This window comes from Kitasatospora sp. NPDC058063, from assembly GCF_042885395.1.
GTDB classification, from domain to species: Bacteria; Actinomycetota; Actinomycetes; order Streptomycetales; family Streptomycetaceae; genus Kitasatospora; species Kitasatospora lactacystinica.
On the sequence record NZ_JBHVSD010000008.1, the window covers coordinates 1 to 54,640 of the forward strand.

The window sequence follows — 54,640 nt, forward strand, 5'->3', positions numbered from 1 at the left end:
TCCGACAGGAGGCCGTCCACACCCTCCCGGTCGGTGGTGTGGTCGTCCGCGAAACGACGGTCACCCGTCGCGTCCGGCACGTGCTTCACACAGACGACGATCCTCAAGCTCATGAGCGGTTCTCCTGTCACGGGTGCACGGGTGCACTGGATCCATGGCCTCAGGCATGCCGGGGGTACTGAGTGCCAAGTCCGGCCCGGCGCGGCCCGCGCACCGCAAGCACCACCTGGACCGGCATACCGTGTCGGCTCTCTTCGACTGGCGTCAGAGGCTCCACGGAGAGAATACGGCACTCAGTACCCCTCGTAAAGGAACTCAGTACCCTTCCCGGCTCCGAGGGCCGGCCGGCGGCGCGGGAAGCGGACACAAGGTTTCCGCAAGCACCGACCAGATCGCGTCATGGAATCCGCCAGACGCCCCGGGGACCATCGACCCCGGGGCCCGCGAACGGCCCCGAACCTGGGATCAAGGAGGGGGAGAAGGATGACCTTGGTGCACGGGGAACAGGACATCACCACGACGGACGGAACGCGCCGGACGCCGGCGCCCTGGAGCAACAACGGGCCCTGGGAAACCCTGCGGGACCGCAAGGAGGTGCTCGTGGTCGCGCAGACCATGGTGTACGCCAAGCGGCTGCACGACTTCTACTCGCTGCTCGCCCCGGACCTGCGGGTCCACGTGCAGTTCACGGTGGCACCGCACATGTTCAACGGGGGCGCCGCGGAGATCCTCCGGGCGCTGGGCGGCACCGTACTGCCGTGGGAGCAGGCGGTCCGCCGCGAGTTCGACCTGATCCTGGCCGCCGGCTCCCAGGGGATCGAGCAGCTGCACGGCCCGGTCGTCCGGCTGCCGCACGGAGCCGGCAACATCAAGCTGGCCCGGCGCAGCGCCCCCGACGGCGAACGGGCGGCCATCGGGCTCGGTCGGGACTACCTCTACTGGGAGGGACGGCTCGTCCCCACCTCGTTCGCCCTGGCCCACGAGGAGGAACTGCTCGAACTCCGGCGCGGCTGCCCGGACGCCCTGCCGATCGCCGAAGTGGTCGGCGACCCGTGCTACGACCGCATCTCCGCGGCCCTGCCGCACCGGGAGGACCACCGGAACGCCCTGGGGCTGCGGCCGGACGAGAAGCTGGTGCTGGTCTCCTCCACCTGGGGCGACGGCTCGCTCTTCACCCGGCTCGACGCCGTGCTGCCCAGACTCACCTCGGAACTGCCCCGGCACGGGTACCGGGCCGTCCTGCTGCCCCACCCCAACATCGCGGCCCAGCACTCGGCCTACGCGGTGCGCTCCTGGGCGAAGGCCACCACCCGGGGAGCCGTCACGGTGATCCCGCCCGAGACGGACTGGCGGCCGCTGCTGGTCGCCGCCGACTTCGTCATCGGGGACCACGGCTCGGTCACCCTGTACGGCGCGATGACCGGCGTCCCCGTCCTGCTCGCCGAGTACCCGCACCGGCACGTCAACCCGCGCTCGCCGGCCGCGCAGCTCGCCCGGACCGCCCCCGCGCTCGCCCCCGGGCACCCGCTCACCGGCCAACTCGCCTACGCCGCCGAGCAGTACCGCCCGGAGGACTACGCGGCCATCGCCGACCGGATCAGCTCCGAACCGGGCCGATTCGACCGCAACGCCCGCCGGCTGCTGTACCGCGTCCTCGGGCTCGGCCAGCCGGCGCACACTCCGGATCCGGAACCGCTCCCGCTGCCCGAACCGCTGGACGCGATCGCGGCGGCCGACGCGCGGCGGGCCGGATGACCGCCGCGCTGCACACGGTGCGCCTGGCGCCGGTCCGCCCCGGCGCGCACGACGGCTCGGCGACCACGCTGTTCGAGGCCCGGGTGACGTCCACCACCTGTGTCCGCCACGGACTGCTGGCCGCCGACCCGGCGGCCACGGCGGCGGCGGAGCGGCCGGGGCCCGGGTTCGTGGACGAGCACCTCGTGCTCGACCTCACCGAGCCCGGCGGCCTGCGCTGGCGCCGGCACGCCGACGTGCTGCACCTCGGTCCCGTTCCGACGGCGGACGCCCACGCACGGCTCGCGGGACTGCTCTCCGCGCACCCCGGATGTGCGGTGGCCACGGCCGAACACCGTCCGGGAGCGGTGCTGGTGCTCGCCCGGACCGGGGAACGGCTCGTCCTGCGGGCCTCCGGGCCGGGCGGCGGGCCCGTCCCGCCGCCGGCCCTCGGCTCGCTGGCGCACGCCTGGCTGGCGGCCGGACGGACACTGGACGAACTCGACCGGGTCAGCGCCGCCGGGTGCCGCACCCCGGGCTCCGAGTGCCGTACCCCGGGCTCCGGGTGGAGCCGGCTCACGCCTCCGGTTCGCCCGGGCAGGGAGTGACGGCACCGTCCACACCGTACGCGGCGAGGCGGTCGGCCAGTCTGGCCGCCTCGGCCGCGGCACCGACCTCCTGATACCGGGCCCTGGACTGCTCGAACCGGGCCCGCGCCGCGTCCGGTCGGCCCCGCAGCTCCTCGACCTGCCCGGCGAACTCCAGCGTCCGCGCCTCCCAGTGCGCGGACAGCCGGGCCCGGAACCCCGCCAGAGCCTCCTCCAGATGGGCCTCGGCACGCTCGTACGCACCCAGCCGGCCGTGCGCCAGACCCAGGAAGGCCGTCGCGCGGGCCGCCTCGTAGTCGTCCTCGATCGAGGCCAGCTCGCGGCCCGCCCGCTCGACCGGCTCCACCGCCTCGGCCGCCCGGCCGGCCAGCAGCAGCACCTCGCCGTACGCCAGCCGGGCCAGCGCCGAACCGCGCAGGTAGTCCTCGGCCTCGCGGAGCCGGACCACCTCGTGCAGGCACTCGGCGGCCGCGTCCAGCCGGCCGGCCATCCGGTGGGTCTGGCTGAGCCCGTACAGCGCGTCCGCCTGCACCAGCGGACGGCCCAGCTCCCGGGCGAGGACGAGGGCTTCGGTGAACCAGCGCGCCGCCTCCTCCCCCTCCCCCGCGTTCCGCAGTCCGTTCCCGCCGTCGGTCAGCATCCGCAGCTCGCCGCTGCGGGAGCCGGCCGCCCGGGCCGCGTCCAGGCCGATCCGGGTGGCCTCCACCCACAGCCGGGCCGGGCGCAGCCGCAGGAACAACGGCCACATGGCGTCCGCGAGTTGCCACGCCGCCGCGGGGCGGTCCAGTTCCCCGCACCAGCGCAGGACGCCCGCCAGCCGGTCGCGTTCCGCGTCGTACCACTCCAGGGCCGGGACGTCGCCCCCGAACTCCCGGGCCGGATGGACGGGGCGGCTGCGGTAGTCGCGGGCGAGGGTGCGGTGGGTCGGCGAGACGACCGCCTCGGCGGCCGTGGCCGAGGCGAGGTACCAGTCGACGAGCCGGTCCAGCGCGGCCACGGTGGACCCGGCCGCCCGGACCCGAGCCCCGTGCGCCCGGGCGTGCAGCCGCACCAGGTCGTGGAAGCGGAACCGCTCCGGCCCGGTCTCCTCCAGCAGGTGCACATCGATCAGACCGTCCAGCAGCCGATCGGCCCCGGCCGCGTCCACGTCCGCCAGCACGGCGGCGTTCTCCAGGGTGAACTCGGCGAAGGGCAGCAGGCCCAGCAGCCCGTAGAGCCGGGCGGCCTCCGCTTCCAGCACTCCGTAGGACGCGTCCAGCAGGTCCCGCACCGTCTCCCCCTCCACGTTCAGCACCGCCAGCCGGTCGGTGCCGCGGCCGAGCATCTCAGCGGTCGCCGCGAGCGACTGGGCCGGGCGCGCCGCGATGCGGGCCGCCGCCAGGCAGATCGCCAGCGGCAGCCCGGCACAGGCCTCCACCACCTCGGCCGCGGCGGCGCGCTCGTCGACCACCCGGTGCCTGCCGACCCGCGCGGCGAGGATCTCGGTGGAGGCCTCCCGGGCGAGCGGACCCAACGGCCGGAACACCGCACCGTCGATGCCCAGCCCGGTGAGCCGGCGGCGGCTCGTCACCACGACCACCGTGTGGTCCGAGCCGGGCAGCAGCGGCCGCACCTGGGCGGCCGTCGAGGCGTTGTCCAGCAGCACCGCGATCCGCCGCTCCGCCGCCAGCGAGCGCCAGAGCGCGGCCCCCTCCTCCAGGCTCCCGGGCACCGGGGAGATCCCGAAGGCCCGCAGGAAGCCGCCGAGGGCCTCGGCCGGGTCGGCGGGGCCACCGGGCGCGTAGCCGCGCAGGTCCGCGTACAGCTGGCCGTCCGGGAAGCGGCCGGCCTGGCCGCGCAGCCACTGCGCGGCCAGCGCCGTCTTGCCGACCCCGGCGGGGCCGGTCACCACGAGGGTGACGTCCGCCGCCCCGGCGTCGGGGGCCAGCGAGCGGTCCAGCGCCGCCAGGTCCGCCTCCCGTCCGATCAACCGCCGCGGACAGGGCGGGAGTTGCCTGGGCGTGGGCAGGGCGGACGCGCCGTGCAGGTGCAGCCCGCCGTGGATCGTCCCGGCCTGCACCACCGGACCGGCGACCGTCGTGGCACCGGCCAGCGAGTTCCGCACCACTCCGTACGGCAGATTGACGTCGTTCACCGGCGCCCGCCGACCACGGTCGATCCTGTCACTGGGCCCCCCGGCCTCGGACGAATTACCCCTGCGGCGCTATCACATGACGCTTCGTCACGTCGAGACAATTCCCAAAAGCATGGGCACCGAACCCTGCGGTGGTATGGCCGATTACCTCACGTGCATGCGATGCTCACCCGCGACACGGCAAGCTGGTAGCCAACCGGCGGGGGGCGTCATCTTGAGGTTCCATCTCCTGGGTTCAGTTGAACTGTCGGTGAACGGAGAGCCATTGGCCATTCCGTCCGACAAGCGGCGCCAGTTGCTGGCCGCCCTCGCCCTGGAGGTCGGAAGGCCGCTCTCCCACGACTCGCTCGCATACAGATTGTGGGGTGAGGATCCCCCGCCCAGCGCTCTGACCAGCCTGTACAGCCACGTTTCCCATCTGCGCACCCTGCTGGGACGGGCCGCCCGGAGCACGGCGGCGACAGAGCCCCGGGAGCCGCCCTCGATCGTCACCAAATCGCATACGTACACTCTGCGGACGGATCCCCTGCTGATTGACTGGTACCTGTATCTGGACCTCTCCGAACAAGCCGGACTACTCGCCGAGAACGGACAGGACCACCAGGCCAGAACCGTGCTGAGCCGCGCCGCGAGCCTGTGGCGCGGCGAGCCCCTGGCCGGCCTGCCGGGCAGCTGGGCCCGGACCACTCGTACCACCATGGCCGACCAGCACTTCACCACCACACTGCGCCGGGTCGAGATCGACCTGCGCATCGGCCGCTTCGCCGAACTGATCCCCGAGCTCACCGCACTGCGCGAGGACCGCCCCACCGACGAGCGCCTCGCCGGCCACCTGATGACCGCGCTCTACGCCGTCGGCCGACAGACCGACGCGCTGGCGGTCTACCCCGCCGTCGCCCGGCTGCTCCACGCCCACTTCGCCACCGAACCCGGCGAACAGCTCACCCGCCTCCACCAGCTCATCCTGCACGGCGAACCGCTCCCCGGCTCGGGGGTGCGGACCGGGACCGCGCCGGCCCCCCGCCCCGCGGCCGTGCCACCCGAGGACGTCCCCGGGCGGCACCGTCTGATCGGCCGGGAGGACGACCTGCGCCGTGTCCTGCCCGGCCCCGACACCCGGCTCGCCCGGGGCGGGGTGGTCACCGTCTCGGCGATCCTCGGCATGCCCGGAGTCGGCAAGACCACCCTCGCCCTGCACGCCGCCGACCTGATGCGCGAGCACTTCCCGGACGGCTACGTCCACCTCAACCTGCGCGCCCACGTCGGCAACCAACCGCCGCTCACCCCGGAGGCGGCGGGTGCCCTGCTACTCAGACGCCTGGGCGTGCCCGCCACCACCATCCCACTGGACGCCGACGAGGTGTTCGCCCTCTGCGCCGAGGAACTGTCCTCGCGCCGCGCCGTCGTCGTACTCGACGACGCCTCCAACGCCGCTCAGGTCCGCCCGCTGCTGCCGCCCGCCCCGTCCGCCCTGATCCTCGTCACCAGCCGCCAGCGGCTCACCGAACTCCCGGGCGCCCGACCGGTTTTCCTGGACGTGCTCACGGTGGACGACGCCGTGGCCCTGTTCGCTGACGTGGTGGGACCCGAGCGCTCGACGGACACCGCGAGCATCATCGAGATCGTCGAGCGCTGCGGCCACCTGCCCCTCGCCATCGAGATCGCCGCCAGCCGCTTCAAGGGCCGCCCGTCCTGGACCCTCGGGCACTTCGCCCGGCGCTTGTCCAGGACGCACGGCCGGCTCGGGGAGATCCGCACCAGCTCGGCCAACATCGCCCAGGTCTTCGAGCTGTCGTACCGCTACCTCTCCGCCGGCCAGCGATCGGCCTTCCGACTGCTCGGCCTGTACCCGGGACCGGATTTCGGTGTGCACGCGGCGGCGGCGCTGCTCGGGCTTTCGATCGATGAGACGGACGAGGTTCTGGAGGCCTTGCTGAACTGCCACCTGATCCAGGAGATCGCGCCCGAACGGTACCAACTCCATGATCTCCTCAGGGAGTTCGCGACAGCATTGGGGGTGGAAAGGGATCAGCGGAAAGCAGCCGCCGATCGACTGATCCGCTTCGCCCTGCACGCCGCCGACCGCGCGGACCGCCTGCTCTATCCGCACAGATCGAGATCCGAGCTTCCGGATGACCAACAACTCGGCTACCTGGCAGAGCTGTTGACCGATATCGAGATGAACTCACCCGAATCGGCGCGGACTTGGCTGGAGACTGAACACGCCGCCCTGATCGCCCTGACAACGCAGGCGCCCCGCGCCGGCGTCGCGGAGAGCGGCGCCTGGCTCGCCCATGTCCTGGCCGGCCACCTGGACGCCGAGGCCTACTGGAGCGAGGCGCAGAGCCTGCACCGGGCAGCCGCAGCCCACTGGCGGTCGCAGGCGAACGACCGACAGGAGGCGCGGGCACTGATCGACCTCGGCGCGACACTCGCCAACGCCTCCCGCTACGAGTCCGCGGCCGAGGCCCTCGAACGAGGCCTCGGCCTGGCCCGGACCGAGGGTGACCTGGACGCGGCGGCGAACGCCCTCAACCTCCTCGGGCGGCTGCGGTGGGAGCAGACCAGGCTGCATGAGGCCCTGGCGATCCAGCAACAGGTACTGGCCATCCGGGAGGACCAGGGCGACCAGTGGAACTCCGCTCGCTGCCTGGTCAACATCGGCATTCTGCACCGTTCGCTGGGGGACGAGAAATCGGCACTCACCGTCTATGGCGAAGCGTTGCTACTGGCCCGGAAATTCGATGACCGGGTCCTTGAATTCCGGGCACTGAACAATACCGGGGAGCTCCACATCAGCGCCGGACGAAATTCAACGGCCCGGGGGATATTTGAAAGGATTCTGGACGCCGCCGACAATGCGGTTCCCCCACTGGATCTGTCCGTGGCCCGCGCCAACCTCGCAGAAACGCTGGAAATCCCTGACGAGCTGGAAATCGCCCTCGCGCTCTACCGGTCGGCCCTGGCGACTTTCCGCGAGTTCGGAACCGTCCGCCACGAGGCCGATGGCCGCAACGGGCTCGGTCAGACCCTGCTCGCCGCCGGTCGCCACGAGGAAGCCCGGGAACAGCACGCGCTCGCATTGGAGCTCGCACGCTCCATCGGCACCGGCCGCGAGCAGGCGGCTGCCCTGCGCGGCCTGGGCCGCTGCGAGGCGGCAGCCGGAAACCCGTCCGCTGCCCTCGCCCATCTGACAGCGGCCGTCGCTCTCGCCGAGCAGGTCGACATCGCGGACGAGGCCGCGCGCGTCCGCTCCGCGCTCACCGAACTTGAATCGCGTTTTTCATATGATCGTCCTTCCTCGAAATAAAGTTCGAGACTCGGACGCTGATTTGGATCCTTCGGTCCGGTTATGCAAAGCTCTGCGCATCAAGCGGCTCCCGCCGACCGAACCGGACCAGAAAGCAAGAGCGCCATGTGCATGTTCATCTACATAGCCCACCAGATCCTCACTTCGAGTCCGATCTGGTGCTAGGCGCGTAGGACGACGGCCGCCTCTCCCGTGTACACCCGGAACGTCAGCGTCTCCTGAAGGTAGAGCTGAATCGTTTCGGCATCGTGGGAGAGGTAGCCCACCGAGGCGTCCTGGCCGAGGAAGAGCTCGAAGTCGCCGCCGCGGGCGGAGAGCAGGTAGGCGCCTTCGATGGCCGGGGCCCAGATGATGTCCCCGTCGAGGAGGCGGGCGATGTGGTTGTGGACGGGGTAGCCGTGGTCGCTGGTCTCGTTGACCGCGGTGAAGGCGTCCGCGCCGAGCAGGAGTGAGTACGGGCCGCCGACGCCGGCGAGGCGGAGGGCGGTGAGCCCGCGGCTGACGGCCTCCGGGTATTCCCTGACGTCCTGCGGGAGTTGGACCGCAGGGTTGGTGGAGGCGGCACGGATGCCGTCGATGCCGGCGGCGCGGTAGCCCTCGAAGACGGCGCGGTCCTCGGCCAGGGCGAGCTTGCGACCGGCGTCCTTGACGGGCTGCCAATCGGAGTCCCGGGAGCCGCGTTCGACGTCGTCCACGGCGTCGCGGCGGACGGTGAAGGGGACGCGCAGCTCGACCACCGGCTGGGCGGCGCGGGCGCGGGCCTGGATGCCGTCGGTCGGGGGGTCGATGGCGGTCAGATGGCCGGTGCCGACGGCCGCGAGGGTGGCGCCCTCGGGGCCGTTGAGGTCGACCACCCGGCGGCCGGCGATGTGGAGCTTGAAGGTCTGGCGGGCCTCCTCCTCGATCTCCTCCCACGCGGCGGCGGAGATCGGGGCGAGGTCCCGGTGGAGGTTGTTCATGTGCGGGGTCCTGTTCAGGTGGTCTGTCAGGGCGTCTGTCAGGGGGTCTGCTTGAGGCTTCCGATGCCGAGCGAGCCGTCCCCGGCACCGGCCGCGGAAACGGGGACGGCCACGGGAACGGCCGCAGGGACGGGAACGGACGCGGAAGCGGCCGGCGCCGGCGGCGGGGAGTCGAGGAAGTCGGCGGTCGGGACGAAGAACAGCCCGCCGGTGACGGCGGTGGAGAAGTCGAGCAGCCGGTCGGTGGTGCCGGGCGGGTTGCCGACGAACATGTTGCGCAGCATCTCCTCGGTCACCCCGGGGTCGGCCGCGTAGCCGATGAAGTAGGTGCCGACCTCGCCGTCGCGGCCGGCGGAGCCGAAGGTGCCGTACGGCATGTTGAAGCGGACGATCTGCCGTTCCTCGCCGTCCGGCCCGGTGATCACGGTGAGCGCCACGTGCGAGTCGGCGGGTTTGACGTCGTCGGACAGCTCGATGTCGTCGAGCTTGGTGCGGCCGACCGCCCCCTCCTGCTGCTCGACGCTCAGCGCGTTCCAGGTGTCCATGTCGTGCACGTAGCGCTGCACGATGACGTAGCTGCCGCCGGTGAACTCCGGGTCCTCGGCGCCGATCAGGGCCGCGCGTTCGGCGGCCCGGCCCTCCGGGTTCTCGGTGCCGTCGACGAAGCCGAGCAGGTCCCGGTCCTCGAAGTACTTGAAGCCCTGGACGGAGTCGACGACGGCGGCCGACCCGGCGAGCCGTTCGGTGAGCTTCGCGGCCAGTTCGAAGCAGAGGTCCATCCGCTCGGCCCGCAGGTGCAGCAGCAGGTCGCCGGGGGTGGCCGGGGCCCGGTGGCGGGGGCCGGTCACCTCCCGGAAGGGGTGCAGGGCGGACGGGCGGGGGCCGGCGAAGAGGCGGTCCCAGAATTCGGAGCCGATGCCGGTGACGCAGGTGAGGGCGCCCTCGGGGGCGCGGAAGCCAACGGCGCGGCGCAGTCCGGCGAGCTCGGGCAGCAGGTCGCGGACGGCGTCCTCGCGGCCGGGTTCGACGGTGAGGACCAGGAAGACGGCCGCGCTGGTCAGCGGGGAGAGCACGGCTTGCGGTTCGGTCTGCATGGTCGTGACCTCTCTCAGGACGCCCGGGAGGCGTCCCATTCGGCGCGGTAGTCGGCGAAGATCTGCTGGAGGTGGTGTCCGATCTTCAGGTAGTCGAGGTCGTCCAGGTTCGCGAGCGACACCCGCACGGACCACTCGGGCCCGTCGAAGCCACCGCCGTTGAGCAGCACCGCACCGGTCTGCTCGGCGAGCCGGAACAGCGGCTCGGTGGGCTCGTAGTTCTTCTCCAGGAAGGTCGCGAAGTCCTTGCCCGCGACCCGCAGGCGCGGCGCGGGGACGCCGGGCGGGGGATGGACCAGCACTGATCCGATCATGGGAATGATTACATCGCAAAGCGGACAATCCGGCACGGCCTGCGCACAGCCGAACGGCCCCGCCGGAAGCCGTTCCGACGGGGCCGTTCGATGCGGGCCGTTCGATGCGGGCCGTTCGACGCGGACGGGCGGCCCTCCCCCGCGGACGCCGGGCGGGTTCAGACCCGCAGCGCCGCCAGCTGCTCGGCGAACGGCACCACCTGCTCGGGCAGCTCCGGCGCCGCCGGGCCGCGCCCGGCCAGCAGCGCCGCCAGCTCCCCGGCCGCCCGGTCGATCCGGCGCGGCAGGCCGTCGGTGAGCCCGTCCCCCGCCGTGCCCCAGTCGTCGGTGGCCGCGTAGACGGCGGTCGGCAGGACCACCGCGCGCAGGTAGCTGAACAGCGGGCGGACGGCGTGCTCCAGGGCGAGCGAGTGCCGGGGCGTGCCGCCGGTGGCGGCGATCAGCACCGGCTTGCCGGTGAGCGCGTCGTTGTCGATCACGTCGAAGAAGGACTTGAACAGACCGCTGTACGAGGCCGTGAAGATCGGCGTCACCGCGATCAGGGCGTCCGCCTCCGTCACCGCCCCGATCGCCGCGCGCAGCCCGGCGCCGGGGAAGCCGGTGACGAAGTTGTTGGCGATCTCCACCGCCAGGTCCCGCAGTTCGACCACGGTGACGTCCACCTCGCGGCCCTCCGCGGCGAGCCGGCGCACGGTCGAGTCGGTGAGCCGGTCCGCCAGCAGCCGCGTCGAGGACGGCTTGCTCAGTCCGGCGCTCACCACCACCAGCTTGTACGCGGTCACTTGGCCACCTCCGCCTTCTCGTTCTCCCGCGCGTCCCGGGCCGCGACCAGCGCGGCGTGGGTCGGCCCCTGCGGCACTCCGGCCGGGCGGCCCTTGGCGAACTCCTCGCGCAGCACCGGCACGACCTCCTCGCCGAGCAGGTCCAGCTGCTCCAGCACCGTCTTCAGCGGCAGGCCGGCGTGGTCCATCAGGAACAGCTGGCGCTGGTAGTCGCCGAAGGTCTCGCGGAAGGCCAGGGTCTTCTCGATGACCTCCTGGGGGCTGCCCACGGTCAGCGGGGTCTGCTCGGTGAACTCCTCCAGCGAGGGCCCGTGCCCGTACACCGGCGCGTTGTCGAAGTACGGACGGAACTCGCGCACCGCGTCCTGGGAGTTCTTCCGCATGAACACCTGCCCGCCGAGGCCGACGATCGCCTGCTCGGGCGTGCCGTGGCCGTAGTGGGCGAAGCGCTCGCGGTAGAGGCTGATCAGCTTCTTGAAGTGCTCCTTGGGCCAGAAGATGTTGTTCGCGAAGAAGCCGTCCCCGTAGTAGGCGGCCTGCTCGGCGATCTCGGGGCTGCGGATCGAGCCGTGCCAGACGAACGGCGGGACGTCGTCCAGCGGGCGCGGGGTGGAGGTGAAGCCCTGCAGCGGGGTGCGGAAGCGGCCCTGCCAGTCCACGACCTCCTCGCGCCACAGCTGGTGCAGCAGCGCGTAGTTCTCGACCGCGAGCGGGATGCCCTGGCGGATGTCCTGGCCGAACCAGGGGTAGACCGGGCCGGTGTTGCCGCGGCCCATCATGACGTCCACCCGGCCCTCGGCCAGGTGCTGGAGCATCGCGAAGTCCTCGGCGATCTTCACCGGGTCGTTGGTGGTGATCAGCGTGGTCGAGGTGGAGAGGATGATGCGGTCGGTCTGCGCGGCGATGTAGCCGAGCATGGTCGTCGGCGAGGACGGGACGAACGGCGGGTTGTGGTGCTCGCCGGTCGCGAAGACGTCCAGGCCGACCTCCTCGGCCTTGCGGGCGATGGCCACCATCGCCTTGATCCGCTCGTGCTCGGTGGGGGTGCGGCCGGTGGTGGGGTCGGTCGTCACGTCGCCGACGGAGAAGATTCCGAACTGCATGCTGCTCACCCGTCCCAGGTAGTCCAACTTTCAACCACCTTAGCACCCCGGCGCGGATCGTTATTCCCGCCGGCCCCGTTCCCGCCAGTCCCGTTCCCGCCGGCCCCGTTCCCGGCGGTCGGCGCCGGCCGCGGACCGCCGGCCGCGGAACGCGGACCCGCCCCGGGCGGGGCGCCGTAGCGCTCCGCCCGGGGCGGTCACCTGTCCGTTTGCCGTTCCCGGCTCACATTTCGCTCGTGACGCTCACCCCGCTGAAGCCCTGCTGGGCGTAGAGGCTGAAGAAGATGTAGCCACCGGCCGGCGGGTCCGTGACGGTCAGCGTCTCGGAGTTGTCCGGGCCGGCCGAGTGCGTGGTGCTGCTCTCGGTGTACGCCCAGCCGGTCGGGTTGTAGTAGAGGTCGCCGTTGCCGGTGCCCCCACTGGTGGTGATCTTCACCTGCTTGGTGCCGGCCGGCACCAGCAGGTAGAAGTGCGCGTAGTTGCCCGTGGTGGCCGCGACGTTGCTGCGGGTGCAGTTGGCGGCCAGCAGACGGGTGTCGGTGGCGGTGCACTCCGGCAGCTGCGGCGTGGTGGGCGTGCCGCCCCCGTCGGTGGCGCAGGCGCCCGCGGCGCACCTGGTCAGCCAGCTGTCGAAGTCGGCGTCGTAACGGGTGCCGATGGTGGTCTTCAGGATGGTGCGGGCACCGTTCCAGTCACCGGCGCGGTACTTGGCGAGGACCGCGTCCATGTCGGAGCGGTGCTGCTCCAGCATGTAGCGCACGGCCAGGTACCCCCAGCGGTACACCCGGTCCTGGTCGCCGTAGGCGGTGTCGAAGAGGTCGCTCAGCCTGTAGGTGTGGCGGCCGGCCGCCGCGATGGCCGCGTCGTTGTTGACCTTGCGGTACGACCAGGAGACGTACTCGGCGAAGCCCTCCACCCACCAGACGGTCGGGGTGGTCATGCCGGCCTCGAAGTCGCCGTACATGTCGAACCGGCCGTCGAGGTAGTGGGTGTACTCGTGGTTGAGGTTCCAGATCTCGAAGGACGGGCGGGCCCACTCGGCCTCGTAGCAGAGGAAGCGCGGCTGGTTGCCGGCCGTGGCCGGCTCGCCCTCCAGGTACATGCCGCCGTTGTTGGTGTCGATGCCGTAGATCGCGGCGGCGAGCACCTGGTAGTCGAGCGAGGAGTGGAAGACCACGACCTCGATCGTGTTGTTGCCGTCGTCCTTGACCGGGCCGCTGTCCTTGGCCACCGCGTGGAAGAACGCGTCCTGGCCGTTCAGGCTGGTGCAGGCGGTGCCGACCTGGGTGCTGTCCAGCGCCTGGGCGAGGATCGTGATGCTCGGGCTGCAGGTGTGCTTCACGGTCAGCACGCCGGCCTTGAGCTGGTCGGCCTTGTTGCAGGTGCCGTAGTACGAGCAGTTGCCGGCGTCGTAGTAGTCGACGCCCTCGGCGACCGCGGCCCACTGGTAGACGGTGCGGCCCTTCGGCTCCGAGGTGCCGACCAGCCCCTTGGCGAGGGGGCGGACCTTGGCCTGGAGAGCCGTGTCCTTCAGGAAGCGGGTGAGCTCCTTGGTCGCGTTGTAGACCAGCACGCCGTAGGTGTCGCCGAGCAGGGCGTTGTTGCGGGTCGCGAAGTCGGACAGCGCGTCCAGCACGCTCGGGTCGGCCTCGACGGCGGCGTCGAAGCCGGGCACCTGGTGACCACGGAACAGCACGGTGAAGACCGGGTTGACGGCCCACGCCATGCCGGCCGGGTTCCAGGTGTCGGCCTTGTAGTCGCCCAGCAGCCGCTTGACGACCGGCAGGTAGCGGACGTTCTCCTGGGCGCTGTCGATCAGGGTGACGGCCTCGCCCAGGATGGGCCCGTTGCCCGCCGCGACGTCGCGCGAGTGCGCGCTGTTGAAGAAGGCGTCCAGGCCGGACTGGATCGCGGTCTTGAGGCCGGCGCCGTACTCGCCGACGTCCTGCTTGTGGTACCACTGCGCGAAGTAGCCGGCGCGCAGGTAGAGCACCAGCTGCTCGACCGACGTGCTGTTGTCACCGGGGTAGTTGGCCGCCGCGTCGCGCAGCGCGTAGGCCACCGTGCTCATCTGCTCCTCGCGGAACGCGCCGCGCGCGTCGCCGCCGGTGAGCTGGAACAGGCTGTTGATGCACTGGATGTCGGCGTCCTTGATGTGCTGGACCAGGTCGCTGCCGGTCCGGCCGGAGAAGTCGCCGACGGTACAGGGCTTTTCGGCCGCCGCGCCGAGGCGCAGGGCCTTGGCGGTCGGCCGGACCTCGGCCGGCCGGGTGTCGACCGGGAGCGGGGCGCGCTGGTCGGTCGAGGCCAACTGCTGCCCGCTGTCGGCTCGTTCGGGGGCGCCGGTGGCGGGCTGCGGGGCCGGTCCGGTGGGGACGGGCGTGGGCGTGCCGCCGGGGGTGGGGGCGGCGGGAGCGGCCTGGGACTGCGGGGCGAACAGGCCGACCGCCAGGAACAGGGACAGGACGAGCGTCAGCAATCGTGCCAGCTGCGGGAGTCGCAGCAGACGTGAAGGACTCACGTGGGGGCCTCCGGGCCGTCGTCGGCCGCGACGTGGGGCGCGGCCGGTGGGGGTGTCGAGGACCGTTGGTGACGGCGCCGCGTGGGGGGCGGTTCCGTCGGGCACGGTGGGGGGTGTGACATGTACCATGGCACATCTCACATGGCCTTGGGAACCCGGGGCGTTGTGCGCAGTTCGCGGGGAATTCAGGTGGGACCGGTGATGACGGCCCGTCAACAGACCCGCCCCGGGCGGGGCGCCGTCGCGCTCCGCCCGGGGCGGTCACCTGTCTGGTTGCCGAGGTCGGCTCACATTTCGCTCGTGACGCTCACCCCGCTGAAGCCCTGCTGGGCGTAGAGGCCGAAGAAGACGTAGCCGGCCGGCGGGTTGGTGACGGTCAGCGTCTCCGAGTTGTCCGGGTTGGTCGACCGGAAGACGTGGGAGTTGGTGTAGGCCCAGCTGCCCGGGTTGTAGTAGAGGTCGCCGTTGCCGGTGCCGCCGCTGGTGGTGATCTTCACCTGCTTGGTGCCGGCCGGCACCGTCAGGTAGAAGTGCGCGTAGTTGCCCGTGGTCGCCGCGACGTTGCTGCGCACGCAGTTGGCGCCCAGCTGCCGGACGTCACCTCCGGCGCAATCCGGCAACTGCGGCCGGCCCGGCGTGTCGGCGGCACAGGCGCCGGCGGCGCACCTGGTCAGCCAGCTGTCGAAGTCGGCGTCGTAACGGGTGCCGATGGTGGTCTTCAGGATGGCGCGGGCACCGTCCCAGTCACCGGCCCGGTACTTGGCGAGGACCGCGTCCACGTCGGATCGGTGCTGCTCCAGCATGTAGCGCACGGCCAGGTACCCCCAGCGGTACACCCGGTCCTGGCTGCTCCTGGCGTAGACCGTGTCGAAGAGCTCGCTCAGCCTGTAGGTGTGCTGCGAGGCCACCGCGATGGCGTCGGTGTTGACGGCCTTGCGGTACGACCAGGAGACGAACTCCGCGAAGCCCTCGACCCACCAGTCGATCGGCTGGACCTGGCCGGCGTCGTAGTCGCCGTACACGTTGAACCGGCCGTCGAGGTAGTGGGTGTACTCGTGGTTGAGGTTCCAGATCTCGAAGGACGAGGCCCACTTGTTCTCGTAGCAGACGAAGCGCGGCTGGTTGCCGGCCGCGGCCGGGTCGCCCTCCAGGTACATGCCGCCGTTGTTGGTGCTGATGTCGAAGATGACCGCGGCGAGCACCTTGTAGTCGAAGTCGGTGTGGAAGACCACCACCTCGATCGTGCCGTTGTTGTCGTCCCTGACCGGGCCGCTGTCCCTGGCCACCGCGTGGAAGAACGCGTCCTGGCCGGTCAAACTGGCGCAGGCGGCTCCCAGTCGGGTGCTGTCCAGCGCCTGGGCGACGATCGTGATGCTCGGGCTGCAGGTGTACTTCACGGTCAGGTTGGCGGCCCTGAACTTCGCCGGGTCGTCACAGATGCCGTAGTACGCGCAGTTGCCCTTGTCGTAGTGCAGCGCCCACCAGGTCAGGGTGCCGCGCACGTACTTGCTGGGACCGCTCGGCGAGGACTGCGCGATCTGGGGGCTCACGTACGGGCGCAGCTTGGGCAGGAACTCCGGGTACTGCATGAACCGGCCCAGCTCGGTGGCCGCGTTGTAGACCATCGGGCCGAGGTCGGTGCCGATCAGGTCGTGGTTGCGGCTGGCGAAGGTGAACAGGGCGTCCATGACGCCCGGGTCGGCGTTGACGACGGCGCGGTACCCGGCCTGATCGGGGCCGCGGGAGAGCGTGAAGAAGACCGGGTTCACCGCCCAGGCCATGTTGGCCCTGCTCCAGGCGGCACTGTCGTAGTCGTTCAGCAGGCGCCGGATGACGGGCAGGTAGTGGCCGGCGTCCTGGGTGCTGTCCATCAGCGTGGTCGCCCCGAACAGCGGGCCGGCGTTGTCGGGCGTGACGTCCCGCGAGCGGGGGTTGGCGTAGAACGAGTCCAGTGCGGCACGGCTCGCGGTGAGCAGGGCGTCACCGTAGGGGCCGACCACCTTCTCGTTGTAGAACTCGACGTAGTAGCCGGCCTGCAGGTAGAGCATCAGCTCCGAGATCGAGCCGCTGTCGTTGCCCTGGTAGCTGTTGGCGGCATCGCGCACCGCGTACGCCACCGAGACCATCTGGGACTCGCGGAACGCGTTGACGGCGTCGCCGAGGCCGATCTTGAACAGCGAGTTGATGCACCAGTAGTCACTGGACTTGATCTGCTGGACCAGGGCGCTTCCGGTGCGGCTGGTGAAGTCGCCCACGTTGCAAGGCTTTTCGGCCGCATCGGCCGCCTCGGCGCCGAGGCCCAGGGCCTTGGCCACCGGCTGCTGCTCGGGCGCCAGGCCTGGCACCTGGGGCGCGAGGGGCTCGGGCAGCGGCTGATCCGAGGTGGAACGCCTCCCGCCGTCCATCTTCGCCATGGCCCGGTCGGCCGGGTTCTCGCCGATGGCCGACGGTGGCGCCAGCCGGGTGGGCGTGGTGGTGGGGGTCTCACCGCCGGGGGTGGAAGCGCCAGGGGTGGGGGTGGGGGCGGCGGCCTGGCTGAGCGGGGCGAACACGCCGATCGCCAGGACGAGGGTCAGAACGAGCGTCAACAGTCTTGCCAACTGCGGGACTCGCAGTAAGCGTCGGCCATTCACGTGGGGGCCTCCGGGCCGTCAAAGGCCGCGAGTCGGGGCGCGGCCTACGGTGGAGCGAGGTCCGTCGGCGACGGCACCGCGTGGGGCGGTTCCGCCGTGGAGACGGTGGGGATGTGCCATGTACCATTGCACACATCACACAATATTGTGAAGGCCTTTACCCAAGGTCCACCCATCCACGACAGCGGAAAGGGCACGGCGACGAGTCGTCACCGTGCCCTTTCCGCTTGCGAAGGAGGGGATTCCGGGAATTCCCGGCCGCCCCTCCCGGAGCGGCTACTTGCGGAGCATCTACTTGCGGAGCAGCAGGATCACTCCCGCCGTCACCAGGCCGACCACGACGGCGGCCACGCCGTACGCCAGGCGGTGCGCCCGCAGCACCGGCAGGAAGCGGTCCACGGCGTAGCGGCCGGGGCCGGTCAGGGCGAGTGCCGCGGCGCCCGCGGTCAGCAGCAGCTCGTACTCGCTGCCCTTCGGGGCGAAGAAGCCGCCGCCCCAGGTGACGGCGATCGCGTTGACCATCGTGCCGACGATCGCGGCGCCCGCCAGCGGGGTCAGCAGGCCGACGGCGAGGGCGAGTCCGCCCAGCGTCTCGGTGAGGCCGGCCACCACGGCCATGGCGTCGCCGGCCGGGTAGCCGCTCATGGTGAAGAACTGACCGGTGCCGTCGATCCCGCCGCCGCCGAACCAGCCGAACAGCTTCTGGCTGCCGTGCGCGGCCATGGTCAGGCCGAGGGCCAGGCGCAGGAGCAGGAGTCCGGCGTCGTAGGCGTGCGGGGAGGTCGTCGCGGGCCCGGCGGTGTCCCGGGCCGGGCTGACGGTGGTGGTGGCGGCGGTCGTGCTCGGGCTGCTGCTCGGCATGCGCGTCTCCATCGATCGGGGTTCGGTCGTCGTCCGGCGCGGCCGGACGTGGTCACGGGTTGTGGTGGTGCGGCGGGCAGGGGTCGTCACCCGGGGCCGTTGTTCAAATTTGAACCGCCGCTCTTCGACCGTACCGCGAAGTTCGAATTTGAACAACTGACGGATCGTCGGCGACTCGCGGAGCCCGTCCGGGCCGGAGAGGGTGGAGGCATGGCTCAACACAGGCACCACCGACGGGAGGCGCGGACCGGCACCCCGTACCCCGAGGCGCTGGACGCCTTCGGCGAGCGCGTCCGGCTCATCACCCCTGGCCAGTGGGACTCCCCCACACCGTGCAGCGACTGGTCCGTCCGCGACCTGGTCAACCACCTCACCGGCGAGCAGCTCTGGGTACCCGAACTGCTGATGGGCGCCACCGTCGGCGAGGTCGGCGGACGCTTCGACGGCGACGTGCTCGGCGACGACCCGGTCACCGCCTGGAGCGACGCCGCCGAGGCCGCCCGGGAGGCCTGGGCCGTCCCCGGCGCCACCGAGCTGACCGTCCACCTCTCCTTCGGCGACACCTCCGGCCAGTACTACCTGGACCAGCTCACCACCGACCTGGTGATCCACTCCTGGGACCTCGCCGAAGGCATCGGACGGCTCACCCGGCTCCCGGACGGGCTCGTCGGGTTCGCGCTCGGCGAGTTCGCCGGGTACGGGGACCTCTCCGGCAGCGGGCTCTTCGACCCGCCGGTGCCGGTACCCGAGGACGCCGGACCGCAGACCCGGCTGCTCGCCCTCGCCGGGCGGCAGAACGGCCGGTGACCGGGCGGCGGCGCGCAGTGTGACCGGGCGGCGACACGGAGGGTGACCGGACTGCACGACGGAGGGTGACCGGCCGCGCCCGCGCGTGACGGGCGCGCCTCCGGGTGAACGGGCCGACGCCGGATACTGGAAGGCGACGGGGGAAGTCTTCCGTGCGAGAGGCGGGCGGGCCATGAGCCGCAGGCCTGACATCCTCGGCGAGTTCACCGCCGACCACCGGGCGGCGATCGAGCTGCTCGACCGGATCGAGTCCGCACCGGCCGACGACCCCGGGCGCGGCGAGCTGATCGCCCGGCTGACCGACCTGCTGTTCACCCACTGCGCCGCCGAGGAGGAACACCTCTTCCCCGTGGTGCAGCACGACGTGCCCGACGGCGGGGCGCTGGTCTTCCGCAGCATCCACGACCACCTGGCGATCGGGCAGTACCTCGCCGACCTCCAGGGGCTCGGCCCCGCCGACCCGGCCCTCGGCACCCTGCTGCGCGGCCTCGCCGAAACCCTGCGACGGCATCTGCGCGACGAGGAGGAGCAGCTCTTCCCGGCCGCCCGCCAAGCCCTGCCGGCGGCGGCCCGCACCGCCCTGGGCGACCGGCTGCGGGCGGACCGGGCCGAGCTGGACGCCCCGGGCTGATCAGGCCCCGGGTCGATCGGCGCCCCGGGCCGGTCGGTTCTCCTGGCCGGTCAGTCCCCCGGACCGATCGGCTCCCCGGCTCCGGTCAGTCCTTCGGGCCGATCACCGCGAACCGGGCGCCCTCGCGGTCCCGCAGCCGGGCCACCCGCCCGTACGGGGAGTCGAAGACCGGCCCGAGCGCACCGCCGCCCAGCTCCACGGCCCGGGCCAGCGCCCGGTCGGTGTCCGGGACGGCGAAGGACACCTCCCAGTGCGGCGGCATCCCGGCCGGGCCGCCCGCCTGCTCCTTGGCCAGCGCCGCGACGCTGTGGCCCTCGGCGCGCAGCACCACCCGGTCGTGCTCCCAGCGGACGTCGAAGCGCTCCGGGTCCCGGCCGTCCCAGCGGAACACCTCGCCGTAGAACAGTGCCGCCGCGAACGGGTCCGGGGTGCGCAGCTCGATCCAGACCGGCGCGCCGGGCACGTCCAGCTTCCGGGCCCGGCCCGGCGGGCCCTCCCAGATGCCGAACACCGCGCCCGCCGGGTCCGCCGCGAAGGCCACCCGCCCGGCGTCGAAGGTCAGCGGGCCGACCGCCAGCGTCGCGCCGCGCTCGCGCACCGCGTCGGCGGCGGCGTCGGCGCTCTCCGTCCCGAAGTAGCTGGTCCACGCGACCGGGATCGCCCCGAAGCCGGCCACGCTCAGTCCGGCCACCGCCTCCCCGCCGGTCACCGCGTGCACGTACGGGCCGAAGCGGTCCGGCCCGGGCTCGAACTCCCAGTCGAGCAGGGGCCCGTAGAACTCCTCGGCATCGTCCAGGTCCCGGGCCATCAGGCTCACCCAGCACGGTACGGCCGCCACACAGCGCACCCTGGCGGCCGTCTCACCGCTGCCCATCGCGAACCTCCTCTGCCCACCCGACCGCCGGGCCCCTCCCGGCTCCGACGACCCACCGGCCGCCCGGGACGCCCACAGCCTAGGCCGCCACCCGCACCGCCCCGGGGACGCCATGCCCGGGATCAGCGCACCCAGTTCTTGAGGGGCTCGGTGTCCAGGGAGATGCCCACCGGGTCGGGCAGCTGGACGGCCTTGCCGAAGGGGAGGGTGTGGACCGTCTCGTAGCGGACGCCGTCGGGCCGGCTGAACACCCTCGCCTCGGCGCTGTCCCGGTCGATCAGCAGGTAGACGGGGATACCGCTCTCGGCGTAGACCCGGGACTTCTCCACGCGAGCACGACGGTCGGCGTCGGAGTCGTAGGAGGTGACCTCCGCGACCATCAGGACGCCATCCGCGTTGGCCCACTCCCCCTGCCCCGCGACGGTGCCGTGCGGAGCGAGTGTGCCGTCCGGATGCGCACGCCCGTCTCGGCACGACTGAACCTGCAGACCGTGGTCGTACATCCACAGCTCGGGCCGCGACTGCACGCAGACCCGCGTCAACCACTCGATGATCATGCCGTGGTCGCCATCCGGCGCGGGTTTGATCCCCAACTTCCCCTTGAGGAGCTCCAGCCGGATGCCCTCGACCGTCCGACCCAGGTGACGGGCGAACTCCTCGAACTGCTCGGGCAGCATCTGCGGGCGCTCGGAGATCGCAGCCACGGGCCCCTCCTTCTCCTGGACACCCTTCGGGTCAACGAGGTCCCCGGCGGGTGGTTACGGGCCGCTCGGCACAGATCGCAGCCCAGCCGGTCCAGGTACCCGGGCGTGACGCAGGTCACATGGAGGGCGGAAATTCCGGGGACGGATTCCCCGTTTGCGAGTACGTTGGAAGAAGCGGGGAGAATTTCCCCGGTATCCTGATGAGGAGCAGTCGTCGTGACCACCACCGCCGAGTCGGTCCGTCCCGCCGGGAGCGCGCGTACGCCGAAGTTGCGTGCGGACGCGAGCCGGAACCGGGAGCGGATCGTGCTGGCGGCCCGGGACGCGTTCGTCGAGCACGGTGCGGACGCACCGCTGGACGAGATCGCGAAGCGGGCGGGGGTCGGCAATGCCACGCTGTACCGGAACTTCCCGGACCGGGTGGCGCTGATCCACGAGGTGGCGGTGCTCGTCAAGAACCGCATCCTGGCCCTCGCCGAGACGGCGACGGCCGAGGCGGACGCTCCTGACGGCGGCGGCCCGTTCGACGCCCTCCAGCGGTTCGCGCACGCGTCCGTCGGGGAGAAGGTCGGCGGTCTCTGCACCCTGTTCAGCAACCATGTCGACCCGTTCGACCCGGAGTTGGCCGAGATCCGGGAGCGCCTGCAGGCCGCCGTGGGCGGGCTGATGGAGCGCGCCCGGGCCGCGGGCGAGCTACGGTCGGACGTTGACCACGGTGACCTGTTCATCGCGATGAGCCAGCTGACCCGGCCACTGCCGAACACCGCCTGCCGACTGCTCGACGACTTCGTCCACCGGCACCTGCAGATCTTCCTGGACGGCCTGCGCGCGCCGGCCGCTTCGGTGCTGCCCGGCCGGGCAGCGACCTTCGAGGACTTCCAGCCCCAGAACTGACCCGACCACCAGTACCGACCGCCCGACGGCGCCCTGTCGCGCCCGGGCACACCCTTTCACCGCACCTTCCCGGTGCGGCAACCCGCCGTTCCCGTACGGCACTCGACCGTTCACGCACACCACACGCACCGTGAAGTGAGTACCCCCATGTCACAAACCGACGCCCGACCGGCGACGCTGCCCGATCCCCGGCGCTGGAAGGCGCTGATATTCATCGGCCTCGCCCAGCTGATGGTCGTCCTCGACGCCACCATCGTGAACATCGCCCTGCCGTCCGCGCAGCGCGACCTGGGCATCTCCGACGGAAACCGCCAGTGGGTGATCACCGCCTACGCGCTGGCCTTCGGCGGCCTGCTGCTGTTCGGCGGCCGGATCGCGGACCTCTGGGGCCGCAAGCGGACCTTCATCGTCGGCCTGACCGGCTTCGCCCTCGCCTCCGCGCTCGGCGGCGCCGCGGCCAACACCGCGATGCTGCTCGGCGCCCGCGCGCTCCAGGGCGTGTTCGGCGCGCTGCTCGCGCCGGCCGCGCTGTCGCTGCTCGCGGTGAGCTTCACCGAGGCGCGTGAGCGCGCCAAGGCCTTCGGCATCTACGGCGCGATCGCCGGTGGCGGCGGCGCCATCGGTCTGATCCTCGGCGGCCTGCTCACCGAGTACATGAACTGGCGCTGGACCTTCTTCGTCAACATCCCGTTCGCCATCGTGGCCGCCGTGGGCGCCGTGCTGGTGATCCGCGAGCCCGCCGAGGGCCGCAACCGCAACCGGCTGGACGTCCCCGGCGTGCTGCTGGTGACCACCGGCCTGGTCGCGCTGGTCTACGGCTTCACCCGCGCCGAGTCCGACGGCTGGTCGTCCGGCAGCACCATCGGGCTGTTCGTCGCGGCCGCCGTGCTGCTGACCGCCTTCGTGCTGGTGGAGCGCCGGGTCAAGGCCCCGCTGCTGCCGCTGCGCGTGGTGCTCGACCGCAACCGCGGTGGGGTGTACCTGTCGCTGGGCATGGCCGTGATCGGCATGTTCGGTCTGTTCCTCTTCCTGACCTACTACCTGCAGATCGTGCTCGGCTACAGCCCGGTGCTGACCGGCGTCGCCTTCCTGCCGATGGTGGCGGGCATGATCACCGGCTCGACCCAGATCGGCGCCCGGCTGATGACCAGGGTCCCCGCGCGCTACCTGATGGCGCCCGGCTTCCTGGTCGCCTCGGCCGGCATGTTCCTGCTGGCCCACATCGGCGTGGACACCTCGTACCCGGCGCTGATCCTGCCCGGCCTGGTCCTGATGGGCCTCGGCATGGGCACCGCGTTCATGCCGGCCATGAGCCTCGCCACCCACGGCGTCCAGCCGCGCGACGCGGGCGTGGCCTCGGCCATGGTCAACACCTCGCAGCAGGTCGGCGGCGCCATCGGCACCGCGCTGCTGAACACCATCGCGGCCAGCGCGACCACCGGGTGGCTGGCCGCGCACGCCACCGCGGCGGCCACCTCGCCGGAGGCCGCCAAGGCGTTCCAGTTCCAGGGCATGGTGCACGGCTTCTCGACCGCGATCTGGGTGTCCTTCGGGATCCTGGTGGCGGCCGCCGCGGTCGCCTTCACCTTCGTCAACGCCGGCCGGCCGGGTGCCGCGGCGGGCTCGGACACGGGCGCGGCGAAGGAGAACGAGGTGCCGGTGCTGGTGCACTGACGGCCGGGGGTTTGCTCGGGTGCGTACGCGGCCCGTCCGGTGTCCTGGAGGACACCGGGCGGGCCGCTCGCCGTTCGGGGCCGCGGAGCCAGGGGACCAGGGGACCGGGGGGCCGCGGAGCCAAGGGGCCGGGGGCCGGGGCCGAAGCCCCGAAGGACTCCGGGGAGCCGCCGAGGACCCCGGGGTGGAAGTGGGGATCACTCCCCGATTATGGTGGCCCTCAGTGCGAATCGGGGACTCCTCCCCGTTTCCTTCGGACCGAGGTGCGTGCACATGACCCGGAATCAGAGCCCTGGGCGGGGGCAGCGGGCCGCCGACTGGGCGGACGGCCGGCTGGGGATCCACTCCCTGGCCAGGGCGAACCTGCGGAAGATCTTCCCGGACCACTGGTCCTTCATGCTGGGCGAGATCTGCCTCTACACCTTCCTGATCATCATCCTGACCGGTGTCTGGCTGACGCTGTTCTTCAAGCCCAGCATGGGCGAGGTGGTCTACGCGGGCTCGTACGTCCCGCTCAAGGGCGTCCCGATGTCGGAGGCCTACGCCTCCACGGTGGACATCAGCTTCGAGGTCCGCGGCGGACTGCTGATCCGCCAGATCCACCACTGGGCGGCGATCGTCTTCGTCGCCGCCATGTTCGTCCACATGATGCGGGTGTTCTTCACCGGCGCGTTCCGCAAGCCGCGCGAGATCAACTGGGTCTTCGGCTTCCTGCTGCTCTTCCTCGGCATGCTGGACGGCTTCTTCGGCTACTCGCTCCCGGACGACCTGCTCTCCGGCACCGGCATCCGGTTCATCGAGGGATCGATCCTCGCCGTCCCGCTGGTCGGCACGTACATCCAGATGTTCCTGTTCGGGGGCGAGTTCCCCGGCCACGACATCGTGCCGCGCTTCTTCACCATCCACGTGCTGCTGATCCCGGGCATCATGCTCGGCCTGCTGGTGGCGCACCTGATCCTGGTCTTCCACCACAAGCACACCCAGTGGGCGGGCCCCGGCAGGACCGAGAAGAACGTCGTCGGCATGCCGCTGATGCCGGTCTACCTGGCCAAGGCCGGCGGGTTCTTCTTCCTGGTGTTCGGCATCATCGCGCTGATGGCCGCGATCGCGACCGTCAACCCGATCTGGGCGTACGGCCCGTACCGGCCGGACCAGGTCTCCACCGACGCCCAGCCCGACTGGTACATGGGCTTCGCCGAAGGCCTGATCCGGATCATGCCCGGCTGGGAGGTCGGGCTGTGGGGGCACACCCTCAATCTCGGGGTGCTCATCCCGTTCGCGCTGTTCCCGCTGGTCCTGGGCGCCATCGCCGCCTACCCGTTCCTGGAGGGCTGGGCGACCGACGACAAGCGGGAGCACCACCTGCTCGACCGGCCGCGCAACGCGCCCGTCCGCACCGCGCTCGGCGCCGCCTGGATCAGCGTCTACCTGGTGGCGCTGGTGGCCGGCGGCAACGACCTGATCGCCACCCACCTGCACCTGTCGCTCAACTCCATCACCTACGCCGCCCGCGTCGGCTTCTTCGCCGTCCCGGTCGCCGTCTTCGTCATCACCAAGCGCTGGTGCCTGGGCCTCCAGCGCCGGGACCTCGACAAGGTGCTGCACGGGCGCGAGACCGGCGTCGTCAAGCGCCTGCCGCACGGCGAGTTCACCGAGGTGCACGCCCGGCTCTCGCCGCGGGAACTGCACCGGCTCACGGCGCACGAACAGCCCCGCCCCCTCGAACTGCCCGCCCCGGTGGACGAGAATGGAGTGGCCCGCCCGGCCGATGTGCTCACCCGCACCCGGACCCGGCTCTCCCGCGGGTTCCACGGCGAGGGCAGCCGGATCCCCAAGCCCACCGCCGAGGAGTTCCGCGAGATCACCGAGGGCCACGGGCACTGACCCGCACCCCCGATGGCACAGGGAGGACAGGTGCACCACCGAACCGACCGGCTCGCCGACAGCAAGTACCTCCTGCTCACCACCTTCGACGAGGACGGCAGCCGGATGGAATCGCAGCTCTGGGTGGTGCCCGACGGCACGGCCCTCGGGGTCTGGGCCCCGGCCCACTCCGGCGAGGCCGAACGGATCCGCCGCCACCCCCGGGTGCTGATCGGCCCCTGCGACGCCCACGGGCGCCCCACCGGCCGCCCGGTCCCCGCCCGGGCGCGGCTCTGCGACGCCGACGACACCGCCCGCTACCGCACCTCGCTGATCAACAAGTACGGCCTGACGGCGCTGGTCGTGCTGGCCCGCAGCCGGTTCCGGGTGGGGCTGGCCGGGACGGTCGGCATCCGGATCACGCTGAACGAACTGGAACAGCGGCTGGTCGGTCCGGACTGGCAGCCGCCGAGCGGCTACTGCGTCAACTGACGGACCGCGTCGGCTGACGGAGCGCGTCGACTGACGGGCCGCCGATTCCCCACGGAGTGCCGGGGCCCCGAGAAGGGCGGCCCCGGCGCTCGGCGCTTCCGAAGCCGTTCACGACGGCGGGTGGGAGGTCACGGCGGCGGGCGGGGCGTCGGGGACGCCGGGACGGGCCCGGGGCCCGCGGGCCGGACGTCAGGACAGCGGGTGCGTCGGGACCGGGCTGACCTCCTGGATCTCGCCGTGGGCCTTGGTGAGCAGCTGCGAGGCGAGCTCGTTGAGCGCGCGGGCTCCCGCGATCTCCTCACCGACCCTCAGCTGTTCCGGGTCGGAGGGGTGGCGGCTGCTGTAGCCGTGGGCGCGCAGTTCGCTCCCGTCGCCGAGCCGCAGCAGCGCGGCGGCGCTGGTCCGCGGTCCCTCTTCGCGGAACTCCATCTCGATGTGCCAACCGACCAGAGTCTGCATGGCGGATCACCTCCATCGGTTACTCCTCCAGAGTGCGCCGCACCCACCGTGAACACCAGGCCAGCCCGACGGGGGCAGCATCCGCGGCCGAGTTGAACGCGTTCAACTCGGCCGCGTAGAGTCGGCGGCGCAAGCCATTTGAACACGTTCAAGGAGGTGTGCCCGCGATGGGAAAGGGCACCACGGAGCTGGTCGACCTGCTGATCCTGCTCGGCATGGGCGCCGTCGTCCCGCTCGGCCTCGCCCTCGTCGACGAGCCCGGGTTCAGCCGGATCCGCCGGCTCTGGCCGCTCGCCGCCGTACCCGGCGCGCTCTCGCTCTGGCTGCCCCGCGGCGGTCCGGCCACCGGCTGCGCCCTGCTCTACGCGCTCGGCACCCTGGCCGTCGCCCTGCACGCGCCGCTGCGGCTGGCCCGCACCCGCTCGCTCGCGCCCGCAGAGGTCGCGGTGCTCACCGCGCTCGCCGCGCCCTCGGTGGCCGGGGTCGCCCTCGTCGCCGAACGCTCCGGGTACCCGCTGTTCGGCTTCGAAGCGCACATCCTGGCGCTCACCGTGCCGCACTTCCACTACGCCGGGTTCACCGCCGCCCTGGTCGCCGGACTGGTCTGCCGCGCCGCCCGTCCGGACTCGGCCGCGGCCCGCTGCGCGGCGCTCAGTGTCCCGGCGGGCACCCTGCTGGTGCTGGCCGGATACTTCCTCGGCAACTGGTGGCAGTTCGCCGGGGCCGCCGTACTGACCACCGGAATGTGGCTGGTCGGCCTGGTCACCTGGCGCGAACTGCGGCCCCGCAGCGGCGATCCCGTCACCGCCCGGCTGCTCGCCGCCTCCTCGGCCGTCCTCGCGCTCACCATGCTGCTCGCCCTCTGGTGGGCACTCGGCCGGGCCGCCGGACTCCCCCACCCGACCCTGACCTGGATGGCCGCCACCCACGGCGTCGGCAACGCGCTCGGCTTCGCACTCTGCGCCCTGCTCGCCTGGCGCCGGATCGCGGCTGATCGGACTGCCGCGGGCCGGACCGCCGTGGCCCGGACCGCCGCCGACGCAACGGAGAGCGCTCGATGAACGACTACAGCTACCCCGAGCAGGGCGCCAGCCGCACCGGCGAGCTGCCCGCCGGCTACAACCACCTGCGGCACAGCGCACTCATCGGCCACGGCCGCCCCGCGCTGGAGGCCGCCGGCGCCGCCCTGCTCGACTGGCGGATGCACCGGCTCGCGGGCGTCCGGATCGACGCGGCGGCCGACCGGGCCGCCCCCGGCGTCGCCGTGCGGTGCGCCATCGGCCTCGGCCCGCTGCGGGCCGGCGCCCCCAACCGGGTGCTGGCCGCGGTCGACGGCCCGGACCGGTACGGCTTCACCTACGGGACCAGGACCGGGCACCTGGCCCGGGGCGAGGAGACCTTCCTGGTCGAGCTGACCCCGGACGGCGGGGTCCGGTTCTCCGTCACCGCCTTCAGCCGACCGGTCGCCCGGTACGCCCGGCTCGCCGGCCCCCTGCTCCCCCTCGCCCAACGCGCCTTCGCCCGCCACTGCGGCCGCGTCCTGACCCGGATCGCGGCCCGGGCCGGCTGAGCACCGGCCGCCCCCACTCACCCGACGCACCTTCACCCACCACCGCGCACGCGCACCGACCCGGAACACGGCGCGGGCCGGCCGACCGGCCGACCGGACGGTGGTCGGGTGGGTCGGTGGGGGCGTAAATCCGCTCGTCGGGGCGGTGGTCCGTTCGGGATGATCGGCGGATGATGTCGATACGACCGGTCCTGGAGATCTTCGCCCCCGACGGCTTCGCGCTCTGGCCGACGGGCAGCCCCGAGCCGTACGGGAGCCTCACGCTGAACGGGCGGCTGACGCCGGCCGAGGTCGGTACGGCGGTGTGGCGGCTGGCCGACTGCAACGACGTCGAGCCCGAGTCCGAGCAGGCCGAGGAGCGCGGGCCGCGCCCGGCGGACCCGCTGGGCGGCTTCCTGCACGGGCTGCTCACCGAGTCGCACCCGTACGCCCCCGGCGGCCTGGTGGTGACCGACTCCGTCACCGGCGCCGTCTTCGAACCGGGCTGCTGCAACGGCCTGGAGGACTGGCGCGAGTGGCTGAACGTCACGGACGGCTCCGGCACGGCCTGGTTCGGGCACGACCCCGACGCCCGGGCCGAGTGCGTCGGCCGGGTCGTCCGGCTGACCCGGGACGCCGAGAGCGGAGAGGACCCGGTGATCGAGCTGCCGGTGGACGAGCTGCGCCGGCTGCTCGCCGGGGCCGAACGGGACCTGCGGGACTTCCTCGCCCTGGCCACCGGCTGGGCCGGACAGCAGCTGCCCGAGCACGCCGCCGCCGTCACCGCCGCGCTCGCCCGGGCCCTGGACCTGGAGCCGGCCCCGGAGCCCGCGTCATGACCAGCTTCCACACCCACCGGGCCCGGGTGCACGACACCTCGCTCCCGCCGTACCGGCGGCACAGCGCGCTGCGCACCTGCCTGACCCGCTTCGCGCCGTACGGCCTGCGGGCGACGTACCACCACCTCACCGTCAGCGCCCGGGTGCCGCGCTTCCTGGAGACCGACCCGGAGTCGCTGGTCCGCGCGGTGGACGAACTGCACGAGGCGCGCGAGCTGTGGCGGGCCCGGGCCGAGGAGTACGCGGCGCGGCGCCGGGTGCAGAAGCGGGCCGGGCGGCGGCGGGCGCCGGAGACGGCGTGGTGGCACCAGCGCTGGTGGGGATCGCCGAACGCGGCCTGGGACCATGACCCGTTCCTGCACCCGCCGTTGCGGCTGCCCGACTACGTCCGGCGGCAGAACGCGCTGCTGGACGGCGCCGAGCTGCCCGGCTGCCCGGCCTGCGGGGAGCAGGGCACACCGGTGGGGATCCCGACCGGGCACGGCCGCGCCGAGCTGTGCCGCGGCTGCGCCCGGGTGCTGACCCCCTGTGGCTGCGGGCGGTGGCACAGCTTCGAGCCCGCGCTGCGGGTCGGCTGGAGCCGGACCTGGCAGCGGGAGCACATGACCGGCACCGGCGAGCCGAGCCCGCACTGGCCGGGTGTGCGGGGCACGGCCCGGGTGGAGCGGCTGGAGTCGTACACGGTCGACCTGGAGTCAGGTGTGGTGCGCCGGGACCGCGACCAGTAGCGCGCCGCTGTCCTGGACCCGGACCTCGAAGTGGTCGATGTCCCCGGGCTGGAGGGCCGCCCCGCCGGTGGTGCGCACGGTGCCGTCCCCGCCCCCGTAGCCGCTCGCGGGGACGGACCAGCTGGTGACCGTCTGCTGCTCGCCGGTGCGCGAGACCGCGACCAGTCGGCACGTCAACGGACCTTGGACGCCTGAGAGTTGCAGGCTCACCCGGGTGCCCCAGGCGGCGCCGTCCAGGCCGACGGTGGCGTGCGCGCCGGTGCTCGGGTCGGTGGCGCTGAACTGCTCGGCCATCGCGACCACGGCGGGCGGCGCGTGCTCGGCGGTGAGCACCGCGGCGGTGACGGCGGGGCCGGCCGCCACCATCGCGGTCGCGGCCAGGGCCAGCACCAGCCGCCGGATCCGACCCCGCCGCCGGGTGCTGCCGACCTCGGCGACCAGGCGGTCCAGCAGCCGCGGGTCCGGTTGCGGGGCGGGGCCGGCCGGGTCCGTTCCGGCCGCCCGCGCGGTGGCCGCGTACTCGGCCAGCATCGGCTCCACGGGGCCGAGTTCAGCCACCTGTTCGGCGCACTGCGGGCAGTCGGCGAGGTGCAGTTCGAAGGCGGTCTGCTCGGCGGGCTCCAGCAGGCCGAGGACGTACGCGCCGACGTCCGCGTGCTCCGGCCCGCCGGCGGGGGTCCGGTCGGGGTCCGGGTCGGGGTGTCCGGTCACGATGTCACTCCCCGTTCCTCCAGCGCGAGCCTGAGCGAGCGCAGCGCGTAGAACACCCGCGAGCGCACCGTCCCGGCCGGGATGCCGAGTTCGGCGGCCGCCTCGACGGCCGTGCGGCCCTTCAGGCAGGTCTCGACGATGATCTCCCGGTGCGCGGGCGAGAGGTCGGCCAGTGCGTCCGCGACGGTCATCATCCGCAGGGCCCGGTCGATCTCGTCCTCGGCGGGCAGCTGCTCCAGCACCGCGGCGTCCACCTCCCGCGGCCGGGCCATGGCGCTGCGGTGGCCGTCGATCACGATCCGCCGGGCGACCGTGACCAGCCAGGGCCGCAGTGAGCGGGCCTCCGGGTCGAGCCGGTGGATGTTGCGCCAGGCGCGGACCAGCGTCTCCTGCACCACGTCCTCGGCCCGCTGCCGGTCCCCGGCGACCAGGTGGAGCACGAACCCGAACAGCGGACCGGCGTGCTCCCGGTAGAGGGCGCGCATCAGCTCCTCGTCCGGCGCCCCCGTACCGCGGCCGCCGGTGCGTCCGCCGGGGTGCTCCTCGGTCACCACTTCATCGTTGCGCACCCGGGCCTCCCGGTCGAGGACGGTCGGGACCGGTCAGTAGCCCGGGGTGCTGGGCGCCGGCGTGCTGGGCGCCGGGGTGCCGGGCATCTGCGGGGAACCGGCCGCGGTGCCCGCCCTGCCGCCGCTCGGGGTCAGCGCGAACCAGGTGCCGCCGACGCCCTGGCCCTTGGTGTCTCCGGGCTTGGTGTCCGGCGAGTAGCGGTAGGCCGGCCAGCCGTTCAGGGTGACCTGCTCGGTGCCGTCGGCGCGGGTGACGGTGCCGACCAGCTTGCTGTCGATGCCCTTCACCGTGACGTTGCCGTTGGCGTGCTCGGGCGGCCAGATGACGGCGCAGCTGCCGTTGCAGGAGGACTCCGGCGGGCTGTTCCGGTCCTGGTCGAAGCGGTAGAGCGTGAAGCCGGCGCTGTCGGTGACGATCGTGCCCAGCTTCGGGTCCTGGGCGGTCTGCATGGTGGCGCTCGCCGGGGCGCTCGGGCTGCTCGACGGGTGCGACGAGCCGCCGGACGACCCGCAGCCGGCGATCAGGGCGGCGGCCGCGATGCCGGAGGCGGTCAGGGCCAGGGTCCGGCGGGTGCGGAGTGTGGTGGGCATGGGGTGCCTCCCGCGGGGGAAGGGGTCGGGGCGGACCGGACACCCCTCTGTACGGGTGGTGGCCGCCGAGTGCTCAACCCCGGCGCCGGGAGTTCCCCGCGCTCCCCCGCGACTCCCCCGGAATACGCCGCCGACCGGCACCGTTGTGCCGGGCGACGGTCTGAGCCGCCACCTCCGGAAGGGAAGGAATCACGAGATGAGCAGCACGGTCGAGCTGACCAAGGAGAACTTCGACGACATCGTCCCGGGCCCGGAGGGCAAGGACTTCGTCTTCATCGACTTCTGGGCCGGGTGGTGCGGGCCGTGCCGCCAGTTCGCCCCGGTGTTCGAGAAGGCGGCCGAGCGCCACCCCGACCTGGTCTTCGCCAAGGTGGACACCGAGGCGCAGCACGAGCTGGCCGCCGCGTTCGAGGTCCAGTCGATCCCGACGCTGGCGATCATCCGCGAGGGCGTACTCGTCTTCTCGCAGCCCGGCGCCCTGCCGGAGACGGTGTTCGAGGACCTGATCAACCAGGCCCGCAACCTGGACATGGCCGATGTGAAGCGCAAGGTCGCCGAGGAGAGCGCGGCCGGCGGCCAGGCCTGATCCGGACCCGGCCGGGCCCGGTCCGGACGCCCGAGGGCCCGGGGAGCACCGTCTCCCCGGGCCCTCGCCGTACCCGGCCGCGGCCGCTCAGGCCGGTTCGGCGCCCCAGGCGGCGAGCCGGTCCGCGAGCGCCCGCACCTCGGCGCGCAGCGCGGCGGGCTCCCGGACGGTGAACGGCCACCCCAGGCCGGCCAGCAGCACCGCGAGGCCGTCGAGGTTCTGCGCCCGGGCCCGCAGCAGCACGCGGTCCTCGGCGAGTTCGGTGAGCGTGCCGACGGCGGGCGGAAGCCGGCGGCGGGCCTCGGCGAGGCCGACCCCCAGCTCCACCTCCACCCGGTGCCGCCAGGGCGCGCCGGCCAGTGACTCCACCACCCGCTGGACCGGGTCGAAGTCCTCGGGCGGCTCGAAGCCCGCCTCGCCCTGCTCGACCCGGGTGATCCGGTCCAGCCGGAAGGTGCGCGGCTCGCCGCTCCGGTGGTCGAGGCCGGTGGTGTACCAGCGCCCGGAGTGGAAGACCAGCCCGTACGGGTCGAACTCGCGCTCACTGGGCCGGTCCTCGCGGTCCCGGTAGGCGAGCCGCACCCGGCGCCGCCGGCGGGCCGCCTCGGCCAGGGTGAACAGCGCTGCGGCGGCCGGGCCCGGGCCGGTGGCCGGGACGGCGGTGAGGCCGAGGGTCTGCTCGACGGCGGAGACCCGGTCGCGCAGCGAGGGCGGGAGCACCCGCTGGATCTTGGCGAGGGCGGTCCCGGTGGCCTCCTCCCCCACCGACAGGCCGGAGCTGCGGCCGGCCAGCAGGCCGAGCACGACGGAGACGGCCTCCTCCGGGTTGAGCATCAGCGGCGGCAGCCGGTAGCCGGGCCGCAGACGGTAGCCCCCGTAGCGGCCCCGGTCGGCCTGGACGGGGATGCCGAGCTCGGCCAGCCGAGAGGCGTAGCGGCGGACGGTGCGCTCGTCCACGTCGAGCCGGGCGGCCAGTTCGGCGCCGGTCAGGCCGGGGCGGTCCTGGAGCAGTTCCAGCAGGGCGAGGACACGGCTGACCGGGTGCTCCACCGTGCGTTCCTCCCGTCTCCCCGCCAGTTCCGTACCGACTCCGAACCGACTCCTCGCCGCCTCCGGGCCGCCCTTGCGGACGCCTCTTCCGCGGACCCCTTCCGGACGCCGTCCGGACACCCTCCGGACGCGCGGGGACGACGCGGAGGAAATGCGGGCGACTTCTGTCCGGATCCGATCCTAGAGTCGGCGGTGGAGGAGGCCCCACCGCGGCGAAGCCCTCCCACGGGCCCCTCGACGCCTCCGGCCCGTCGAGGCCTCCCCCGGCATTCCCAACGACGAAGGAGCGATCCGCCATGAGCACGTTCGTACTGGTCCCCGGATTCTGGATCGGCGCCTGGGCCTGGGACGAGGTGGCCGAGCCGCTGCGCGCGGCCGGGCACCGCGTGTACGCCGTCAGCCTGCCCGGAGTGGCCGAACGCGCCGTCGAGACGGGCGAGTTCGGGCTGGAGGACCACATCGCCGACCTCGCCGCACTGCTGGTCCGGGAGGACCTGTCGGACGTCGTCCTGGTCGCGCACAGCGGCGCCTGCGCCCCGGCGGGCGGGCTCGCGGACCGGATGCCGGAGCGGATCCGCCGGGTGGTCTACCTGGACAGCGGCCCGCTGATCGACGGCTCCGCGGTCCAGGACCTCTGGGAGCCCGGCTACCGGCGGACGGCCGAGGCCTCGCTGGTCGACGACCGTCTCCCGATGCCGTCCTGGGAGTACCTGGCCGAGCACGGCACCAGCGTGGCGGGACTGGACGGGGCCGCCCTCGCGCGCATCCGCTCCCGCGCCACCGCGCAGCCGGCCGGGGCGTTCCGGGACCGGCTGCGGCTGACCGGCGCCGGGGCCGCGCTGCCGCAGGCGCTGGTCTCCTGCTCCTTCCCGCTCTCCCAGGTGCGCGAGCTGATCGCCGCCGGGCACCCGTACTTCGCCGGGATGTCCGGCCCGAACTGGGAGCTGCGCGAACTGCCCACCGGGCACTGGCCGATGTTCTCCCGTCCGGCCGACACGGCGGCCCTGCTGGCGGAGCTGGCCGCGCTCTGAGTCCGTCGGCCCGGCCCGGCCCGTTCCGTCCGGCGCCGGGCCGGGCCGGGCCGCCGGGCTGTCCCGTCCGCGCCCGACGGTGTGCCCCACGGCGCCCTCGGCGTGTCCGACCGTCGCGCAACCGCGCCCGGACCGGCAGGATGGGGCCCACGCCGTACCCGAGCGAGGAGCGAGCACACGCCCGCCACCCCGCCGTGCGGGCCGGGGTGGCCATCGAGACGACGGAGGACAGGGCATGACCAGCACCGCCGAGGAGTACGACGTCATCGTCCTGGGAGCCGGGCCGACCGGCGAGAACGTGGCCGACCGGACGGTCGCCGCCGGACTGAGCACCGTGATCGTGGAGGCCGAGCTGGTCGGCGGCGAGTGCTCGTACTGGGCCTGCATGCCCAGCAAGGCGCTGCTGCGGCCGGTGGCCGCGCTGGCCGACGCCCGCGCGGTGGCCGGCTCCCGGGAGGCGGTCGACGGCCGGCGGCTGGACCCGGCCGCGGTGCTGGCCCGGCGGAACTCCTTCGCCTCCGACTGGAAGGACGACGGCCAGGTGCGGTGGCTGCGGGACACCGGCATCGAGCTGGTCCGCGGCCACGGCCGGCTGGCCGGGGTGCGGACGGTGACGGTGGAGGCCGAGGACGGCAGCGAGCGGATGCTCACCGCCCGGCACGCCGTCGTGGTGTGCACCGGCAGCCGCCCGGTACTGCCCGCGCACGTGCCGGGGCTCGCCGAGGCCCACCCGTGGACCAACCGGGAGGCCACCGGCTCGCAGACCGTCCCCGGGCGGCTGGCCGTGGTCGGCGGCGGGGTGGTCGGGGTGGAGATGGCCGCCGCCTGGCGGGCGCTCGGCTCCGAGGTGGTGCTGCTGGTGCGCGGTGACGGGCTGCTGCCGAGGATGGAGCCGTTCGCGGGCGAGCTGGTCGCGGAGGGCCTGCGGGCCGCCGGGGTGGACCTCCGCTTCGGCACCGAGGTCACCGCGCTGGAGCGGGCGGACGGCTCCGGGCCGGTGACCCTCGCCCTCGACGGCGGCGGCACGCTGACCGTCGACGAGGTGCTGTACGCGACCGGCCGGGCCCCGCGCACCGCCGATGTCGGGCTGGAGCAGGTCGGCCTGAAGCCGGGCGACTGGCTGGAGGTGGACGACAGCTGCACGGTGCTCGGCGTGGACGGCGAGTGGCTCTACGCCGCCGGGGACGTCAACCACCGGGCGCTGCTCACCCACCAGGGCAAGTACCAGGCCAGGATCACCGGCGCGGCGATCGCCGCCCGCGCGCAGGGGCTCCCGCTGGACACCTCGCGCTGGGGCGCGCACGCCGCGTCCGCCGACCTCGCGGGCGCGCCCCAGGTGGTGTTCACCCAGCCCGAGGTCGCCGCCGTCGGTCTGACCCGGGCCGCCGCCGAGGCGGCCGGGCTGCGGGTGAAGACCGTCGACCACGAGATCGGCTCCGTCGCCGGGGCCTCGCTCTACGGCGACGACTACCGCGGCCGGGCCCGGGTGGTCTTCGACCTGGACCGGAAGGTGCTCGTCGGCGCCTGCCTGGTCGGCCCCGGGGTGGCCGAACTGCTGCACTCGGCCACCGTCGCGGTGGTCGGCGAGGTGCCGATCGACCGGCTCTGGCACGCGGTGCCCTCCTACCCGACGATCAGCGAGGTCTGGCTGCGGCTGCTGGAGGACTGCCGGGGGTAGCGACGCACGGTCTGCGGACGGGCACCCGGGCGCCGGCGCTCCTGCGGGCGGGCACCCCGCCCGGGCGGCGCTCCTACGGGCGGGCCCCGGACGGCCCTCGTTCGTGTCGGCCTCCCAGGTGACCGGCGCGGCGAGATGTGGCCACCGGTGGTCGGCGGGACACTGGCAGTCGGGGGCCGTCCCGGGGGGCCGTGCACATGACCAGGTGGTGTGAGGCATGACCGAGGTGCTGTTGGCCGTCGGAACCGAGAAGGGCCTCTTTCTCGGCCGCAGCCGCGACCGGCTGACGTGGGAGTTCAGCGGGCCGCACTTCCCGATGAACGCGATCTACTCGGTCTCCATCGACCTCCGCGACGGCCGGACCAGAGTGCTGGTCGGCGCCGACAGCAGCCACTGGGGGCCCTCCGTCTGGCGCTCCGACGACCTCGGCGCCGGCTGGTACGAGCCGCCGCGGCCGGCCATCCGCTTCCCCGAGTCCACCGGCGCCTCGCTCACCCGGGTCTGGCAGCTCCAGCCCGCCGGGGCGGAGGCCCCCGGCGTCGTCTACGCGGGCACCGAACCGGCCGCGCTGTTCCGCTCCACCGACGGCGGCGAGAGCTTCGCGCTCGTCGAGCCGCTCTGGAACCACCCGCAGCGGTCGCAGTGGGGCGCCGGGTACGGCGGCCAGGGCCTGCACACCATCCTGACCGACCCGCGCGACCCGCAGCGGCTGCTGGTCGCCGTCTCCAGCGGCGGCGTCTACCGCAGCAAGGACGGCGGCGACAGCTGGCAGCCCTCCAACACCGGCCTGCGCGCCGAGTTCCTCCCGGAGGAGGGCCAGTACCCCGAGTTCGGCCAGTGCGTGCACAAGATCGCCCAGGACCCCGTCCACCCGGACCGGCTCTACCTCCAGAACCACGGCGGCGTCTACCGCAGCGACGACTGGGGCGCCGGCTGGCACTCGATCGTGGACGGGCTGCCCGCCGAGTTCGGCTTCGCCGTGGCCGCCCACCCGCGCCGGGCCGGCACCGCCTACCTCTTCCCGCTCGGCGGCTCGGACGACCGCATCCCGCCCGGCCGCCGCTGCCGGGTCTTCCGCACCACCGACGGCGGCACCAGCTGGCAGCAGCTCGCCCAGGGCCTGCCCGGCGAGGACCACTACGGCATCGTGCTGCGCGACGCCCTGCGCACCGACGACGCCGACCCGGCGGGCATCTACTTCGGCAACCGGACCGGCGACGTGTACGGCAGCCGCGACGAGGGCGAGAGCTGGTCGCTGCTGCTCTCCCACCTGCCGGACGTGCTCTGCGTCCGGGCCGCGGTGGTGGCCTGAAATAACCGGTTGCCGTACGGCAGGACCTCGGTGAGCATGGGCCGCCGACGAACGATCGCACGATTGTGGGGTGGGCCATGGCCGAGGACTGGGTGGTCAGGCGGGGTGCCGACGGCGAGCCGGTGCTGCGCTACCTGCTGGACGAGCGGGAGGGGCGGCCCTGGGCCGACCTGCTGGAGGTCCTGGACGGATCGGTGGACGCCGCCGGGTTCATCCGGGCCGAGCTGCCCGGCTGGGTGGTCTCCGGCCCTCCCGCGCTCGGGCAGGAGCTGGTGACGCACGGCGCGCGGGTGCTGCGGCACGCCCACACCTTCCGCCGCGACCTGCGCGCCGATCCCCCGCCCGCCGACTGGGCCGGGACGCCGCTGCGCGAGGGCCTGCGGACGGTGCCCTGCGACCGCGCGCCCGAGGAGCTGTACGAGGCCTGGCGGGGCGCGTTCCACCCCGGCCACGTCGACTTCTACCCGGGCGAGAAGGCCCAGGTGCTGGCCGAACGGCTCGGCCTGCTGCTCGAAGGGAAGGCCATCGGCCCGGTGCTGCCGTCCAGCCTGCTGGCGGTGGACGCCGAGGACCGCGTGGTCGCCGGGCTGATCCTCACCGACCGCGACGGCCGGCCGTGGATCGCCGACGTCTTCCGCCACCCGGAGCGCGGCTACCGCGGCCTCGGCGCCGACCTGCTGCGCCGCGCCGTCGGGGACGCCGCCGCGCGCGGGCTCGCCGACGTGACCCTCGTGGTGTCCGAGGGCAACCCGGCCCGCCGGCTCTACGAGTCGCTGGGCTTCCTGCTCCAGGAGACCTCGCTCACGGTGGTCGTGCCCGACGCGGCTTAGCCAGTACTGCACGGTCAGCACCGTTGCGGTACTGGCCCTTGTCCTTGTGCCCGCCCTCGACGCGGGCGCCGCGCACCACGACCATGGTCAGGCCGACCGCGACCAGCAGCTCCGCCCAGAAGAACGCCGCGTAGTCCAGCAGCGAACCGATCGGCGGGTTGCCGGGCGCGGCGTTGCGCATCCCGACCAGGGCGAACAGCGTGGCCGCCATCCAGCCGAGGGCGGGCCAGACGATGCCGCGCCGCTGCCGGACGATCAGCCAGGCCGCCACCAGCACGGACAGCGCCAGCGCCCACATCGCGGCCATCATGAACCAGGCCAGGATGAAGGTGCTGCGCGAACGGCTGATCCGCTCGGTCACCGCGACGCCGGAGCCCTCGCTCACCTCCTCGCTCCGCCGGAAGACGAAGAAGGGGTCGGCCTCCGTCAGGCCGATCACCACCGGGACCGGACGCCCGGCGACGGTGGCCTGGAAGCCGACGATCGCGTTGTAGCGGTCGAACGGGTAGTCCGAGAGCCGCCCGTCGAAGAGGTTGAAGGACACCGCGCTGGAGCCGGCCTGCTGGCCGGCCGGGTACCTGAGCGTGGTCTGTTCGAGCGAGGTGGTCTCCAGCACCACGTCCCCCGCCGGGACCAGCAGGCTGTCCGCCTGCCCCAGGGCGCCGTGCGGCTGGACCAGGACCTTCGCCGTGAGCGTCTGCGCGGCCGCGTCCACCCGCTGCAGCGTCACGTCGACCTCCAGGAAGTCCGGCCCGGGCGCGGTGCCCACCACCTGGGCGTGGCCGCGGCTGGAGCGCTCGTTGAGGTAGAGCAGCAGCCCGGCCGCGCAGAACAGCAGGATCGCCGCCAGTACCGCGTACGGGCGCCAGGGCGCGACCCTGGGCACCGGCGCCGCGGCCCGGGTGGCCCGCACCCGGGCGTGGATCCGGACCCGCGGCCGGGCCGCCGGGCGCGTGCTCCGGACGGCCCGCCGGTGCGGCGGCGCGCTCATCGGCCTGCTCCCACGGTCGGCGGTGGCGGCTCCGGGTGCCGCCTGTCCCGCCACCCTCCGGGCGGCCGCGGCCGGGGCGCAACCGCACGGGGCCGATCGGGGCGGCCGGACACCGGCCGAAGACTCGGCAAACAGGCTGGTCGCGGGGGCTGTGTAGGCTCAACGGTCATGGCGAGGGTGACACGGGACGATGTGGCGCGGGTGGCGGGGACGTCCACGGCGGTCGTGAGTTATGTGATCAACGACGGGCCGCGGCCGGTGGCGGCGGCGACCCGGGCGCGGGTGCTCGCGGCGGTCGAGGAGCTCGGCTACCGGCCGAACCGGGTCGCCCAGGCGATGGCCCGGCGGCGGACCGACCTGCTCGGGATGGTCGTGCCGGACGCCCGCCAGCCGTTCTTCGCCGGGCTCGCGCACGCCGTCGAGCAGGCCGCCGCCGAGCACGGCCGGCTGCTGCTGATCGGCAACTCCGACTACGCCGACGAACGCGAGGCCCACTACATCCGCGCCTTCCTCGGGATGCAGGTGGACGGTCTGATCCTGGTCACCCAGGACCCGGCCACCCCCGGGCTGACCGGCTTCGACGTGGCCGACGGCACCCCCGTGGTGCTGCTGCACCACCGGGCGGAGAGCACCGGCGGCGTCGCCGTGGTCGCGGACGACGAGGGCGGCGCCCGCGAGGTGGTCCGCCACCTGCTCGGGCACGGCCACGCCGAGGTGCACTGCTTCGGCGGCACCCTCGCGCTCAGCCCGCACGACCCGGTCACCGGGCGGACGGCCGGCTGGGCCGCCGCGCTGGAGGAGGCCGGGCTGCCCGTCGAGGGGCGGCTCGTCCCGGCCCCGTTCGACCGGGTCCGGGCGCACGCCGAGGCGCTCGCCCTGCTCGCCCGGCCCGACCGGCCGTCCGCCGTGTTCTGCACGACGGACGACCAGGCGATCGGCCTGCTGCGGGCCGCCGACGACCTCGGCATCCGGGTGCCGGAGGACCTCGCGGTGGCCGGCTTCGACGACATCGCCGAGGCGGTGATCGCCGGACCCGCCCTGACCACCGTCACCACGGCGCAGGACGAGATGGCCCGCGCCGCGCTGGAACTAGTCCTCGGCGGGCCGGAGCGCCGTGCCCGGGGCGCCCGCACCTTCCCGGCAGAGCTGGTGGTCCGGCGCTCCTGCGGCTGCCCGCCGGCTGCGGCCTGACCCCCGGGGCGCCGGGGGGCGAGAGGATCCGGGGCCGCTCAGCCTTCGAGCAGTTCGTCCGCGAGCAGGTCCATCAGCAGGTTGTCGTGCCAGGTGCCGTCCGGGCCGCGCTCGTACTGGCGCATGGTGCCGACGGTGCGGAAGCCGACCTTGGTGTAGCAGCGGATCGCGGCGAGGTTGTCCTCCGCCGGGTCGATCACCAGCCGGTGGTAGTGGTGGTCGTGCACCAGGTGCCTGGCCATCGTGCGCACGGCGTCGGTGCCCAGGCCCAGGCCGTGCACCGTCGGATCGAGGTAGAGGTCCATCCCGGCGTGCCGGTACTCGTCGTCGTTGTTGGCGTACCACTGGATGGCACCGACCACCTTGCCGCCGAGGTCGATCGCGAAGGTCTCGGTGCCGGGCGATTCCAGGTCGTTGGCGACCTCGCCGGCCAGGTCGTCGCCGCCCCGCCAGCGGGAGAACACCTCGGGCGTGCCGCGGATGGCCGCCAACGCCGGGATGTCCTCGCCGGTGGCCGGGCGGAGCGTGACCAAGGTGCCGTGAAGAATCGTCCCCATATGGGGCATGTTGGCACGGAAACCCGGCTCCGGCGAGTGTTTTCGGACCGCCGTCCGGCCCTTCCGGCGCGCGGCCGCCGGACCGGGGCGGCAGGGCCCGCGGGGTGGGCGGCCGGGCGTCAGGCCGCGGGGGGCGCCGGGTCGCCGAGGGGGCCGAGCCAGACGGCGGTGACGGAGCTGACGTAGCGGGCGCCGCAGCGGTCGTCGGGGACGACGAGCTGCGGGCCGGCCGCGTCCAGCGGGGCGCCGTCCATGCTGGTGGCGAGCAGGATCTGCTGGTCGCCGAAGTCCGGGTCGATCTCGGCCCAGGAGACCACCGCCCGGTGGCCGTCGGCGCCGGCCACCGAGAGCAGGAAGCGCAGCCGCTGCTTGCGGCCGGAGAAGTCGATCCGCGGGCGGGCGGAGCGCAGCACGTCCAGCAGTGTCGGGCCCTCGTAGCCGTGGCGCTGCTCGCCCGCGCTCCGGCAGTCGAAACCGACCTCGACCCGGTGGGCGGGGAGGGCGCGCAGTTGCGCCACCGTCAGCTCGGCGGGGCGGTCGAGGTGGCCGTGGAGTCGGACGGTGGGTCTCGCCGGGGTCATGGGTGCTCCCTCCTCGCGGGCCACGGCGCCGTGGCCCGCGAGGAGGACTACCCGAGGGGCCGCTCGGGCATTCGCAACTGCCAGGGTTAATGCCGCCATTCATCCGCAATTGCGATAGCGAAGCCCCTGTTCGGCCGGAATCTGCGCTCAGTCGCCGTCGAAGCGCAGCGCCCGGCGGACGGGGCGGACACCGTCCGGGGCGGACGGCGGACGGGGCGCAGCCGTCGCGGAGCGGGAGGAGCCGGAAAGATTCTCCGCGGCGGATGTCGATCAGGCACCGTCCGGTTCGACGCAGGGGTGAGAGGCGGGGAGAGACCCCGCCCGCACGACCGAGGAGTCACCATGCCGCGCTTCATGACGCTGATCCGCATCGACGAGCAGGCCCGTGAGGGATGGGAGCCGGACCCGGACTTCGAGCAGCGGATGGGGGCCCTGTTCGAGGAGATCACCAAGGCCGGCGTGATGCTGGAGACGGCCGGCCTCACCCCGAGCTCCCGGGGCACCCGGCTGACCTGGGCCGGCGGGAAGGTCGGCTTCACCGACGGGCCGTTCACCGAGACCAAGGAGGTCGTCGGCGGCTACGCCGTCCTCCAGTGCAAGGACCACGCCGAGGCCCTGGAGTGGACCCGCCGCTTCCTGCAGGCCCACCCGGTGCACTGGCAGGTCGAGGCGGAGGTCCGGCAGATCGATGAGATGCCCGAGCCGCGGAAGTAACGTCGTGGCCGTGCTTGCCCCCCTCTCCGGCGGCTGCTCTGATGGGTGGCCGTGACGGAGAGGGCTGTTACCCGAGGAACCGCGGCGGCGGCCGTCGAGACGGCGTTCCGGATCGAGTCCGCCCGGATCATCGCCGGGGTCGCCCGGATCGTACGGGACGTGGGCATCGCGGAGGAGCTGGCACAGGACGCACTGGTGGCCGCGCTGGAGCAGTGGCCGCGGGAGGGTGTCCCGGACAATCCGGGCGCCTGGCTGACGACGACCGCCCGGCACCGGGCGATCGACCTGGTCCGCCGCCGGGAGGTCTACGCCCGCAAGCTCGCCGAGGTGGGGCGGTCGGCGCAGGACGTGCCGCCCCCGGAGCCGGCCGAGCCGGAGGACATCGACGACGACCTGCTGCGACTGGTCTTCACCGCCTGCCACCCGGTGCTGTCGGCGGAGTCCCGGATCGCCCTCACTCTCCGGCTGCTCGGCGGGCTGGCCACGCCGGAGATCGCCCGCGCCTTCCTGGTGCCCGAGTCGACGGTGGCGCAGCGGATCGTCCGGGCCAAGCGGACGCTGGCGAAGGCGGGGGTGCCGTTCGAGGTGCCGTACGGGGAGGACCGGGCGCAGCGGCTCTCCTCGGTACTGGAGGTCATCTACCTGATCTTCAACGAGGGCTACTCGGCGACCGCCGGGGACGACCTGCTCCGCCCCCGGCTGTGCGAGGACGCTCTGCGGCTGGCCCGGGTGCTGGCCGCGCTGATCCCGGCGGAACCGGAGGCGCACGGGCTGGCCGCACTGCTGGAGTTCCAGGCCTCGCGCACGGCCACCCGGACGGGCCCGGACGGTCGGCCGCTGCTGCTGGCCGAGCAGAGCCGGGCCCGCTGGGACGGGCTGCTGATCCGGCGCGGCTTCGACGCCCTGCAGCGGGCGGGAACCGGGCCGTACTCGGTGCAGGCCGCGATCGCCGCCTGCCACGCCAAGGCGCGACGGTACGAGGACACCGACTGGGCGACCATCGCCGCGCTGTACGAGCGGCTGCTGGCGCTGTCGCCGTCCCCGGTGGTGGCACTGAACCGGGCGGTGGCGGTCTCGATGGCCCGGGGCCCGGCCGCGGCACTGGAGCTGGTGGACGAGCTGGCGGCGGAGCCGGCACTGCGCGGCTACCACCTGCTGCCGAGCGTGCGGGGCGATCTGCTGGCCCGGCTGGGGCGGGTGGCGGAGGCCCGGGCAGAGTTCGAGCGGGCGTCGGGGCTGACCCGCAACGAGCGGGAGCGGCAGCTGCTGCTGGAGCGGGCGACGGCGCTCGACCCGGCCGGGGCAGGTCGCCGGGGCCGGAGCCGAGGCAGGTCGCCGGAGCCGGGGCGGGGTCGGTCGCCGGAGCCGGGGCGGAGTCGGCCGCCGGGGCCTCCGGCAGGCTAGGCGTCCTCCAGGCGCAGCCGGGCGCTGACCGCGCCGAGGCCCTCGGCGAGCACGGCGAGCTGCTCGCGGGTGAGCACGTCGATCAGCAGCTCGCGAACCAGGGCGACGTGCCCGGGCGCGGCCTGGCGCAGCGCCTCCCGCCCCTGGTCGGTGAGTTCGGCGATGACGCCGCGCACGTCGCTGGGACAGGAGCGGCGGGCGACCAGGCCGGCCCGCTCCAGCTGGGTGACCTGGTAGGTCAGGCCGCTCTTGGAGGTGACCAGCTTGTCGGCGAGTTCGGTCATCCGCAGCGAGCCGCCGGGGGCCGCGGACAGGTGCACCAGGATCTCGTACTGCTGGTGGGAGAGCCCGGAGTCCTCCTTGAGCTGGCGTTCCAGCCGCCGGTTCAGCAGGTTGCTCGCGACGACGAAGCCCCGCCAGGCGGCCGCCTCGTCCGGGTCCAGCCAGCGGGGTTCGTTCAGTGAGGACATGGGGTGAAGCCTACTCCTGTTGTTCAAATTCGAACGAAGGTGTACCGTCGATCCCGTAGACGGTTCAAATTTGAACTATTACCAGCCGAACGGTCCCGAGGAGGACGCCATGAGCACCGCGGCCCCCGAGCGCATGCCCGCCCTGTACCTGTCGCACGGCGCGCCGCCGCTGGCCGACGACCCGGTCTGGCCGGGCGAACTGGCCGCCTGGTCCGCCGACCTGCCCCGGCCCAAGGCGGTCCTCATGGTCTCCGCCCACTGGGAGGAGGCCCCGCTCGCCCTCGGCGCCGTCACCACCGTCCCGCTGGTGTACGACTTCTGGGGCTTCCCCGAGCACTACTACCGGGTCCAGTACGCCGCCCCCGGCGCACCGGAACTCGCCGAACGCGTGCGCAAGCTGCTGCGCGCCCCCGGCACGCCCGTCCAGGACATCCCCGAGCGCGGACTCGACCACGGCGCGTACGTCCCGCTGGTGGAGATGTACCCGGACGCCGACGTCCCGGTGCTCCAGGTCTCGCTGCCCACCCTCGACCCGCAGCGGCTGATGGAGATCGGCCGCAAGCTCGCCCCGCTCCGCGACGAGGGCGTGCTGATCGTCGGCAGCGGCTTCTTCACCCACAACCTCCGGGCACTCAGCAACGACGGCCGGATCACCTCGGTGATGGCCGAGTTCGACGACTGGGGCCGGCGCGCCCTGGAGGCCCACGACCTGGACGCGCTGCTCGACTTCGAGCACAAGGCCCCGGCCGGACGCCTCGCCCACCCCCGCACCGAGCACTTCGCCCCGCTGTTCGTCACCCTCGGCGCCGGCGAGAACGACCTGGACAGCCAGCGCAGCGTCATCGACGGGTTCTGGATGGGCCTGGCCAAGCGCTCGATCCAGCTGGGCTGAACCCCTGGTGCGGAACCTCCCGGGGTTCCGCACCAGGAACGGCGGGCGGGGCGCCCGCCCGTGCACCCGGGCTGCCCGACCCCTGGCGCCCGGGCTATCGTGTGACGCTCCGTCGAAGGAGTGATCATGCGCAACGGCGACGCCGTACGAACCGCCCTGGAAGCCTCACTGGCGGTCCTCGCCCCGCACACCGCGGACCGCGACTGGGACCTGCCCGCCGGGCTCCTGGAGTGGAGCTGCCGCGACACCGCCGCCCACATCGCCCACGACCTGCTCGCCTACGCCGGCCAGCTCGCCGCCCGCCCCCGGGACCGCTACCTGCCGCTGGACCTCACCGTCCGGCCCGAGGCCGACCCGGCCCAGGTGCTCACCGTGGTCACCGCCGCCGGACAGCTCCTCGCCACCGCCCTGGACGCCGCCCCGCCCGAGCTGCGCGCCTACCACCACGGGCCCTGCGATCCGCCCGGCTTCGCCGCCATGGGCGTCGCCGAGACCCTGCTGCACACCCACGACATCACCAGCGGCCTCGGCCTGCCCTGGCGGCCGCCCGCCGAGCTGTGCCGCCTCGTGCTCGACCGGCTCTTCCCGCACGCGCCGCAGGAACCGGCCGCCCACCCGGCGGAGGTCCTGCTCTGGTGCACCGGGCGCGGGGAACTGAACGGCCGCCCGCGCACGTCCTCGTGGGTCTGGCGGGCGGCCGTGGGCGACTGGCCGGACTGAGGCCGGCCCGACCGGTCAGGCGGCCCCGGTCGCGACCCGCTCGGCCTGGCTGCGCTCGACGCAGAACTCATTGCCCTCGGGGTCTCCGGAGACATGCGATTAGGGGTTCTACGGCAGAGCCGAGAGAGCCCCGCCCGGAGAGATTCCGGACGGGGCTGAGCGGGGTCTTACTCGGGGCAGTGCGGCGAGCATGCCCACACGGAGTACCCAAGGCCGCTCGCGGCTTCCTGGTGGCTCACCAGGGCGGGGCTGGTGGCTTCCCGCTCGCATCGGGTGCAATAGACCGGGCCGACGCGCGGCCACTGCTGTCCGAATGCGTTTGCGTGGTCGTCCCGGTGGAACGGGTCGAGTACGCAGGGGATGCGGTTGATCCCGATGGCGGGTCCGTGCTCCCATCCGGGGCGACGGGCGCCGCAAGTCGGCTTCTTTGTGGTCGCCGGAGTCATCACGCCACCACCCCGGCAAGAGCGTGCGCGCCCCGGTAGGTGTACCCGGCGTCCGGAGCCGTCTCCGGACGGTTCAGTGCCTCCCTGCGAGCCTTCCGACGGGCTTCCTCCTCGGCGAGCCCCTGCCACAGCGGGAGCACGGGCGCCGTGAACTCTGGCACCCTCCGGGGGCGTACGGCGCGCGGTTGGTGGTTGGCCCCTTCGGGCTCGGGCGTGGTCTCCTGCGGCTGGTCTGCGTGGGGCTCGGCCTGGTGCTGCTTCTCGTCGTACTCGCGCTGCATCTTGTCCAGCTCGGCCAACCATGCGCCGTGGTCGATGTGCGGGCGGATCAGCGGTCCCATGTACTGGCGTTCCGGCTCCGAAGCCGGGATCGGCTCGGGGGTGACGACCTTAGGTTCGGCCTTGTCCTGCGGGCGGACGGCGGTAGCCGTGGGGCGGGGGGCGTCTGCCCGGTGTCGGCCTCGCGGGGCCTTGTCGCGGGTGAGCCACAGCGCCAGGACCGTTGCCCCCGTGAGGCAGCCGGCGGCGGCGGTGAACCAGCTCCAGAATGTAAGGTCAGACATAGTTGGCAGCTCCCTAAAGCTGTCGACTGTTCGACCCCCGGCAGCCGGCCCTAATCGGCGGTCGGGGGTTCTTTCGTGGTTGACGTTACTCAACCTGTCCATACCTGTCCATGGGCATCCGGGGCTATGCCTGGTCAGCCCTCGCCGCTACGGTCGGGGGGTGTACGAGTTCAGCCCCTCCCGCCCAAAGTGGGAACAAATCTCAGAGACGATCATCACGCGCATTGCGGCTGGTGAGCTTCGACCGGACGACAAACTGTCCGAGGTGGAGATGGCCGCGGAATTCGGCGTGGACCGGAAGACCGTCCGGAAGGCGATTGCCTCGCTGCGGGATGCTCGCCGCGTGGTCACCCGCAAGGGCATGGGCAGCTTCGTGACACACCCCGAAGCATGCGACCAGGCCGCGGGAGACGAGTAGGCCCCGCCCGTCGGGGTGCGGGTGCATCCGACGAACGGGGCCACGGGGCGCGGGTGGCAATAGGTCGTCCGAAGATCGACGCGCGCCCGCCAGTCACTCTATCTCGGTGGTTCCGATGGGCGTCTCCCGGAGCTTGTCCACCTCTACGCGATAGAGCGTCTTCGCCGCCCACGCGCCGTACTCCTGTGTGGGTGCCGCCATCTCAATGACGTGATGTGCCCGAGCTTTGAGCACCCCACCCCACAGCACCGCGTGATGCTGAGCACTTCGCCCACACGCGTGCGGTTCGCCCGGGAGGCAGAGCGGGAGCGGGTCACCGATCTTGTTCGCGGCGTGCCGGACGTACCGGGCGACGTCTAGCCACTGGTCGGCCGTCCGAGCCGGCCACCCGTTGTTCAGGTCCCCGGGCCAAGGTGCCCAGTCGTCGCCGTGGTCGTCCAAGTCCGCTCCCTGCTCTGCCCGATGGGCTTCCGATGCTAGGCGATCGGCACCCCGGGCGGGTCGCAGTACCCGATGGTGGGAACGCACGGTTGGCACGGCCCGCAGGTGGGGAGGAACTGCGGCGGGGTGCAGGCGTCCGCGCGATTGCATGCCCTCTCGATCTCGGCGAGGGCTGCGGCGAGCCGGTCGCCCGACCAGATTTCGGCGAGGGGCTGTTCCAGCACGTTCCCGACCGGCATGAACCGGCCGAGGACGCACGGCACGAGGTCTCCGGACGGCAGTACGGCGCACTTCTCGTGCGCGCAGTGCCCACACAGGTCCCCTACGCGGGGCTTGACGCCCTTGCTCGCCCTGCCGAATGCCCGCGCCTTGTCGCCGCCGATCTCCGTAACCCCGAGGCTCAAGAGGTCGTCTGCGGCTTCGATGGTGCGCTGTCCAGGGTTGACGGCGATGACCCCACCGCGAATGGGGATACCGAGTTCGAGCGCGCGCCGGATGTTGTCGCGGGTCTTCCGGTGCGACCCGCGGTGTTGGGTCACCTTGTCGTGGTCGTCGGCCTGGTCGCTGTAGTACGACGTTGCGAGGCTGACGCCCTGGTCCTTGAACACCCGCCACATCTCAGCCGTGACGTAGGTGAGGTTCGAGAACACCTCGACACCGAGGTTGAGCGAGCGGGCGTGGATGATCAGCTTGCAGAGGTGGGGGTACAGCGTGGGCTCGCCACCGATGAACTGGATGTTCTCCACGCCCATGGCGGCGGCCTGGTCGAACACGGAACGCCACGAGTCGACGGTCATGGTCCCGTGGGTGCCCTGCGGGCCCGAGTCCGCGTAGCACTGCCCGCACAGCTCGTTGCACAGGCCCGTGACCTCGGCCCACACGAACTTGAGCGGGGCCGGGGGCCGGTCGAGTACGGGGCTCTGGATACCGGGGACGGTCATTGGTGCTCCCTCCGTAGAGTCTTCGCCGGCTCCGGATGAGTCGGCGGTGTCTCGCTGGCGGTGCTGAACCCGTCCCGGCCGAGTCGTGTCACGTGACGTACGGCCGGGACGGGGGTCTGTGGGTACTACGTGGCGGGGCTGAACCCCGCACACTTGAGCGACCAGCGGACGCGCTTCCCGTCCGCGTTGGCTTGCTCGAACGTGACGGCGGTCTGTGTGACCGTCAGGCTCACCGGGTCGTGCTTCCGGGTGCGCAGGATGAACGTGCCCCGGCGTCCGTCGTGGTGTACGTACGGCCCGAACTGGGGTGGTAGCCCGAGGTCATCGACGCACCCGCCGTATGGCCGGAACGGGCACGTGCAACGGCTGGTGTATTCCTCGAACTCCCGCGACCAGCTAGCACTTTGGATGCTGTCGAACGGCTCCGGTGCGATCGGTTCGGCAGGTCGCGCCCGCGGGATTGGCATGGTCGCTTTCTCTCTGGTGGCTCTATTGGTCCCGCCCGTCTGCGACGGGGGTGTGTCGCGTCTGGGCGGGACCGGGTGCCGCATCAGGACACCGCCCCGGAACAGCCTCCCGGCGGTGGTGCGGCCCCGTCCGATCCAGCACCGGACGGGAGTCGGGGGGGTCCTACGGGGCGACGGGCTCGCCGAGGAACAACAGCGGCAACCGGTGGCCGGCCTCGCGGGCGGCGAGGGCCTGCCGGATGCGCCGGGCCTGGTACGGGGCGAGCTTGTCGAAGTCACGCGGGTGCACCCACACGATCTCCGCAATCTCCGTGAGGGCCTTGGCGGGGATGGACAGCGCGTCGGCGGCCGAGGCGGTCAGCGTCCCGCCGTCGATGACGACGTTCAGACCCTCGGTTGCGGGCTCGTTCGCGGGCGTCTGGTCGAGTGCCAGGAAGTGCGTGGGTACGGTGGTCAGGCCGATCTCCTCCCACGCCTCGCGCCTGCTGGCCGCGGCGATCGACTCCCCCTCGTGGGCGGCGCCGCCGGGCAGGATCAGTTCGACCCGGTACGTCGTCCGAACCATCAGGACGGCCCCGGTGTCCTCGCGGGTGAGCACTGTTACGCAGCCGAGCCGGCGGCGGGGTTCCTGATCCGGGGCAATGTCGCTGTGCGCCATGGTTCTCCCTTGGGAATGGGTGGTGTGGGTGGTCTATCGAGTGGGCTTGAGGTCGGCCGCTCGTTCGAAGGTGCGTGCCAGCATGGCGCCGAACCGTTGGGCCCACTTGTCGCCCGCCTCGGACTCGGCGAGCCAGTAGGATCCAGACCGCTCCCAGAAGCTACGGACTGACGGGTGGTGCGCGAGGCTCTCCAGGCCGTGGTACAGCTCGGCATCCGGCATGAGTCCTGCCCGATGCTTGGCCGACAGCAGCGCGAACAGACGGTTGGTATGGAGAGCCTGCGCCCGGTCCTGCTCGGGCAGCGTCCCGAGAGTCGGGTGTTCCGCGTACCGCTCGGGATGGGCTTCCCCGTCCGACATCAGCCGCTGGTGCATGTCGGCGGCAGCGAGGCTGAGTTGGCGGTGACGGTCCCGGTGGTCGACCACCAGGCGGACGGTGCCGATCCCGGCGAGCACTCCGGCGCCGAGCAGTACGGCGTTTGCGGTCCGCATCACCGGATCCAGCGGTAGCAGTTTGCGTTGTTGGGCGCCCCACATCCGCACTGGCATCCGTACTGGTTCTCGGTCGGGTTCACGGTTCTCCTCAGTCGATCGGTTCCAGCGGTTGGGACCCGCCCCGGGCTGGAATGGACGAACCACCCGGGGCGGGAGCTGTTGGGGCCGATCCCCCCTGTCCGGGTGCCTAGTCAGAACATCCGGCAAGGGGGATCGGCTTGCGCTCCCGGGTTTCCGAGCCCGGTGCGCGACCCGGCACTGTTGCGGCCCCCGCCGCGTGTACCGGGAGTTGGGGTCCGTCCCGAGCGTCCGGCGTGACCAGTTCGCCGCCCCCGGGACGGGGGTTTCCGGTGCGGGCTCAGGACAGCCCACGGCCGGAGATTGGGGCCCGCTCGGGTCACGTCCCTAGGGGGGATTGCACGTTGCCCGGGGAGGGGCACACGTACGCACGCGACCAGAGCGGGCGGTCTGTTTGGACTACGCGGTACTCGCCTTCGACGCCGCTTCCCGCTTCCTCCGGATTTGCTGGGCCTCCTTGTGGCTCCGGATCGGGATGCCCCGCCGCTGGAGTTGCACCCTCAGCCACTCGTCCCCGCGGCCGACTTCACGGGCGAGTTGGTACGCCGATTCCTCTTCCTGGTACCGCTTGCAGAGTTCGTCCAGCTTCTTCGGTGTCACTATCGGCAGGTCATTCCGGCGCGGCCGGGCGGTACTCGGCATGGGCAGTAGGACCATCGTGTCCCTCGTTGCGGGTTGATACGGCTGGGGCCCCGCCCCGGTCGTCCGGGCCGTCCAATTCCCGTCACCGGAGCGGGGGTTGTGCTTCCCGGCAGTTCACAGGTTTCCGCCGAGGTCTTGGGGGTCGCCCCGGGTCCGCAGCGAGGTAGTAGGACCGGGGCGACCGGTACGCGACGCTCCCTCGCGCACCCTTCCGCCGGTGGGCCGGCGGGTGTACCCGGAGCACTGGGGGTGTCGCTTGCTCCGGGAGATCAGGCGGACCGAGGACGGGCGTGTCGGGCCCTACCGGGACGGGTGACCGACGGGCGGTCCCGTCCGAGCATCGCGGCCACCGCCTTGCCGTGCAGCACGGCAATGCACTCGGCGCAAGCGACCAGCCCGGCCCGGACCCCGCCAGCTGCAGTGACCGGTCCAAGCCAGAACACCGGGACCGATTCGCGTTCGCAGTAGAGCCAGCAGGCCCCGGGTGTCCACTCGTTCCTGTCGTCCTCGGCAGGTGGCTCCGGCAGCACCGCCGAGCCGATCCCCACCAGCGTGAAAACCGCCTCGGCCGTGAGCGTCACGGCGGGTTCCCAAACCTGCCGAGCATGGCAACCGCCAGGACGGCGACCACCACAGCTTTCCGCCTCTCCGTCATCCGACCCTCGCCGCGCGGTGGCGTGCAGTAGTCCACGCAGCCTCGGCCCGAAGTCTGTCGGACCGATCGGCCGCGCGCACGCCCTCGGGGTCCACGGGCCACGGCTCGCCACCAGCCGGCGGGCGCAGCAACCAGCGGCCGGTGTTGTCCAGACCGATGAACTCGCCGACCTTGTCGGCCCCGATGTCGTGCACCAGGTCACCCGGGATCGGCGCCCACATGTGGGTGACGGTCCCGCCTTCCGCAGATTCCTCGGCAGCGAGGGCGGCAACTCCGGCGTGGACCACAACCGCGAGTTGCGCCGCCGTCTCCGAGGGCACCCCGCCCAGCTGGACCAGGTGCTCGGTCCGACCTTGAACCGGGAGTTCGATACCGAGCGAGGGCACCGCCAGCCCGGCCAACTGGAACGCTTCCTTCAACTCGGCGAGGGCCAGCAGCGCCGCCGCGTGTTCGGCGGTGCGCAGGTCGTCGAGCAGCGAGCGGGGTTCGGCCGGGGGCGCCGGCTCGGGCTTCGCGGGGGGTGCGGGGGTGCGTCTGCTACGTGCCATGGGGGCTCCGTTCCGTAACGCGGCGGTTACCGAGGGGCCCAACTGTCCTCTAGGCTCGCCCAGTGTGCAACGTCCGGAATCTGCTTGCTAAGTAGGAAAGTTGGCCCCTTGAACAGGTCCGAACTAGACCCCGAGGCATCACCCGCATCCGAGTTCGGCGCCTTCCTGCGCAGCAAGCGCGAGGAACGGGGCTGGCTTCAGAAGGATGTCGCAGAAATGATCGGCTGTACGCCGACCCACATCTCCCAGATGGAAAATGGTCACCGGCGTGCAACTCCACCCATGGCACGGGAACTTGACAAGGCGTTTGCTATGGGGCCCATCTTTACGAACAAGGCGCGCGAAGGGGACGCCGCGACACTTCTCGAAGGCTTTGCCGCCTACGTAGCCGAAGAAGCGAAGGCGACAGAGTTGCGGCTGTTCACCTTGGGGATCATCCCCGGCGTGCTTCAGACGCTTGCCTATGCGCGGGAGATTGCGGCCGGAGCGGTACGACGCGGCAGCATCACGGCCGAACGGGCCGACAGGCGGGTTGCAGTTCTCGCACGACGACAGGCGAAGCTGCAACGCGACTCACCGCCAGTGATTCACGCCGTGCTTGACGAGAGCTGCATCCAACGGCCGATTGGCAGCGCTGCTGTCATGGCGGACCAGTTGGATGCCTTGATCGACTTTGCCGCCATGCCTCACACGATGCTTCAGATTGCTCCGCTCACCCTTGGGGCTGATCGAGCGTTCGATCTCCCTGTGTACATCCTGACCCTCCCCAATCGATCGCTCATGTGCTACGCGGAGAGTTCGCGGCAAGGCAACCTAGAGAAGGACAGCGGGGCCGTACTGCCCATCCTCGGGACCTACTATCAGCTGCAGGCCATGGCGCTCTCGCAGGCGGACACCGTGGCTTGGATCAGGGAACGAAGGAAGGAACTGAAGTGACCGCCGAACCTGCTTGGGTTACGTCCAGCTACAGCAGCAACGGCGGCGAGTGTGTCGAAGTATCGGCAAGTGGGCTTCCCGGCACCGTCCCCGTCCGGGACTCCAAAGACCCCGAGGGCCCCGCGCTGGTCTTCCCGGCTGCCGCCTGGTCGAGCTTCGTCGCCGCCGTCCGCTCCGGCGAGTTCGGCGACGTCTGAAGCAAGCGCGTGCCACCCCGAGGCCCCGCCACCCCTCCCCGGAGTGGCGGGGTCTTCTCCTGCTACGCGGCGAGGGCGACCAGCTCGGCCACCAAGGCGCGGGTCGACCATGCCCCCGAGATGTAGATCAGGTGGGTCGGGACCGGTTCCGCAGGCGTCCGGTCAACCAGGTACAGGCCCCACGCGGGACCGCCGACCCGACACAGGGGCAGCCGGCGGACCCGGATGCCGTACCGCTCGGTGATGGCGTGCCGCCGGAGCACGGCAGCGAGCCGGAAGGCTGTCACCCACGCGTCGTCTTCGTCGTCACGCGATGCCACGAACGACGTCACGAACTCCGCCTTCGTCGTCGCCCTGGCGGTCATGCTGCCACCCCCAGCTCCGGGCGGCCGGGGCGGTGCTGCCCCGAGTCACACACTGTCCACGGCACATCGTGCGGGCGCCACAGTCCCGAGTCCGCGTCGTGCTGCCATTCGACCAGGCCGACCAGTCCGCGGCTGGTCGTCTCCCGTGCGATCAGCCGGAACCCTGCGTAGCGCACTACGTGCTCAAGCAGTCTTGCCACCGTTCCCCCTTCGGTCTCAAGAATTGCGGGCAGATCCTCGCACCTGCGGACCCGCGCGATGGGCAGCAGTGCTGCGGGGCCCGTGCACACCTCCCAGGTACCGGCTCCGCCGTTGTTACGCGGAGTTACATAGATCGTGGGTCGAACCTGCCATTCCGTACGGTGTGTGACCATCCGCTCACCATAGAACACTCGTTCGACAAGCGGAAGGGGGTATTTCGTTTTCGTCACGGACATGTCCAGCCCAGTGCGCCCCCCCGCGTTGTATGACTCTGACCAGCGACAAAGGTTGCGCCATGAGTCAAAGAATCTTCAACAAGTTTTCAAAAGCAGGGCAACATGTACATGCGAAAAGCCCCCACCGCGAGGATGGGGGCTTATAACGCTGCGTCAGTTCCTAGGCAAACCCGCCACGCCGATTGTTGACAGCCCGTGACGAACCCGAGTGCCCGCCCGGGAGACTCTGGAGTGGAAGGCCGGTGGTCCTGCGGCCGGTCACGGTCCAGACCACCGTGGCGACGGTCTCGCCGGAGCTGTCCCGCAGGTGCATGTCCAGGACGTTGCCCCGCCGGGTGATCTCGACCGTTCCACCGTCCGCGGTGGGGATGGTCATCATGCTTCCGCCCCCTTGACGTAGACCTCGGCAAAGCGCCTGTTGCCCTTTGTTCGGGCTTGCTGCACCTGGTAGGGGGTGACCTTGAGATCCGCGGCTAGCTCGGAGTCGTCCACCGCCACCCGGTACAGCTTCAAGGGCGCGATGCCGAACCCGGCTTTCAGCACCGTCCGCTGGCGCTCCGAAAGCCTGCCGAGAGCAAGGTGTACCCGTTGGCGGACCACGGTCCGGCGGTGAGCTGCCACGTCGCGCGGCTCCACCAGGTCGGCGGGCACCGCGAGTTCGCGGGCAACCACGTCCCCGAGGGTGACCGACTCCCCGGTGATCGCTACGTTGAACGGCCTGTCGAGCGAGTCCATTCCGGCCCAGGAAAGCCGTGCAGCATAAGCGAGTTCGCGGGTGAGCTTGTCCTTTCCCATGGCCTCGGAAGCGGCGATCTGCTCAGCCTCGTACGGGTCGCCGGCCGCCTTTGCCAAGGCCTCGCCGAAGGTCTTTGCCGCGTGAGGGGTAACCCCCTGCATCATCTCGGCCC

General features: G+C 72.4%; 54 protein-coding genes and 2 pseudogenes (1 of these 56 cut by a window edge). 26 read left to right on the plus strand and 30 right to left on the minus strand.

Features of this window, described 5'->3' with window-relative positions:
- Positions 1 to 113, minus strand: a pseudogene (locus tag ACFVUY_RS15285) (electron transfer flavoprotein subunit beta); the annotation flags it as partial.
- Between the two features lie 370 nt (positions 114 to 483).
- On the opposite strand from ACFVUY_RS15285, the gene ACFVUY_RS15290 reads away from it, so the two are divergent.
- Positions 484 to 1,755 (plus strand): hypothetical protein, encoded by a 1,272-nt coding sequence (locus ACFVUY_RS15290; RefSeq protein WP_387692750.1) that lies wholly within the window; start codon positions 484 to 486, stop codon positions 1,753 to 1,755.
- Positions 1,752 to 2,342: a hypothetical protein gene (locus tag ACFVUY_RS15295; protein ID WP_387730080.1), complete on the plus strand. Its 591-nt coding sequence runs from the start codon at positions 1,752 to 1,754 to the stop codon at positions 2,340 to 2,342. Before ACFVUY_RS15290 ends, ACFVUY_RS15295 begins: the two co-directional genes overlap by 4 nt.
- Here the strand turns inward: ACFVUY_RS15295 and ACFVUY_RS15300 are convergent.
- Complete coding sequence (locus tag ACFVUY_RS15300; RefSeq protein ID WP_387730083.1) at positions 2,311 to 4,476, minus strand: tetratricopeptide repeat protein; 2,166 nt, start codon at positions 4,474 to 4,476, stop codon at positions 2,311 to 2,313. The genes ACFVUY_RS15295 and ACFVUY_RS15300 overlap by 32 nt on opposite strands.
- A 112-nt stretch (positions 4,477 to 4,588) precedes the next feature.
- Between ACFVUY_RS15300 and ACFVUY_RS15305 the strand changes: the two genes are divergently transcribed.
- The gene (locus ACFVUY_RS15305; RefSeq protein WP_387730085.1) at positions 4,589 to 7,786 is read left to right on the plus strand and encodes a BTAD domain-containing putative transcriptional regulator; all 3,198 of its coding nucleotides are present in this window, start codon (positions 4,589 to 4,591) and stop codon (positions 7,784 to 7,786) included.
- A 161-nt stretch (positions 7,787 to 7,947) separates the two neighbouring features.
- Here ACFVUY_RS15305 and ACFVUY_RS15310 read toward each other — a convergent pair whose 3' ends face one another.
- From ACFVUY_RS15310 to ACFVUY_RS15345, 8 genes and pseudogenes are all read right to left on the minus strand, one after another.
- Positions 7,948 to 8,745, minus strand: coding sequence for a family 1 encapsulin nanocompartment shell protein (locus tag ACFVUY_RS15310; RefSeq protein ID WP_387692758.1), 798 nt, complete (start codon positions 8,743 to 8,745; stop codon positions 7,948 to 7,950).
- 38 nt (positions 8,746 to 8,783) lie between these two features.
- On the minus strand, positions 8,784 to 9,839 hold the full coding sequence (locus ACFVUY_RS15315; protein ID WP_387730087.1) for a Dyp-type peroxidase: 1,056 nt from the start codon (positions 9,837 to 9,839) through the stop codon (positions 8,784 to 8,786).
- Between the two features lie 14 nt (positions 9,840 to 9,853).
- Positions 9,854 to 10,099 (minus strand): annotated as a pseudogene (locus ACFVUY_RS15320) (aspartate 4-decarboxylase); the annotation flags it as partial.
- 212 nt (positions 10,100 to 10,311) lie between these two features.
- A complete protein-coding gene (locus ACFVUY_RS15325; RefSeq protein ID WP_387692762.1) occupies positions 10,312 to 10,935 on the minus strand; it encodes an FMN reductase in 624 nt (207 codons plus the stop codon).
- Positions 10,932 to 12,038, minus strand: a complete 1,107-nt coding sequence (locus ACFVUY_RS15330; RefSeq protein ID WP_387730090.1) for an LLM class flavin-dependent oxidoreductase — start codon at positions 12,036 to 12,038, stop codon at positions 10,932 to 10,934. The genes ACFVUY_RS15325 and ACFVUY_RS15330 overlap by 4 nt, the downstream gene beginning before the upstream one ends.
- 223 nt (positions 12,039 to 12,261) lie before the next feature.
- Positions 12,262 to 14,559, minus strand: coding sequence for a M9 family metallopeptidase (locus tag ACFVUY_RS15335; protein WP_387730093.1), 2,298 nt, complete (start codon positions 14,557 to 14,559; stop codon positions 12,262 to 12,264).
- Between the two features lie 287 nt (positions 14,560 to 14,846).
- Positions 14,847 to 17,147, minus strand: coding sequence for a M9 family metallopeptidase (locus ACFVUY_RS15340; protein ID WP_387730096.1), 2,301 nt, complete (start codon positions 17,145 to 17,147; stop codon positions 14,847 to 14,849).
- 336 nt (positions 17,148 to 17,483) lie between these two features.
- Complete coding sequence (locus ACFVUY_RS15345; protein ID WP_387692769.1) at positions 17,484 to 18,053, minus strand: DoxX family protein; 570 nt, start codon at positions 18,051 to 18,053, stop codon at positions 17,484 to 17,486.
- Positions 18,054 to 18,263: 210 nt separating this feature from the next.
- On the opposite strand from ACFVUY_RS15345, the gene ACFVUY_RS15350 reads away from it, so the two are divergent.
- A complete protein-coding gene (locus ACFVUY_RS15350; RefSeq protein WP_387730099.1) occupies positions 18,264 to 18,860 on the plus strand; it encodes a TIGR03086 family metal-binding protein in 597 nt (198 codons plus the stop codon).
- A gap of 172 nt (positions 18,861 to 19,032) precedes the next feature.
- The gene (locus ACFVUY_RS15355; protein ID WP_387692773.1) at positions 19,033 to 19,491 is read left to right on the plus strand and encodes a hemerythrin domain-containing protein; all 459 of its coding nucleotides are present in this window, start codon (positions 19,033 to 19,035) and stop codon (positions 19,489 to 19,491) included.
- An 85-nt stretch (positions 19,492 to 19,576) separates the two neighbouring features.
- On the opposite strand, the gene ACFVUY_RS15360 is transcribed toward ACFVUY_RS15355, so the two are convergent.
- Positions 19,577 to 20,365: a VOC family protein gene (locus tag ACFVUY_RS15360; protein WP_387692775.1), complete on the minus strand. Its 789-nt coding sequence runs from the start codon at positions 20,363 to 20,365 to the stop codon at positions 19,577 to 19,579.
- A 122-nt stretch (positions 20,366 to 20,487) separates the two neighbouring features.
- On the minus strand, positions 20,488 to 21,069 hold the full coding sequence (locus ACFVUY_RS15365; protein ID WP_387730102.1) for a Uma2 family endonuclease: 582 nt from the start codon (positions 21,067 to 21,069) through the stop codon (positions 20,488 to 20,490).
- Positions 21,070 to 21,285: 216 nt separating this feature from the next.
- On the opposite strand from ACFVUY_RS15365, the gene ACFVUY_RS15370 reads away from it, so the two are divergent.
- The 4 genes from ACFVUY_RS15370 to ACFVUY_RS15385 all read left to right on the plus strand — a co-directional run bounded on the left by ACFVUY_RS15370 (position 21,286) and on the right by ACFVUY_RS15385 (position 25,992).
- Positions 21,286 to 21,963 (plus strand): TetR/AcrR family transcriptional regulator, encoded by a 678-nt coding sequence (locus ACFVUY_RS15370; RefSeq protein ID WP_387692779.1) that lies wholly within the window; start codon positions 21,286 to 21,288, stop codon positions 21,961 to 21,963.
- 147 nt (positions 21,964 to 22,110) lie between these two features.
- Positions 22,111 to 23,637, plus strand: coding sequence for an MFS transporter (locus tag ACFVUY_RS15375; protein ID WP_387692781.1), 1,527 nt, complete (start codon positions 22,111 to 22,113; stop codon positions 23,635 to 23,637).
- Between the two features lie 273 nt (positions 23,638 to 23,910).
- Positions 23,911 to 25,521, plus strand: coding sequence for a cytochrome bc complex cytochrome b subunit (locus ACFVUY_RS15380; protein WP_387730105.1), 1,611 nt, complete (start codon positions 23,911 to 23,913; stop codon positions 25,519 to 25,521).
- 30 nt (positions 25,522 to 25,551) lie between these two features.
- Positions 25,552 to 25,992, plus strand: a complete 441-nt coding sequence (locus ACFVUY_RS15385) for a PPOX class F420-dependent oxidoreductase (protein WP_387692784.1) — start codon at positions 25,552 to 25,554, stop codon at positions 25,990 to 25,992.
- Between the two features lie 189 nt (positions 25,993 to 26,181).
- On the opposite strand, the gene ACFVUY_RS15390 is transcribed toward ACFVUY_RS15385, so the two are convergent.
- Positions 26,182 to 26,451: a DUF1876 domain-containing protein gene (locus ACFVUY_RS15390; protein WP_359900185.1), complete on the minus strand. Its 270-nt coding sequence runs from the start codon at positions 26,449 to 26,451 to the stop codon at positions 26,182 to 26,184.
- A 167-nt stretch (positions 26,452 to 26,618) separates the two neighbouring features.
- Here ACFVUY_RS15390 and ACFVUY_RS15395 point away from each other — a divergent pair, with 167 nt between their 5' ends.
- The 4 genes from ACFVUY_RS15395 (at position 26,619) to ACFVUY_RS15410 (ending at position 29,567) form a co-directional block, all read left to right on the plus strand.
- Entirely contained in the window at positions 26,619 to 27,512 is an 894-nt protein-coding gene (locus tag ACFVUY_RS15395; RefSeq protein WP_387730108.1) for a YndJ family protein, read from the plus strand.
- Positions 27,509 to 28,021, plus strand: coding sequence for a DUF1990 family protein (locus ACFVUY_RS15400; RefSeq protein ID WP_387692789.1), 513 nt, complete (start codon positions 27,509 to 27,511; stop codon positions 28,019 to 28,021). Before ACFVUY_RS15395 ends, ACFVUY_RS15400 begins: the two co-directional genes overlap by 4 nt.
- 170 nt (positions 28,022 to 28,191) lie before the next feature.
- On the plus strand, positions 28,192 to 28,839 hold the full coding sequence (locus tag ACFVUY_RS15405) for a hypothetical protein (protein WP_387730111.1): 648 nt from the start codon (positions 28,192 to 28,194) through the stop codon (positions 28,837 to 28,839).
- The gene (locus tag ACFVUY_RS15410; RefSeq protein ID WP_387730114.1) at positions 28,836 to 29,567 is read left to right on the plus strand and encodes a hypothetical protein; all 732 of its coding nucleotides are present in this window, start codon (positions 28,836 to 28,838) and stop codon (positions 29,565 to 29,567) included. Before ACFVUY_RS15405 ends, ACFVUY_RS15410 begins: the two co-directional genes overlap by 4 nt.
- On the opposite strand, the gene ACFVUY_RS15415 is transcribed toward ACFVUY_RS15410, so the two are convergent.
- From ACFVUY_RS15415 to ACFVUY_RS15425, 3 genes are read right to left on the minus strand one after another with little or no spacing between them, the layout of a single operon-like run.
- Positions 29,535 to 30,278: an anti-sigma factor family protein gene (locus ACFVUY_RS15415; RefSeq protein WP_387730117.1), complete on the minus strand. Its 744-nt coding sequence runs from the start codon at positions 30,276 to 30,278 to the stop codon at positions 29,535 to 29,537. The genes ACFVUY_RS15410 and ACFVUY_RS15415 overlap by 33 nt on opposite strands.
- On the minus strand, positions 30,275 to 30,847 hold the full coding sequence (locus ACFVUY_RS15420; RefSeq protein WP_387692797.1) for a sigma-70 family RNA polymerase sigma factor: 573 nt from the start codon (positions 30,845 to 30,847) through the stop codon (positions 30,275 to 30,277). The genes ACFVUY_RS15415 and ACFVUY_RS15420 overlap by 4 nt, the downstream gene beginning before the upstream one ends.
- Before the next feature lie 33 nt (positions 30,848 to 30,880).
- On the minus strand, positions 30,881 to 31,438 hold the full coding sequence (locus ACFVUY_RS15425) for a hypothetical protein (RefSeq protein WP_387730120.1): 558 nt from the start codon (positions 31,436 to 31,438) through the stop codon (positions 30,881 to 30,883).
- Positions 31,439 to 31,634: 196 nt separating this feature from the next.
- Here ACFVUY_RS15425 and ACFVUY_RS15430 point away from each other — a divergent pair, with 196 nt between their 5' ends.
- Positions 31,635 to 32,024 (plus strand): thioredoxin family protein, encoded by a 390-nt coding sequence (locus tag ACFVUY_RS15430; RefSeq protein WP_387692801.1) that lies wholly within the window; start codon positions 31,635 to 31,637, stop codon positions 32,022 to 32,024.
- An 87-nt stretch (positions 32,025 to 32,111) separates the two neighbouring features.
- Here ACFVUY_RS15430 and ACFVUY_RS15435 read toward each other — a convergent pair whose 3' ends face one another.
- Positions 32,112 to 33,074, minus strand: a complete 963-nt coding sequence (locus tag ACFVUY_RS15435) for a helix-turn-helix transcriptional regulator (protein ID WP_387692803.1) — start codon at positions 33,072 to 33,074, stop codon at positions 32,112 to 32,114.
- A gap of 296 nt (positions 33,075 to 33,370) precedes the next feature.
- On the opposite strand from ACFVUY_RS15435, the gene ACFVUY_RS15440 reads away from it, so the two are divergent.
- The 4 genes from ACFVUY_RS15440 to ACFVUY_RS15455 all read left to right on the plus strand — a co-directional run bounded on the left by ACFVUY_RS15440 (position 33,371) and on the right by ACFVUY_RS15455 (position 37,925).
- The gene (locus ACFVUY_RS15440; protein WP_387730123.1) at positions 33,371 to 34,105 is read left to right on the plus strand and encodes an alpha/beta fold hydrolase; all 735 of its coding nucleotides are present in this window, start codon (positions 33,371 to 33,373) and stop codon (positions 34,103 to 34,105) included.
- Between the two features lie 235 nt (positions 34,106 to 34,340).
- A complete protein-coding gene (locus tag ACFVUY_RS15445; protein ID WP_387730126.1) occupies positions 34,341 to 35,783 on the plus strand; it encodes a dihydrolipoyl dehydrogenase family protein in 1,443 nt (480 codons plus the stop codon).
- A 217-nt stretch (positions 35,784 to 36,000) separates the two neighbouring features.
- Positions 36,001 to 37,095, plus strand: a complete 1,095-nt coding sequence (locus ACFVUY_RS15450; protein WP_387730129.1) for a WD40/YVTN/BNR-like repeat-containing protein — start codon at positions 36,001 to 36,003, stop codon at positions 37,093 to 37,095.
- Positions 37,096 to 37,172: 77 nt separating this feature from the next.
- Positions 37,173 to 37,925: a GNAT family N-acetyltransferase gene (locus ACFVUY_RS15455; RefSeq protein ID WP_387730132.1), complete on the plus strand. Its 753-nt coding sequence runs from the start codon at positions 37,173 to 37,175 to the stop codon at positions 37,923 to 37,925.
- Here ACFVUY_RS15455 and ACFVUY_RS15460 read toward each other — a convergent pair.
- Complete coding sequence (locus ACFVUY_RS15460) at positions 37,897 to 38,916, minus strand: DUF4436 family protein (protein WP_387730135.1); 1,020 nt, start codon at positions 38,914 to 38,916, stop codon at positions 37,897 to 37,899. The genes ACFVUY_RS15455 and ACFVUY_RS15460 overlap by 29 nt on opposite strands.
- A 168-nt stretch (positions 38,917 to 39,084) precedes the next feature.
- Here ACFVUY_RS15460 and ACFVUY_RS15465 point away from each other — a divergent pair, with 168 nt between their 5' ends.
- Positions 39,085 to 40,107 (plus strand): LacI family DNA-binding transcriptional regulator, encoded by a 1,023-nt coding sequence (locus tag ACFVUY_RS15465; protein ID WP_387730137.1) that lies wholly within the window; start codon positions 39,085 to 39,087, stop codon positions 40,105 to 40,107.
- A 38-nt stretch (positions 40,108 to 40,145) separates the two neighbouring features.
- Here the strand turns inward: ACFVUY_RS15465 and ACFVUY_RS15470 are convergent, their stop codons facing one another.
- Both ACFVUY_RS15470 and ACFVUY_RS15475 read right to left on the minus strand, forming a co-directional pair.
- Positions 40,146 to 40,664, minus strand: coding sequence for a GNAT family N-acetyltransferase (locus ACFVUY_RS15470; protein WP_387692815.1), 519 nt, complete (start codon positions 40,662 to 40,664; stop codon positions 40,146 to 40,148).
- Positions 40,665 to 40,783: 119 nt separating this feature from the next.
- A complete protein-coding gene (locus tag ACFVUY_RS15475; protein WP_387730140.1) occupies positions 40,784 to 41,245 on the minus strand; it encodes a molybdopterin-dependent oxidoreductase in 462 nt (153 codons plus the stop codon).
- A 342-nt stretch (positions 41,246 to 41,587) separates the two neighbouring features.
- On the opposite strand from ACFVUY_RS15475, the gene ACFVUY_RS15480 reads away from it, so the two are divergent.
- Positions 41,588 to 41,959, plus strand: a complete 372-nt coding sequence (locus ACFVUY_RS15480; RefSeq protein ID WP_387692819.1) for a YciI family protein — start codon at positions 41,588 to 41,590, stop codon at positions 41,957 to 41,959.
- A gap of 51 nt (positions 41,960 to 42,010) precedes the next feature.
- Complete coding sequence (locus ACFVUY_RS15485) at positions 42,011 to 43,363, plus strand: RNA polymerase sigma factor (protein WP_387730143.1); 1,353 nt, start codon at positions 42,011 to 42,013, stop codon at positions 43,361 to 43,363.
- Here the strand turns inward: ACFVUY_RS15485 and ACFVUY_RS15490 are convergent.
- Positions 43,360 to 43,824: a MarR family winged helix-turn-helix transcriptional regulator gene (locus ACFVUY_RS15490; protein ID WP_387692963.1), complete on the minus strand. Its 465-nt coding sequence runs from the start codon at positions 43,822 to 43,824 to the stop codon at positions 43,360 to 43,362. The two genes, ACFVUY_RS15485 and ACFVUY_RS15490, sit on opposite strands and share 4 nt — an antisense overlap.
- Positions 43,825 to 43,942: 118 nt before the next feature.
- Between ACFVUY_RS15490 and ACFVUY_RS15495 the strand changes: the two genes are divergently transcribed.
- Together ACFVUY_RS15495 and ACFVUY_RS15500 are read left to right on the plus strand one after the other, a co-directional pair.
- Positions 43,943 to 44,725, plus strand: a complete 783-nt coding sequence (locus ACFVUY_RS15495) for a dioxygenase (RefSeq protein ID WP_387730145.1) — start codon at positions 43,943 to 43,945, stop codon at positions 44,723 to 44,725.
- 126 nt (positions 44,726 to 44,851) lie between these two features.
- Positions 44,852 to 45,445: a maleylpyruvate isomerase N-terminal domain-containing protein gene (locus ACFVUY_RS15500; protein ID WP_387730148.1), complete on the plus strand. Its 594-nt coding sequence runs from the start codon at positions 44,852 to 44,854 to the stop codon at positions 45,443 to 45,445.
- A 445-nt stretch (positions 45,446 to 45,890) separates the two neighbouring features.
- Here the strand turns inward: ACFVUY_RS15500 and ACFVUY_RS15505 are convergent, their stop codons facing one another.
- Complete coding sequence (locus ACFVUY_RS15505) at positions 45,891 to 46,454, minus strand: hypothetical protein (protein ID WP_387730151.1); 564 nt, start codon at positions 46,452 to 46,454, stop codon at positions 45,891 to 45,893.
- A 160-nt stretch (positions 46,455 to 46,614) separates the two neighbouring features.
- Between ACFVUY_RS15505 and ACFVUY_RS15510 the strand changes: the two genes are divergently transcribed.
- The gene (locus ACFVUY_RS15510) at positions 46,615 to 46,872 is read left to right on the plus strand and encodes a GntR family transcriptional regulator (protein ID WP_387730154.1); all 258 of its coding nucleotides are present in this window, start codon (positions 46,615 to 46,617) and stop codon (positions 46,870 to 46,872) included.
- Positions 46,873 to 46,965: 93 nt separating this feature from the next.
- On the opposite strand, the gene ACFVUY_RS15515 is transcribed toward ACFVUY_RS15510, so the two are convergent.
- The 5 genes from ACFVUY_RS15515 to ACFVUY_RS15535 all read right to left on the minus strand — a co-directional run bounded on the left by ACFVUY_RS15515 (position 46,966) and on the right by ACFVUY_RS15535 (position 51,797).
- Positions 46,966 to 47,313 (minus strand): hypothetical protein, encoded by a 348-nt coding sequence (locus tag ACFVUY_RS15515; RefSeq protein WP_387730157.1) that lies wholly within the window; start codon positions 47,311 to 47,313, stop codon positions 46,966 to 46,968.
- 35 nt (positions 47,314 to 47,348) lie between these two features.
- Complete coding sequence (locus ACFVUY_RS15520; RefSeq protein WP_387730159.1) at positions 47,349 to 48,254, minus strand: radical SAM protein; 906 nt, start codon at positions 48,252 to 48,254, stop codon at positions 47,349 to 47,351.
- 630 nt (positions 48,255 to 48,884) lie between these two features.
- Complete coding sequence (locus ACFVUY_RS15525; protein ID WP_387730162.1) at positions 48,885 to 49,379, minus strand: NUDIX domain-containing protein; 495 nt, start codon at positions 49,377 to 49,379, stop codon at positions 48,885 to 48,887.
- 33 nt (positions 49,380 to 49,412) lie between these two features.
- The gene (locus ACFVUY_RS15530; RefSeq protein WP_387730165.1) at positions 49,413 to 49,871 is read right to left on the minus strand and encodes a DUF6082 family protein; all 459 of its coding nucleotides are present in this window, start codon (positions 49,869 to 49,871) and stop codon (positions 49,413 to 49,415) included.
- A gap of 1,374 nt (positions 49,872 to 51,245) precedes the next feature.
- A complete protein-coding gene (locus ACFVUY_RS15535) occupies positions 51,246 to 51,797 on the minus strand; it encodes a hypothetical protein (protein WP_387730168.1) in 552 nt (183 codons plus the stop codon).
- A 108-nt stretch (positions 51,798 to 51,905) separates the two neighbouring features.
- Here ACFVUY_RS15535 and ACFVUY_RS15540 point away from each other — a divergent pair, with 108 nt between their 5' ends.
- Complete coding sequence (locus ACFVUY_RS15540) at positions 51,906 to 52,733, plus strand: Scr1 family TA system antitoxin-like transcriptional regulator (RefSeq protein WP_387730171.1); 828 nt, start codon at positions 51,906 to 51,908, stop codon at positions 52,731 to 52,733.
- Positions 52,730 to 52,930, plus strand: coding sequence for a DUF397 domain-containing protein (locus ACFVUY_RS15545; protein ID WP_387730174.1), 201 nt, complete (start codon positions 52,730 to 52,732; stop codon positions 52,928 to 52,930). The genes ACFVUY_RS15540 and ACFVUY_RS15545 overlap by 4 nt, the downstream gene beginning before the upstream one ends.
- Positions 52,931 to 52,992: 62 nt before the next feature.
- Here ACFVUY_RS15545 and ACFVUY_RS15550 read toward each other — a convergent pair whose 3' ends face one another.
- From ACFVUY_RS15550 to ACFVUY_RS15560, 3 genes are all read right to left on the minus strand, one after another.
- Positions 52,993 to 53,295 carry a hypothetical protein gene (locus tag ACFVUY_RS15550; RefSeq protein ID WP_387730177.1) on the minus strand — a complete coding sequence of 101 codons (303 nt, stop codon included), beginning with the start codon at positions 53,293 to 53,295 and terminating at the stop codon, positions 52,993 to 52,995.
- Between the two features lie 597 nt (positions 53,296 to 53,892).
- Positions 53,893 to 54,111, minus strand: a complete 219-nt coding sequence (locus ACFVUY_RS15555) for a hypothetical protein (protein ID WP_387730180.1) — start codon at positions 54,109 to 54,111, stop codon at positions 53,893 to 53,895.
- On the minus strand, positions 54,108 to 54,640 hold the 3' portion of the coding sequence (locus ACFVUY_RS15560; protein ID WP_387730182.1) for a sigma-70 family RNA polymerase sigma factor. Its footprint extends 265 nt past the window's final position; only the last 533 of its 798 coding nucleotides appear in the window; its start codon lies off the right edge, out of view; it ends in the stop codon at positions 54,108 to 54,110. Before ACFVUY_RS15560 ends, ACFVUY_RS15555 begins: the two co-directional genes overlap by 4 nt.

What these genes read in the sequence shown, in the direction of transcription:
- ACFVUY_RS15290 (WP_387692750.1), top strand. Translation starts at nt 484, where the DNA reads ATGACCTTGGTGCACGGGGAACAGGACATCACCACGACGGACGGAACG.
- ACFVUY_RS15295 (WP_387730080.1), top strand. Translation starts at nt 1,752, where the DNA reads ATGACCGCCGCGCTGCACACGGTGCGCCTGGCGCCGGTCCGCCCCGGC.
- ACFVUY_RS15305 (WP_387730085.1), top strand. Translation starts at nt 4,589, where the DNA reads ATGGGCACCGAACCCTGCGGTGGTATGGCCGATTACCTCACGTGCATG.
- ACFVUY_RS15310 (WP_387692758.1), bottom strand. Translation starts at nt 8,745, where the DNA reads ATGAACAACCTCCACCGGGACCTCGCCCCGATCTCCGCCGCCGCGTGG.
- ACFVUY_RS15315 (WP_387730087.1), bottom strand. Translation starts at nt 9,839, where the DNA reads ATGCAGACCGAACCGCAAGCCGTGCTCTCCCCGCTGACCAGCGCGGCC.
- ACFVUY_RS15330 (WP_387730090.1), bottom strand. Translation starts at nt 12,038, where the DNA reads ATGCAGTTCGGAATCTTCTCCGTCGGCGACGTGACGACCGACCCCACC.
- ACFVUY_RS15345 (WP_387692769.1), bottom strand. Translation starts at nt 18,053, where the DNA reads ATGCCGAGCAGCAGCCCGAGCACGACCGCCGCCACCACCACCGTCAGC.
- ACFVUY_RS15350 (WP_387730099.1), top strand. Translation starts at nt 18,264, where the DNA reads ATGGCTCAACACAGGCACCACCGACGGGAGGCGCGGACCGGCACCCCG.
- ACFVUY_RS15355 (WP_387692773.1), top strand. Translation starts at nt 19,033, where the DNA reads ATGAGCCGCAGGCCTGACATCCTCGGCGAGTTCACCGCCGACCACCGG.
- ACFVUY_RS15360 (WP_387692775.1), bottom strand. Translation starts at nt 20,365, where the DNA reads ATGGGCAGCGGTGAGACGGCCGCCAGGGTGCGCTGTGTGGCGGCCGTA.
- ACFVUY_RS15375 (WP_387692781.1), top strand. Translation starts at nt 22,111, where the DNA reads ATGTCACAAACCGACGCCCGACCGGCGACGCTGCCCGATCCCCGGCGC.
- ACFVUY_RS15380 (WP_387730105.1), top strand. Translation starts at nt 23,911, where the DNA reads ATGACCCGGAATCAGAGCCCTGGGCGGGGGCAGCGGGCCGCCGACTGG.
- ACFVUY_RS15390 (WP_359900185.1), bottom strand. Translation starts at nt 26,451, where the DNA reads ATGCAGACTCTGGTCGGTTGGCACATCGAGATGGAGTTCCGCGAAGAG.
- ACFVUY_RS15395 (WP_387730108.1), top strand. Translation starts at nt 26,619, where the DNA reads ATGGGAAAGGGCACCACGGAGCTGGTCGACCTGCTGATCCTGCTCGGC.
- ACFVUY_RS15400 (WP_387692789.1), top strand. Translation starts at nt 27,509, where the DNA reads ATGAACGACTACAGCTACCCCGAGCAGGGCGCCAGCCGCACCGGCGAG.
- ACFVUY_RS15405 (WP_387730111.1), top strand. Translation starts at nt 28,192, where the DNA reads ATGATGTCGATACGACCGGTCCTGGAGATCTTCGCCCCCGACGGCTTC.
- ACFVUY_RS15410 (WP_387730114.1), top strand. Translation starts at nt 28,836, where the DNA reads ATGACCAGCTTCCACACCCACCGGGCCCGGGTGCACGACACCTCGCTC.
- ACFVUY_RS15425 (WP_387730120.1), bottom strand. Translation starts at nt 31,438, where the DNA reads ATGCCCACCACACTCCGCACCCGCCGGACCCTGGCCCTGACCGCCTCC.
- ACFVUY_RS15430 (WP_387692801.1), top strand. Translation starts at nt 31,635, where the DNA reads ATGAGCAGCACGGTCGAGCTGACCAAGGAGAACTTCGACGACATCGTC.
- ACFVUY_RS15440 (WP_387730123.1), top strand. Translation starts at nt 33,371, where the DNA reads ATGAGCACGTTCGTACTGGTCCCCGGATTCTGGATCGGCGCCTGGGCC.
- ACFVUY_RS15445 (WP_387730126.1), top strand. Translation starts at nt 34,341, where the DNA reads ATGACCAGCACCGCCGAGGAGTACGACGTCATCGTCCTGGGAGCCGGG.
- ACFVUY_RS15450 (WP_387730129.1), top strand. Translation starts at nt 36,001, where the DNA reads ATGACCGAGGTGCTGTTGGCCGTCGGAACCGAGAAGGGCCTCTTTCTC.
- ACFVUY_RS15455 (WP_387730132.1), top strand. Translation starts at nt 37,173, where the DNA reads ATGGCCGAGGACTGGGTGGTCAGGCGGGGTGCCGACGGCGAGCCGGTG.
- ACFVUY_RS15460 (WP_387730135.1), bottom strand. Translation starts at nt 38,916, where the DNA reads ATGAGCGCGCCGCCGCACCGGCGGGCCGTCCGGAGCACGCGCCCGGCG.
- ACFVUY_RS15465 (WP_387730137.1), top strand. Translation starts at nt 39,085, where the DNA reads ATGGCGAGGGTGACACGGGACGATGTGGCGCGGGTGGCGGGGACGTCC.
- ACFVUY_RS15470 (WP_387692815.1), bottom strand. Translation starts at nt 40,664, where the DNA reads ATGGGGACGATTCTTCACGGCACCTTGGTCACGCTCCGCCCGGCCACC.
- ACFVUY_RS15475 (WP_387730140.1), bottom strand. Translation starts at nt 41,245, where the DNA reads ATGACCCCGGCGAGACCCACCGTCCGACTCCACGGCCACCTCGACCGC.
- ACFVUY_RS15480 (WP_387692819.1), top strand. Translation starts at nt 41,588, where the DNA reads ATGCCGCGCTTCATGACGCTGATCCGCATCGACGAGCAGGCCCGTGAG.
- ACFVUY_RS15495 (WP_387730145.1), top strand. Translation starts at nt 43,943, where the DNA reads ATGAGCACCGCGGCCCCCGAGCGCATGCCCGCCCTGTACCTGTCGCAC.
- ACFVUY_RS15500 (WP_387730148.1), top strand. Translation starts at nt 44,852, where the DNA reads ATGCGCAACGGCGACGCCGTACGAACCGCCCTGGAAGCCTCACTGGCG.
- ACFVUY_RS15505 (WP_387730151.1), bottom strand. Translation starts at nt 46,454, where the DNA reads ATGTCTGACCTTACATTCTGGAGCTGGTTCACCGCCGCCGCCGGCTGC.
- ACFVUY_RS15520 (WP_387730159.1), bottom strand. Translation starts at nt 48,254, where the DNA reads ATGACCGTCCCCGGTATCCAGAGCCCCGTACTCGACCGGCCCCCGGCC.
- ACFVUY_RS15525 (WP_387730162.1), bottom strand. Translation starts at nt 49,379, where the DNA reads ATGGCGCACAGCGACATTGCCCCGGATCAGGAACCCCGCCGCCGGCTC.
- ACFVUY_RS15530 (WP_387730165.1), bottom strand. Translation starts at nt 49,871, where the DNA reads ATGCGGACCGCAAACGCCGTACTGCTCGGCGCCGGAGTGCTCGCCGGG.
- ACFVUY_RS15535 (WP_387730168.1), bottom strand. Translation starts at nt 51,797, where the DNA reads ATGGCACGTAGCAGACGCACCCCCGCACCCCCCGCGAAGCCCGAGCCG.
- ACFVUY_RS15550 (WP_387730177.1), bottom strand. Translation starts at nt 53,295, where the DNA reads ATGACCGCCAGGGCGACGACGAAGGCGGAGTTCGTGACGTCGTTCGTG.
- ACFVUY_RS15555 (WP_387730180.1), bottom strand. Translation starts at nt 54,111, where the DNA reads ATGATGACCATCCCCACCGCGGACGGTGGAACGGTCGAGATCACCCGG.